The sequence below is a fragment of the Streptomyces olivaceus genome (genome assembly GCF_000721235.1).
GTDB lineage: Bacteria > Actinomycetota > Actinomycetes > Streptomycetales > Streptomycetaceae > Streptomyces > Streptomyces olivaceus.
Genome location: NZ_JOFH01000001.1, coordinates 495,008 through 548,166, shown reverse-complemented (window position 1 = coordinate 548,166; position 53,159 = coordinate 495,008). Strand labels below are relative to the sequence as shown.

54 protein-coding genes, 2 pseudogenes and 1 riboswitch (1 of these 57 cut by a window edge) are annotated in these 53,159 nt (G+C 73.7%); of the genes and pseudogenes, 24 read left to right on the top strand and 32 right to left on the bottom strand.

Features of this window, described 5'->3' with window-relative positions:
• Positions 1 to 94: 94 nt before the first annotated feature.
• The 6 genes from IG94_RS0102910 (at position 95) to IG94_RS0102885 (ending at position 6,534) form a co-directional block, all read left to right on the top strand.
• Complete coding sequence (locus IG94_RS0102910) at positions 95 to 1,216, top strand: SDR family oxidoreductase (RefSeq protein WP_031030451.1); 1,122 nt, start codon at positions 95 to 97, stop codon at positions 1,214 to 1,216.
• Positions 1,217 to 1,218: 2 nt separating this feature from the next.
• Entirely contained in the window at positions 1,219 to 2,724 is a 1,506-nt protein-coding gene (locus IG94_RS0102905) for an aspartate aminotransferase family protein (RefSeq protein WP_224326230.1), read from the top strand.
• Positions 2,725 to 2,795: 71 nt separating this feature from the next.
• Positions 2,796 to 3,263, top strand: a complete 468-nt coding sequence (locus tag IG94_RS0102900; protein ID WP_031030446.1) for an aromatase/cyclase — start codon at positions 2,796 to 2,798, stop codon at positions 3,261 to 3,263.
• Positions 3,235 to 3,813 (top strand): flavin reductase family protein, encoded by a 579-nt coding sequence (locus tag IG94_RS0102895; RefSeq protein ID WP_031030444.1) that lies wholly within the window; start codon positions 3,235 to 3,237, stop codon positions 3,811 to 3,813. The genes IG94_RS0102900 and IG94_RS0102895 overlap by 29 nt, the downstream gene beginning before the upstream one ends.
• The gene (locus IG94_RS0102890) at positions 3,810 to 5,132 is read left to right on the top strand and encodes an NAD(P)/FAD-dependent oxidoreductase (protein WP_031030442.1); all 1,323 of its coding nucleotides are present in this window, start codon (positions 3,810 to 3,812) and stop codon (positions 5,130 to 5,132) included. The genes IG94_RS0102895 and IG94_RS0102890 overlap by 4 nt, the downstream gene beginning before the upstream one ends.
• Before the next feature lie 160 nt (positions 5,133 to 5,292).
• The gene (locus tag IG94_RS0102885) at positions 5,293 to 6,534 is read left to right on the top strand and encodes a wax ester/triacylglycerol synthase domain-containing protein (RefSeq protein WP_031030439.1); all 1,242 of its coding nucleotides are present in this window, start codon (positions 5,293 to 5,295) and stop codon (positions 6,532 to 6,534) included.
• Positions 6,535 to 6,637: 103 nt separating this feature from the next.
• Here the strand turns inward: IG94_RS0102885 and IG94_RS0102880 are convergent, their stop codons facing one another.
• The 6 genes from IG94_RS0102880 to IG94_RS0102855 all read right to left on the bottom strand — a co-directional run bounded on the left by IG94_RS0102880 (position 6,638) and on the right by IG94_RS0102855 (position 13,249).
• Complete coding sequence (locus tag IG94_RS0102880) at positions 6,638 to 7,519, bottom strand: SAM-dependent methyltransferase (RefSeq protein ID WP_031030434.1); 882 nt, start codon at positions 7,517 to 7,519, stop codon at positions 6,638 to 6,640.
• A 114-nt stretch (positions 7,520 to 7,633) separates the two neighbouring features.
• Positions 7,634 to 9,208, bottom strand: coding sequence for an ABC1 kinase family protein (locus IG94_RS0102875; protein ID WP_031030430.1), 1,575 nt, complete (start codon positions 9,206 to 9,208; stop codon positions 7,634 to 7,636).
• A gap of 92 nt (positions 9,209 to 9,300) precedes the next feature.
• The gene (locus IG94_RS0102870) at positions 9,301 to 10,044 is read right to left on the bottom strand and encodes a hypothetical protein (protein ID WP_031030428.1); all 744 of its coding nucleotides are present in this window, start codon (positions 10,042 to 10,044) and stop codon (positions 9,301 to 9,303) included.
• 74 nt (positions 10,045 to 10,118) lie between these two features.
• The gene (locus IG94_RS0102865) at positions 10,119 to 10,643 is read right to left on the bottom strand and encodes an RNA polymerase sigma factor (RefSeq protein WP_224227932.1); all 525 of its coding nucleotides are present in this window, start codon (positions 10,641 to 10,643) and stop codon (positions 10,119 to 10,121) included.
• A gap of 150 nt (positions 10,644 to 10,793) precedes the next feature.
• Positions 10,794 to 12,551: an NAD(P)/FAD-dependent oxidoreductase gene (locus tag IG94_RS0102860; RefSeq protein WP_031030422.1), complete on the bottom strand. Its 1,758-nt coding sequence runs from the start codon at positions 12,549 to 12,551 to the stop codon at positions 10,794 to 10,796.
• 50 nt (positions 12,552 to 12,601) lie between these two features.
• A complete protein-coding gene (locus IG94_RS0102855) occupies positions 12,602 to 13,249 on the bottom strand; it encodes a hypothetical protein (RefSeq protein WP_031030418.1) in 648 nt (215 codons plus the stop codon).
• Between the two features lie 236 nt (positions 13,250 to 13,485).
• Between IG94_RS0102855 and IG94_RS0102850 the strand changes: the two genes are divergently transcribed.
• Both IG94_RS0102850 and IG94_RS0102845 read left to right on the top strand, forming a co-directional pair.
• Positions 13,486 to 14,025 carry an SRPBCC family protein gene (locus IG94_RS0102850; protein WP_211269647.1) on the top strand — a complete coding sequence of 180 codons (540 nt, stop codon included), beginning with the start codon at positions 13,486 to 13,488 and terminating at the stop codon, positions 14,023 to 14,025.
• 315 nt (positions 14,026 to 14,340) lie between these two features.
• Positions 14,341 to 15,210, top strand: coding sequence for an alpha/beta fold hydrolase (locus IG94_RS0102845; protein ID WP_031030412.1), 870 nt, complete (start codon positions 14,341 to 14,343; stop codon positions 15,208 to 15,210).
• Here IG94_RS0102845 and IG94_RS0102840 read toward each other — a convergent pair.
• Positions 15,162 to 16,040 (bottom strand): alpha/beta fold hydrolase, encoded by an 879-nt coding sequence (locus tag IG94_RS0102840; protein WP_031030409.1) that lies wholly within the window; start codon positions 16,038 to 16,040, stop codon positions 15,162 to 15,164. The two genes, IG94_RS0102845 and IG94_RS0102840, sit on opposite strands and share 49 nt — an antisense overlap.
• Before the next feature lie 175 nt (positions 16,041 to 16,215).
• Between IG94_RS0102840 and IG94_RS0102835 the strand changes: the two genes are divergently transcribed.
• Together IG94_RS0102835 and IG94_RS0102830 are read left to right on the top strand one after the other, a co-directional pair.
• Complete coding sequence (locus tag IG94_RS0102835) at positions 16,216 to 17,103, top strand: RNA polymerase sigma-70 factor (protein ID WP_031030408.1); 888 nt, start codon at positions 16,216 to 16,218, stop codon at positions 17,101 to 17,103.
• A gap of 197 nt (positions 17,104 to 17,300) precedes the next feature.
• A complete protein-coding gene (locus tag IG94_RS0102830; RefSeq protein WP_031030404.1) occupies positions 17,301 to 18,062 on the top strand; it encodes a GntR family transcriptional regulator in 762 nt (253 codons plus the stop codon).
• Positions 18,063 to 18,119: 57 nt separating this feature from the next.
• Here IG94_RS0102830 and IG94_RS0102825 read toward each other — a convergent pair whose 3' ends face one another.
• From IG94_RS0102825 to IG94_RS0102815, 3 genes are all read right to left on the bottom strand, one after another.
• Positions 18,120 to 19,274 carry an ROK family transcriptional regulator gene (locus IG94_RS0102825; RefSeq protein ID WP_031030401.1) on the bottom strand — a complete coding sequence of 385 codons (1,155 nt, stop codon included), beginning with the start codon at positions 19,272 to 19,274 and terminating at the stop codon, positions 18,120 to 18,122.
• Between the two features lie 98 nt (positions 19,275 to 19,372).
• Positions 19,373 to 20,035, bottom strand: a complete 663-nt coding sequence (locus IG94_RS0102820; protein ID WP_031030398.1) for a response regulator transcription factor — start codon at positions 20,033 to 20,035, stop codon at positions 19,373 to 19,375.
• Between the two features lie 14 nt (positions 20,036 to 20,049).
• Positions 20,050 to 21,207 (bottom strand): sensor histidine kinase, encoded by a 1,158-nt coding sequence (locus IG94_RS0102815; protein ID WP_031030397.1) that lies wholly within the window; start codon positions 21,205 to 21,207, stop codon positions 20,050 to 20,052.
• A gap of 108 nt (positions 21,208 to 21,315) precedes the next feature.
• Here IG94_RS0102815 and IG94_RS0102810 point away from each other — a divergent pair, with 108 nt between their 5' ends.
• The 3 genes from IG94_RS0102810 to IG94_RS0102800 are packed head-to-tail and all read left to right on the top strand — an operon-like array spanning position 21,316 to position 23,462.
• Positions 21,316 to 22,236, top strand: a complete 921-nt coding sequence (locus IG94_RS0102810; RefSeq protein WP_031030395.1) for an ABC transporter ATP-binding protein — start codon at positions 21,316 to 21,318, stop codon at positions 22,234 to 22,236.
• Between the two features lies 1 nt (position 22,237).
• Positions 22,238 to 22,963, top strand: coding sequence for an ABC transporter permease (locus IG94_RS0102805; protein WP_031030393.1), 726 nt, complete (start codon positions 22,238 to 22,240; stop codon positions 22,961 to 22,963).
• A gap of 58 nt (positions 22,964 to 23,021) precedes the next feature.
• Complete coding sequence (locus tag IG94_RS0102800) at positions 23,022 to 23,462, top strand: hypothetical protein (RefSeq protein WP_031030391.1); 441 nt, start codon at positions 23,022 to 23,024, stop codon at positions 23,460 to 23,462.
• A gap of 63 nt (positions 23,463 to 23,525) precedes the next feature.
• On the opposite strand, the gene mug is transcribed toward IG94_RS0102800, so the two are convergent.
• The 6 genes from mug to IG94_RS0102770 all read right to left on the bottom strand — a co-directional run bounded on the left by mug (position 23,526) and on the right by IG94_RS0102770 (position 29,590).
• Positions 23,526 to 24,083, bottom strand: coding sequence for a G/U mismatch-specific DNA glycosylase (gene mug, locus IG94_RS0102795; RefSeq protein ID WP_078892145.1), 558 nt, complete (start codon positions 24,081 to 24,083; stop codon positions 23,526 to 23,528).
• On the bottom strand, positions 24,080 to 25,522 hold the full coding sequence (gene purB / locus IG94_RS0102790) for an adenylosuccinate lyase (RefSeq protein WP_031030384.1): 1,443 nt from the start codon (positions 25,520 to 25,522) through the stop codon (positions 24,080 to 24,082). The genes mug and purB overlap by 4 nt, the downstream gene beginning before the upstream one ends.
• 85 nt (positions 25,523 to 25,607) lie before the next feature.
• A complete protein-coding gene (locus IG94_RS0102785) occupies positions 25,608 to 26,390 on the bottom strand; it encodes an SGNH/GDSL hydrolase family protein (protein ID WP_031030381.1) in 783 nt (260 codons plus the stop codon).
• Positions 26,391 to 26,472: 82 nt separating this feature from the next.
• Positions 26,473 to 27,486 carry a hemolysin family protein gene (locus IG94_RS0102780; protein ID WP_031030379.1) on the bottom strand — a complete coding sequence of 338 codons (1,014 nt, stop codon included), beginning with the start codon at positions 27,484 to 27,486 and terminating at the stop codon, positions 26,473 to 26,475.
• The gene (locus IG94_RS0102775) at positions 27,483 to 28,859 is read right to left on the bottom strand and encodes a hemolysin family protein (protein ID WP_107060394.1); all 1,377 of its coding nucleotides are present in this window, start codon (positions 28,857 to 28,859) and stop codon (positions 27,483 to 27,485) included. Before IG94_RS0102775 ends, IG94_RS0102780 begins: the two co-directional genes overlap by 4 nt.
• Before the next feature lie 245 nt (positions 28,860 to 29,104).
• A complete protein-coding gene (locus IG94_RS0102770) occupies positions 29,105 to 29,590 on the bottom strand; it encodes a GNAT family N-acetyltransferase (protein ID WP_078892142.1) in 486 nt (161 codons plus the stop codon).
• 110 nt (positions 29,591 to 29,700) lie between these two features.
• On the opposite strand from IG94_RS0102770, the gene IG94_RS0102765 reads away from it, so the two are divergent.
• Together IG94_RS0102765 and IG94_RS0102760 are read left to right on the top strand one after the other, a co-directional pair.
• Positions 29,701 to 29,928 (top strand): toxin-antitoxin system HicB family antitoxin, encoded by a 228-nt coding sequence (locus tag IG94_RS0102765; RefSeq protein ID WP_031030370.1) that lies wholly within the window; start codon positions 29,701 to 29,703, stop codon positions 29,926 to 29,928.
• Between the two features lie 19 nt (positions 29,929 to 29,947).
• Positions 29,948 to 30,322, top strand: a complete 375-nt coding sequence (locus IG94_RS0102760; RefSeq protein ID WP_031030367.1) for a hypothetical protein — start codon at positions 29,948 to 29,950, stop codon at positions 30,320 to 30,322.
• A gap of 12 nt (positions 30,323 to 30,334) precedes the next feature.
• Here the strand turns inward: IG94_RS0102760 and IG94_RS40140 are convergent.
• The 4 genes and pseudogenes from IG94_RS40140 to bioB form a co-directional block, all read right to left on the bottom strand.
• Positions 30,335 to 30,677, bottom strand: a pseudogene (locus IG94_RS40140) (class I SAM-dependent methyltransferase); the annotation flags it as partial.
• Positions 30,678 to 30,903: 226 nt separating this feature from the next.
• A complete protein-coding gene (gene bioD, locus IG94_RS0102755) occupies positions 30,904 to 31,623 on the bottom strand; it encodes a dethiobiotin synthase (protein WP_031030364.1) in 720 nt (239 codons plus the stop codon).
• A gap of 1 nt (position 31,624) precedes the next feature.
• Complete coding sequence (locus IG94_RS0102750) at positions 31,625 to 32,911, bottom strand: adenosylmethionine--8-amino-7-oxononanoate transaminase (RefSeq protein ID WP_031030360.1); 1,287 nt, start codon at positions 32,909 to 32,911, stop codon at positions 31,625 to 31,627.
• Entirely contained in the window at positions 32,904 to 34,094 is a 1,191-nt protein-coding gene (gene bioB / locus IG94_RS0102745; RefSeq protein ID WP_031030357.1) for a biotin synthase BioB, read from the bottom strand. The genes IG94_RS0102750 and bioB overlap by 8 nt, the downstream gene beginning before the upstream one ends.
• Positions 34,095 to 34,244: 150 nt before the next feature.
• Here bioB and IG94_RS0102740 point away from each other — a divergent pair, with 150 nt between their 5' ends.
• Positions 34,245 to 35,372 (top strand): 8-amino-7-oxononanoate synthase, encoded by a 1,128-nt coding sequence (locus IG94_RS0102740; RefSeq protein WP_031030354.1) that lies wholly within the window; start codon positions 34,245 to 34,247, stop codon positions 35,370 to 35,372.
• Between the two features lie 40 nt (positions 35,373 to 35,412).
• Here the strand turns inward: IG94_RS0102740 and IG94_RS0102735 are convergent, their stop codons facing one another.
• Both IG94_RS0102735 and IG94_RS0102730 read right to left on the bottom strand, forming a co-directional pair.
• Positions 35,413 to 35,655 (bottom strand): DUF397 domain-containing protein, encoded by a 243-nt coding sequence (locus IG94_RS0102735; RefSeq protein ID WP_031030352.1) that lies wholly within the window; start codon positions 35,653 to 35,655, stop codon positions 35,413 to 35,415.
• A gap of 11 nt (positions 35,656 to 35,666) precedes the next feature.
• Positions 35,667 to 36,527: a helix-turn-helix domain-containing protein gene (locus IG94_RS0102730; protein WP_031030350.1), complete on the bottom strand. Its 861-nt coding sequence runs from the start codon at positions 36,525 to 36,527 to the stop codon at positions 35,667 to 35,669.
• A gap of 213 nt (positions 36,528 to 36,740) precedes the next feature.
• On the opposite strand from IG94_RS0102730, the gene IG94_RS0102725 reads away from it, so the two are divergent.
• Complete coding sequence (locus tag IG94_RS0102725; protein ID WP_052410529.1) at positions 36,741 to 37,223, top strand: ATP-binding protein; 483 nt, start codon at positions 36,741 to 36,743, stop codon at positions 37,221 to 37,223.
• A gap of 35 nt (positions 37,224 to 37,258) precedes the next feature.
• On the opposite strand, the gene IG94_RS0102720 is transcribed toward IG94_RS0102725, so the two are convergent.
• The 3 genes from IG94_RS0102720 to IG94_RS0102710 all read right to left on the bottom strand — a co-directional run bounded on the left by IG94_RS0102720 (position 37,259) and on the right by IG94_RS0102710 (position 39,204).
• The gene (locus IG94_RS0102720; RefSeq protein WP_031030346.1) at positions 37,259 to 37,732 is read right to left on the bottom strand and encodes a C40 family peptidase; all 474 of its coding nucleotides are present in this window, start codon (positions 37,730 to 37,732) and stop codon (positions 37,259 to 37,261) included.
• Positions 37,733 to 37,735: 3 nt separating this feature from the next.
• Positions 37,736 to 37,880, bottom strand: a riboswitch (cyclic di-AMP (ydaO/yuaA leader).
• A 372-nt stretch (positions 37,881 to 38,252) separates the two neighbouring features.
• The gene (locus tag IG94_RS0102715; RefSeq protein WP_031030343.1) at positions 38,253 to 38,561 is read right to left on the bottom strand and encodes a hypothetical protein; all 309 of its coding nucleotides are present in this window, start codon (positions 38,559 to 38,561) and stop codon (positions 38,253 to 38,255) included.
• A 7-nt stretch (positions 38,562 to 38,568) separates the two neighbouring features.
• Complete coding sequence (locus IG94_RS0102710; protein ID WP_031030340.1) at positions 38,569 to 39,204, bottom strand: ATP-dependent Clp protease proteolytic subunit; 636 nt, start codon at positions 39,202 to 39,204, stop codon at positions 38,569 to 38,571.
• A 121-nt stretch (positions 39,205 to 39,325) separates the two neighbouring features.
• On the opposite strand from IG94_RS0102710, the gene IG94_RS0102705 reads away from it, so the two are divergent.
• Together IG94_RS0102705 and IG94_RS0102700 are read left to right on the top strand one after the other, a co-directional pair.
• Positions 39,326 to 39,658: a type II toxin-antitoxin system Phd/YefM family antitoxin gene (locus IG94_RS0102705; RefSeq protein WP_031030338.1), complete on the top strand. Its 333-nt coding sequence runs from the start codon at positions 39,326 to 39,328 to the stop codon at positions 39,656 to 39,658.
• Between the two features lie 157 nt (positions 39,659 to 39,815).
• Positions 39,816 to 41,429: an alpha/beta hydrolase gene (locus tag IG94_RS0102700; protein ID WP_031030335.1), complete on the top strand. Its 1,614-nt coding sequence runs from the start codon at positions 39,816 to 39,818 to the stop codon at positions 41,427 to 41,429.
• Between the two features lie 46 nt (positions 41,430 to 41,475).
• Here the strand turns inward: IG94_RS0102700 and IG94_RS0102695 are convergent, their stop codons facing one another.
• The 3 genes from IG94_RS0102695 to proP form a co-directional block, all read right to left on the bottom strand.
• Positions 41,476 to 42,510: an NAD-dependent epimerase/dehydratase family protein gene (locus tag IG94_RS0102695; RefSeq protein WP_107060393.1), complete on the bottom strand. Its 1,035-nt coding sequence runs from the start codon at positions 42,508 to 42,510 to the stop codon at positions 41,476 to 41,478.
• A gap of 78 nt (positions 42,511 to 42,588) precedes the next feature.
• Positions 42,589 to 43,311 (bottom strand): lysophospholipid acyltransferase family protein, encoded by a 723-nt coding sequence (locus IG94_RS0102690; protein WP_031030330.1) that lies wholly within the window; start codon positions 43,309 to 43,311, stop codon positions 42,589 to 42,591.
• 137 nt (positions 43,312 to 43,448) lie between these two features.
• On the bottom strand, positions 43,449 to 44,963 hold the full coding sequence (gene proP / locus IG94_RS0102685; protein ID WP_031030326.1) for a glycine betaine/L-proline transporter ProP: 1,515 nt from the start codon (positions 44,961 to 44,963) through the stop codon (positions 43,449 to 43,451).
• Between the two features lie 157 nt (positions 44,964 to 45,120).
• On the opposite strand from proP, the gene IG94_RS0102680 reads away from it, so the two are divergent.
• Entirely contained in the window at positions 45,121 to 45,576 is a 456-nt protein-coding gene (locus IG94_RS0102680; RefSeq protein ID WP_031030323.1) for an RpiB/LacA/LacB family sugar-phosphate isomerase, read from the top strand.
• 193 nt (positions 45,577 to 45,769) lie between these two features.
• On the opposite strand, the gene rocD is transcribed toward IG94_RS0102680, so the two are convergent.
• The 3 genes from rocD to IG94_RS0102665 all read right to left on the bottom strand — a co-directional run bounded on the left by rocD (position 45,770) and on the right by IG94_RS0102665 (position 48,470).
• On the bottom strand, positions 45,770 to 46,990 hold the full coding sequence (gene rocD / locus IG94_RS0102675) for an ornithine--oxo-acid transaminase (protein ID WP_031030321.1): 1,221 nt from the start codon (positions 46,988 to 46,990) through the stop codon (positions 45,770 to 45,772).
• Positions 46,987 to 47,841, bottom strand: coding sequence for a dimethylargininase (gene ddaH / locus IG94_RS0102670; protein WP_031030320.1), 855 nt, complete (start codon positions 47,839 to 47,841; stop codon positions 46,987 to 46,989). Before ddaH ends, rocD begins: the two co-directional genes overlap by 4 nt.
• A 125-nt stretch (positions 47,842 to 47,966) precedes the next feature.
• Positions 47,967 to 48,470 carry an Lrp/AsnC family transcriptional regulator gene (locus IG94_RS0102665; protein WP_031030319.1) on the bottom strand — a complete coding sequence of 168 codons (504 nt, stop codon included), beginning with the start codon at positions 48,468 to 48,470 and terminating at the stop codon, positions 47,967 to 47,969.
• A 77-nt stretch (positions 48,471 to 48,547) separates the two neighbouring features.
• Between IG94_RS0102665 and IG94_RS0102660 the strand changes: the two genes are divergently transcribed.
• The 4 genes and pseudogenes from IG94_RS0102660 to IG94_RS0102645 all read left to right on the top strand — a co-directional run bounded on the left by IG94_RS0102660 (position 48,548) and on the right by IG94_RS0102645 (position 53,080).
• The gene (locus IG94_RS0102660) at positions 48,548 to 49,309 is read left to right on the top strand and encodes a LytR/AlgR family response regulator transcription factor (protein ID WP_031030318.1); all 762 of its coding nucleotides are present in this window, start codon (positions 48,548 to 48,550) and stop codon (positions 49,307 to 49,309) included.
• Positions 49,310 to 49,312: 3 nt separating this feature from the next.
• Entirely contained in the window at positions 49,313 to 49,672 is a 360-nt protein-coding gene (locus tag IG94_RS0102655) for a hypothetical protein (RefSeq protein WP_031030316.1), read from the top strand.
• 7 nt (positions 49,673 to 49,679) lie between these two features.
• A pseudogene (locus tag IG94_RS0102650) lies at positions 49,680 to 51,383 on the top strand (sodium/solute symporter); the annotation flags it as partial.
• Between the two features lie 491 nt (positions 51,384 to 51,874).
• Positions 51,875 to 53,080 carry a sensor histidine kinase gene (locus tag IG94_RS0102645; RefSeq protein ID WP_031030313.1) on the top strand — a complete coding sequence of 402 codons (1,206 nt, stop codon included), beginning with the start codon at positions 51,875 to 51,877 and terminating at the stop codon, positions 53,078 to 53,080.
• Between the two features lie 24 nt (positions 53,081 to 53,104).
• Here IG94_RS0102645 and IG94_RS41465 read toward each other — a convergent pair whose 3' ends face one another.
• Positions 53,105 to 53,159, bottom strand: partial view of a hypothetical protein gene (locus IG94_RS41465; protein WP_031030311.1) — the 3' portion only. 116 nt of this gene lie beyond the right edge of the window; 55 of the gene's 171 nt are visible here — the last part of the coding sequence; its start codon lies off the right edge, out of view — the gene reads right to left on this strand; its stop codon occupies positions 53,105 to 53,107.

Sequence of the window (53,159 nt, the reverse complement as noted above, 5' to 3'; positions counted from 1 at the left end):
CTCCCGCCCCGTTCGTCTCCCCGCCCCTCCCTCCCCGCTTCTGCCGTGCCGTCACCGCTCTCCGGTGACCGAGACCCGTTGGGAGAACACACCCATGCAGTCGGACAACCCGCGCCTCACCGTCCTGCCCGCCGGACGTACCGGCCCGCGCGACCGACCCACCCTGCTGCTCACCGGCGGCTCCGGCGTGCTCGGGCGCGCCCTGATCGACGAACTGTCCGCCGAATACGACCTGTTGTGCCTGCGCCGCAACACCCCGCTGCGCGACCCGCGGGTGCGCGAACTGGAGGGCGACCTCGTCGCCCCGCGGCTCGGCCTGAGCCCCCGGGCCTGGCACGAACTGGCCCTCCAGGTCGACGTGGTGCTGCACTCCGCCGCCGAGACCAACTGGCGCACCCCGCCGGAGAACATCACCGGCACCAACCTGCGCGGTGCGGACACCGTGCTCGACCTGGCGGCCCGGGCCGACGCCCCGCTGTACCTGATGAGCACCGCGTTCGTGGCCAACACCCCCACCGAAGAGGACCGCCGCCGCTTTCCCGGGGCCGCGGCCTACCTCGACTCCAAGAGCCGGGCCGAACAGCTGATGCGGGACGCGGGGGTACCGGGCGCCATCGTGCGGCCCTCGGTCGTCATGGGCGACTCCGCGACCGGGCGGATCGCCGGCCAGCAGGGGCTGACCAAGACGATCGGGTCGATGGTCCTGGGACAGGTGCCCGTCCTGCCCGGAGCGCCCGACGCCCGGATCGACATGGTGCCCCAGGACTACGTGGCGCGGGCCGTCGGCGACCTGGTCAGGGGCGGCGTCGGCAGCGGCGAGTACTGGCTGACGGCGGGCAAGGAGGCCATCGAGCTGGGGGAGTTCGCCGACGTCTGCGCCGACGTCGCCGTCCACCACGGCCTGCCCCGCCCCCAGCGGCCCCGGCTCATCCCCGTCGAGGCGGTGCACCGGCTGCTCCTGCCCATGCTGGAGGGCACCGCGCTGCCCGCCTCGGTCCGCCGCCGCCTTGAGCACTACGCGGAACTGCTGCTGGTCTTCCAGCGGGAACTGCCCTTCGACACCTCGCTGGGCACGGCCGGCTGCGGCACCCGCCTGACCCGGGGCGACATCCGCGCCGCGCTGGTGCGCAACGCGGAGAGCTGGGCCGAGGGGCGCTCCGGCCTGCTCGGCCGGCACCGGGCCGCCGCGACCGCGCCGACCGAGGTGGCGTCGTGACCATGTCCCTTCCCTCCCCGTCCACCCCGTCCACGCCCCCTGCGCCCACTCCACCGGGCGAGCCCACCGGACACATAGACGGGGGCGCCCCGCCCGAGTGGACGGCCGGACCCGACCGGACCGACTCACCCAGCCGGACGGCCGAGCCCGACCGGACCGACGCACCCAGCCGGACGGCCGAGCCCGACCGGACCGACGCACCCAGCCCGGCCCCCCAGCCCGGCCGGGCCGACCCGGCCGCCAGTGACGACCGCGCCCAGGGCGCCCCGCCCGACCGGACCGACATCGTCGACCTCTACCTCAGGCACATCGGCTCCGGCCGCGCCGTCATGGGCCGGGTCATGGGCGGCATGGCCGAGGTGCGCTCCGAGGGCGCCTGGATCCACGCCGACGACGGCCGCCGCTTCCTCGACTTCGGCGGCTACGGCGTCTTCATCCTGGGCCACCGCCACCCGGCCGTCGTCGAGGCCGTGCACCGGCAGATCGACACCCACCCGCTGGCCAGCCGCGTCTTCCTCGAACCGGTCGCCGCCCGCGCAGCCCAGGCCCTCGCGGCCCACACCCCGCCCGGCGTCGACTTCGTCCACTTCGTCAACTCCGGCGCCGAGGCCACCGAGGCCGCCCTCAAGCTCGCCCGCGCCCACGGCCGCACCTCGGTGATCACCACCCGCCGAGGGTTCCACGGCAAGACGCTCGGCGCGCTCAGCGTCACCGCCAACCCCACCTACCAGACACCGTTCCAGCCCCTGCTCCCGGACGTCACGCAGGTCGCCTACGACGACCCGGCCGACCTCGAACAGGCGCTGGCCGCCCGCCGCGACCGGGCCTGCGTCGTGGTCGAACCCGTCCAGGGCGAGGGCGGCGTCCGCATCCCCCGCCCCGGCTACCTCCGCCAGGTGCGCGCGCTGTGCCGGGTGTACGGCGCCCTGCTGGTCGTCGACGAGATCCAGACCGGCATGGGACGCCTCGGCACCTGGTGGGGCGTGGACGCCGAGGAGGTGGTCCCGGACGTCCTGCTGGCCGGCAAGGGGCTCAGCGGCGGCGTCGTACCGATCGCCGCGATGGCCGCCACCGCCGAGGCCTACGCGCCCTTCAGCCGCGACCCCTACCTGCACACCTCCACCTTCGGCGCCTCCCCGATCGCCTGCGCCGCCGCACTGGCCGCCGTACGGGCGATGGAGGAGGAGAACACCGTGGCCCGCGCCGCGGCGCTCGGCCTGCGGGTGCTGGCCGCCGTACGGGAGGTGTGCGCGCCCTACGAGGGCGGCCTGGTCCGCGAGGTGCGCGGCCGGGGGCTGCTGATCGGCATCGAGTTCGCCGAGGAACAGGCCGTCGGCGAACTCCTGCTGGAGATGATCGCCCGCGGCGTCCTCGTCAACCACTCCCTCAACTCCACCCGGGTCCTGCGGCTCACCCCGCCGGCCGTGGTCGAGGATGCCGCTCTCGACCTGTTCCTCACCACCCTCGCCGAGGCCCTGCGCAGCACGGCCGAGCGCATGTCCGGCTGACCGCCCCCCCCGGCTGCGTGTCCGGCCGGCACCCGCGTACGCACACCCTCCGGAAGGAAACCGAACGCACCATGCGCCACGTGGTCCTGCACGCCCTCGCCGAGGGCCTCGCGCCCGCCGACGTCTACCACCGCATCTGCGACTTCCGCCGCTACCCCGAGTACAGCGAGGTCTTCCGCGAGGTGCGGGTGGAGCCGCCGCTGCCCGACGGTTCCACGGTCTCGGACTGGACGGTCGAATTCCGCGGCGGCCTGATGCGCTGGCGGGAGCGCGACACCTTCGCGCCCGAGACGTACTCCGTCGCCTTCGAGCAGCTCAGCGGCGACTTCCAGACCTTCGAAGGGGGCTGGCGCTGCGAGGCGCGGGGCGGCGGCACCCTCGTCGTGTTCACCGCCGCCTTCGACCTCGGCATCCCCTCACTGGCCGAGATCCTCGACCCGGTGGCCGAGTCGACGGTGCGCACCAACATCGCCCGGGTGCTGGAGGGGCTGGCGGACGCGGAGGTGATCGATGAACGCGCGGCTGCGGCTCGTGGCTGACCGGGCGGCGACCGCGGCGCCCCCGCCCGTCGAGGCCCTGCACGAGGAGCCCGGCCCCGACGCCGCCCGCTGCCTGGGCCTGTACGCCAAACTCGCCGCCGGGGTGGCCGTGGTGACCGCCCGCGGCGACGACGGCCCGCTCGGCATGACGGTCTCCGCCGTCACCTCCCTCTCCGCCCGTCCGCCGCTGCTCCTGGCCTGTCTGCGCGACGGCTCGCGCACCCTCGCCGCCGTCCGGGCCCGCCGGACCTTCGCAGTGCACCTGCTGCGCGAGGAACAGCAGGACCTGGCGGGCCGGTTCGCGTCCCCGACGACGACGGCGGCCCAGCGGTTCGCCGGCACCGACACCCGGCAGATCCTCGGCGTCCCCGTGCTGGCCGGATCGCTCGCCTGGTCGGTGTGCCTCACCGAGGACGTGCGCCGCTACGGCGACCACCACCTCGTCGTCGGCCGGGTCGCCGCCGTCCATGTCGGCGCGGGCCGCCCGCTGTTGTGGCACGACCGCCGGTTCGGCTCGCTGACCGGGCCGGTGCCGGACGCCGCCGGATGACCGGGCAGCCGGCCGGCATGCCCTACTGGGACACGGCGGAACTGCCGCCCCAGCCCCAGCTGCAGGGTGTGGCCACCGCGGACGTTGCCGTCGTCGGGGCCGGACTGGCCGGCCTGTCGTGCGCCTACCACCTGGCGGAACGCGCCCCGGGACTCGACATCGCCGTCGTGGACGCCGCGCGTCCCGCCGCCGGGGCCAGCGGCCGGGGCACCGGCCTGCTCGGCCCCCGGGCCGGCCCCGCCCTCGACCGCGCGGTGCGCCGCTTCGGCCCGCGCACCGCGCGCCGGATGCACCGCGCCGGCGAGCGGGCGGTGCGGGACGTCCTCGACCTGTGCGCCCGGCTCGACGTGCCCTGCGGGCTGCGGGCCGGCGACCAGCTGATGGCCACCCGCTCGCCCGCGGGCCTGGTGGCGCTCGCCCACCAGGCCCGCACCGGCCGCGAACTGGGCCTGGACGTCCCGGTCCTCTCCCCGGCCGGCATCCGCGCCCGGGTCTCCGTGCCCTACCGGGCCGCGCTGCTGCACCGCCCCGCCGCCACCCTCGATCCGGCCGCCCTGACCTGCGCCCTCGCCCGGGCGTGCGCCGACAAGGGTGTGCGGTTCTACGGCCGCAGTCCGCTGCTAGCCCTGCGCCCCGGCGACCTGGTCGGCCCCGAGCTGGTCCTCCCGCACGGCCGCCTCTACGCCGGGCAGGCGGTGCTGGCCGTCAACTCCGCCGCACGGGCGCTGGAACTGCCGGTCGGCACGATCCTTCCGCTGGAGGTGTACGCCGTCGCCACCGAACCGCTGAGCCCCGGCGCGTACGAGGCCCTGGGCGGGCGCGCCGGGCACGCCGTCGTCGACGCGGTGTCGATCGCGCCGTATTTCCGGCTGCTTCCGGACCGGGGGCTGATCGCGGGCGGCGGGACCGCGGTGGTCCCGGCCGGGCTCTCCGCCCCCCGGCTCCAGGCCCTGCGCGAGCGCGCCTGGGCCCGGCTGGAGGGGTGGCTGCACGCCCTGCACCCCGATCTCGCGCGCGTCCGGATCACCCACCGGTGGTCCGGCCGGATCGGCATGACCGGCGACGACCTGCCGGTGGTCGGACCGGTGCACGGCTTCCCCGACGTCTGGTTCATCGGCGGCTGCTGCGGACACGGCCTGGCCCTGTCGGTGGCGCACGGCGCACACGTGGCCGCGGCCCTGCTGGGCGAGCCGGAACCCGGCGATCCACTGCCGTGGCACCGCTCCCGGGCCCCGCGCCTGCCCGTGGACGGTCCCGGACGGTTCCTGGTGCGCGGATACGTCGACACGCTCGGCCGTGTCGCACGGCACGCGTGCTGATCGGCCCGTCCGGCGCGGTAGCCACGGTTTCGCCACCCACAGCCAGGGCCCCGCTACCGGTAGTCATTGTTCTTACACCGACAGCGATGGCCCCTCCGTCCTGCCCGTTCCCGTCACCGACCGGACCGGCAGGACGGGCGGACCGACAGAGAGGTTCCCGATGCACGCCCCCCACCTCGGCACCGACGGCGGACCGCCGACGCCGGTGCCCATGGGTACCGCCGACCTCGCCTACCACCTGGCCATGCGCGGCGAACCGCTGCCCGCCGGATTCCTGTTCGCCTTCTCCGGCCCCGTGCCCACGCTCGCGTCGGTACGCGCCCGGGTCGCCGAACGCGCCCACCGCATCCCGGCGTTGCGCTACCGGATCGACCGGGAGGGCCGCGCCTTCTCCCGGGTCGAGGGGATCGACGTGGAACGGCACGTGCACGAGGCGTGGCTGCCCGGCGACGACGACGGCTCGGGAGCCGGGCGGCTGATGCTGTCCCACCCGCCGGGCGGGGACGACAGGCCGCCCTGGGACGTGTGGCTGGTGCACGGTCCCGGCGGCGAGCACAGCCTGTGCTACCGCACCGACCACACCCTGCAGGACGGCATCGGGGCCGCGCACACCGCCCGGGCCCTCCTCGACGACGACCCCGTGGGCGGACCACCGGGCTACCACGGCGGCCGGCCCACCGCCCGTGGCCTCGCGAGTGCCGCCGGCGCTCTCGCGGCCTCCTTCCGCCACAGCGACAAGCCCGCCTTCGACGTACCGCTCAGCGGCCGGACCGGCCTGTGCCAGACGGTCGTGCCGGTGGCGCGGCTGCGGGCCGTCGGCCGGGCGCACGGCGCCACCGTCAACGACGTGTTCCTCGCCGCGCTCGCCCACGCGGTGGGCACCTGGCACCGCAAGAACACCGGCGCGGCGCATCCGCCGCTGCCGGTCGCCGTCCCGATGTCGGTGCGGGCCCCCGGCGAGGAGTGCGTGCCGGGCAACCGGATCGTCGTCGCCCGCGTCCTGCTGCCCTGCGACGCGCCGTCGCCCCGGCACGCGTTGAGCCGGGTGGTGGCCCGCAGCGACGGCATGCGCACCGGCCGGCTGCGCGAGTCCCTGCGCGTGATGCAGACGGCCGGTCCGCGCGGGATCGGCGCCCGGGTCGGCACCCGCGTGGTCAACGGCCGGGCCGTGGCCGGGCCGGTGAGCAGCGTCAACTTCGGCACCGCCCTCGTCCACCAGGGCAACGCCGCCCACCGGTCCGTCGTCTGGTCCGGGCTCGGCGCCGGGATCCGCTGCCTGATCACGCTGACGAGCCAGCACGACACCGCCTGCCTCGCGGTGATCCACGACGAGGCGCTGACGACCGCCGACGAACTCCCGGACCTGTGGCTCGCGTCGCTCCTCGAACTGGAACAGCCGTAGCGTCCACGAGGGCATGGCACGGCACACGGCACACGGCATCGCACGGCCGGGGCCCCCGGACATCGCGTCCGGGGGCCCCGGCCCCGTCGTACGGCCCGCGGTCTCAGCGGTGCCCGTCCGCCAGTCCGGACGTCGTCAGGAACACGCACCCGGCCGCCGCCTCGGAGACCATCGGCAGATACGGCGCGAGCCGCTGGACGACGTACGGCAGCGTGAACAGGTCGGCGACCCGGGTGTCCCAGCCGTGCCCCGCCCACCAGCCCTCCGGGTCGGCGAGCTGCCAGTGCCAGGAGATCCCGGTGGCCGACAGCGCCTCCAGGAAGGGCGCCACGAACGCCGAGGGCGCCGCCTCGGCGTTCACGCACTCGGCGCCGAAGGTGCTGCCGGGCGCGGAGAGTTCCGTGACCGTGCCGACGACGGACTCCACCGTGTGCGGCAGGAGGTGGTAGAGGTGCGTCTCGCACAGCCACGCGGTGGGCCGGCGCGGATCCAGTCCCGCGGCGAGCAGTTCCTCGCGCCACGCGCCGGCCGGATCGGCGCCCACGGTGCTGCGCCGCCCGCACGAGGGCGTGGCCCAGCCGAGCACATGCTCCTTGAAGGCCAGCAGCGCCGGGTCCTCGACCTCGAAGACGTGCGTGCCGGTGGGCCAGTCGAGCCGGAAGGCACGAGTGTCGAGACCCGCGCCGAGCAGCACCACCTGGCGGCAGCCCGAGCGGGCCGCGGCCACCAGGTGCTCGTCGTAGAACCGGGTGCGCACCACGGCCCAGTCCGGCAGCAGCCGCTGGAGCGGGCCGTCGCCCGGAGGGCCTCCGGTGAAACCGGCCGCGCTCAGGAAGTCGGCGGCCCACGGGTCGCGGACGTACGGATCGGCGCGCTCGTACTCCCGGGCGTGGGCGGACGCCGTCCACAGGGCCACGCGGGAGAGCCCGTCCGGCAGTGCTGCGTCCGGTGCGGGCGGGGACGGGGGCCGTGGGGTGTCGGGCACGGGCAACCTCCGGGTCGGTGGGAGCGGTTGGCGGCAGCCGTCGGCGGAAGCCGTCGGTACGGGGCGACGCGGCGGACGCCGGTCCGGTGCGGTCCGGTGTTCGCGGCCGTGGATTCAGGGGGAGCGGCGGCGGCCGAGCAGCACCGCGAGCGCGCCCAGCGCCAGCAGTCCGCCGGAGGGCCGGGTGGGACGCTGGCCGCCCATCGAGGGGGGCGTGCGCGGCTCGTGGATGTTGAGCGCGAACTGCCGGTTGGCGAAGTCCGACAGCACGCCGCGGGCCTGCTCGGGGCCGGTGACGGCGGCCAGCAGCAACTCCATCGAGTTGCGGGCGAACTGGTTGCGGCCGAGGAACTCGCGGCCCAGCTCGAACAGGATCTTCGGCACCTCGCCCTGGAACACCTCGGGCAGGGTGATCTCGGGGGCCAGGCAGCGCACCGAGCCGTCCAGGTTCGCGAACGACTTGCCCAGCAGCGAGACCGCCGGCGGCGAACCGATGCCCCGTTTGGTCGCCTTGGCCAGCACGGTGGTGAGCGATACGCCGAAGTTCATGTCCTCCAGCGACAGATGGGACACCTTGGGCACGAAGGCCGCCATGTCGGCGGCGAACGCGGGCATGTTGGCCCACGGAGTCAGCCGTCCCATCTCCGCCCAGTGCTGCGCCAGTCCGGCGCCGTCGTTCTGGGCCAGCGTCATGAACAGCGGGAGCAGTTGCAGGCTGGTGCGCCGGTCCAGGCGGCCGACCATGCCCCAGTCGATCAGGGTCGCGGGCCCGCCGGGCGCGGCGAAGACGTTGCCCGCGTGCGGGTCGGCGTGGAAGAAGCGGTGCACGAAGTACCCGTGGTACATGAAGCGCAGCAGGTCCTTGCCGATCTCGATCCGCTCGTCGTCGGTGAAGTGGGCGCGGTCGATGTGCCGCACCGACTTCCCGCCGGCCAGCGACTGGACGAGGACCCGGGGGCTGGAGTGCAGGACCCGGGGCACCTCCAGCGAGCGGAAGGACCGGATGTGGCCGCGGGCCTCGTCCATGTTGCGGGCCTCGCCGTTGAAGTCCAGCTCGGGCTCCATCGCGTCGAAGACGGAACCGAGCATCGCCTCGATGTCGATGACCTCGTTGAACCGGGGTGCCACGCGGGCCACGATCTTCGACGCCCGGCGCATCAGGGCCATGTCCGCGAGCACGCCCTCGCGGATGCCGGGCCGCTGGATCTTCACCACGGCCGGACGTCCGCCGGGCAGTGACACCCGGTACACCTGCGCGAGCGAGGCCGCCCCGAGCGGGGCGACGGTCTCGACGTCGTCGAAGCGCAGCTTCCAGTCCGGTCCGAGGTCCCGCGCCAGCACCGGCTCGAACACCGAGAACGGCTGCACGTCCACCTGGTCGTGCAGGTTCTGCAGCTCCTCGCGGATCGACGGCGGGACCATGTCGGGGCGGGTGGAGAGGATCTGCCCCAGCTTGACGTAGAAGGGGCCGAGGCTCTCCAGTGCCTGGCGCACCGCCTTGGCACGGCGCTGCTCCGCCCCGGCCGGGGTCCCGTCGGCCCCGGCGGAGGAGTCGGAGTCCTCCGCCGGGGGCCGCGTGTCCCGTCGCGCGCGTCGGCGCAGTCGCGTGGCCTGCCCCACCTCGTCGGCGACGAGGCTGCCCAGGACCTTGACCACGAGACGCAGCCGGTCGCCGACGACAGACGTCATCGTGAGTGATCCTCCTCGGTTGCGGATCCGGGTGCCGGACGGCGCCGGAAGTGCCCGGGCGAGCGGGCCTCACGGGACAGCGGCACGACCGGTCAGCTCGACGACGAGGACGGTCCGCCCTGGGACTGGCCACCGCCCGGCTGCTGCTGCCCGGTCAGGCCCTGGAGCGCCCCGAGGCCCTGCTGCGCGGCCTGGCCCGGGAGGTTGGTGAGGTTCTGCAGGCCCTGGAGCGCCTCGATGAGCTTGGGCAGCACCTGGAGCAGCTGGGCCAGTTGGGTCGGCAGCGACATCAGGTCGCCCACCCCGCCGGCCGCCTGCCCGAGGCCGCCGGCGAGCTGGCCCAGCCCGCCCAGGGCACCGGCCGCACCGCCGAACGCGGCGAGCGGGTTGGCCGCGCCGCCGAGCGCCGCCAGCGGGTTCCCGGCCCCGCCGAGCGCCGCCAAGGGGTTGGCCGCGCCCGCGACCGCCGCCAGCGGGTTGCCGCCGACGCCGCCGGTGAGCGCGGCCAGCGGGTTCTGCGCCGCGCCCGCGATGTTCCCCAACTGGCCCAGCGCGCCCGGGCCCAGCGCCGCCAGCGGGTTGCCCGCCCCGCCGAGGCCGCCCGCGAGGGCCGCCAGCGGGTTGGCCGCGCCCGCCAGCGCGGTCGCGGGGTTGACGGCGCCGGTCAGCGCGCCCAGTGCGTTCGCGGGCAGTCCGGCCAGGGTGTCGACGGGGTTGCCGGAGGAGCCGGGCCTGTCCGGTCGGTTGAGCATGTCGTCGAAGGCCGTCTTGCCGCTGTCGGCCATATCGCCGACAAGGTCCTTGAAGATGTCCTGGATGTTTTTGTTGTTGGACATGAGTGGGGTCCCTTTCCGTTTCTCTTTCGTGTCGGAGAGTGTTGCGGGACAGAGTGTCCGGAGCGGCTGCGGAATTACTTGAGGCAGCCTTCGAGGGACTTGGCGCACGCGTTCTTGAGGCGTGCTCTACCTCTGGTGAAAGCGGCTTCGGCCGCCTTGACGGAAATGTTGTGCAGGCGGGCGAATTCCGCCGTGGAAATTCCCTTGGCGCGGGCGAGTATGACCTCCTGCTCCCGGCCGCGGAGATGTTGGACCTGACCCAGCAGCCATCTGCCGAAGTCCTTGTCGCAGACGTCCTCCTCGGTGGTGCCGAAGGCGTCCAGGGGCGCCGCGCGCTGCAGAAGTCTGCTGCGCCGGTCCATGTCGCGGTAGAAGTCGATGCAGAGGCGGAGCGCCACGGACGTCAGAAAGGCACCGAGCCGGTTCCTGTCCAACGTGGTGTGGGCGGCTGCGCGGGCCATGGTCTCCTGAACGCAGTCCTCGGCGTCCTGGAAACTCGGCAGTCTTCGCCGAACCAGCCGCATGAGGCGGTCCTGATGCTGGAAGATGTCTTCCCAGGAGCATTCAGCGGGCGATTGGCAGGTGGAATGTCGCACCATCGTGGATTGCAGCCCGTTGTCTCTCGGATTGAGCAGTGAGAACCGCGGCCGACTTTTGATTTGTCGGCCATGCGGTTTTCCTACCCGAGGCCTCGGAGGGGCAAACCGGAATGTGGGCGTCTGCGGGGCGGCAGGAATGATTCTTCCCCGTCATTTCCGCGGCGCCGCACGGTGGGCCCAGTCCCGGTTCCAGTTGAACCACATGTCCCGCACGGTCTGGTGCACCTGCAGGCCGCCGGCGCGCAGTTCGGTGGTGTACGCCTCGACGGCCTCCCTGCCCACCATCCGCGCGCCACCGGTGAAGTAGGACCCGCGGACGTGCCTCGGCGAGCGGTACTTGCCCCACAGCAGGATCTTCATCAGCGGCCACAGGGTGAACACCCCGGCGGGGCAGCGGTCCTCGGGGTCGAGGGTGCCCCACACCGCCGGGCACAGCTCGCTCTCGCGCAGCAGCTCGTAGATGCGGTCGATCGTCCGCTCCTTCGTCGACTCACCCGCCCGGTAGGCGAGCACCGCGTCCCTGGACTGGTCGAACAGCCGCTCCACCCATGGGTTGTCGATGCCCTGAAGGCCCCGGTAGGGCGGGAGTTCGAGCCGGTCGAAGCATGCGGGGTCGTGGGTCTTCTCGTAGGTCACGGCGGCCTGGTTCTGGGCGTTGGTCCCGTACAGCGTGGTGATGGTCCACACCCGGTTCCAGGCGTTCCACAGGTCGAAGTCGTCGAACGAGATGTAGCTGCAGGACACCAGGTCGTCGTAGAACCGGAACATCCGCTTGGTCCAGTGGTCCAGGTAGGCGAACCGGGAGGTGTCGAAGTCGTCCTGGCGCACCGCGTCGATCAGCCGGTGGCCCAGCGCGTTGAGCGCCATCACGGTGACCGCCAGTCCGCTGGAGAAGAGCGGATCGATGAAGTCACTGGCGTGCGGCAGCAGGCACCAGCGGTCGCCGACCACCTTCTGGGAGGCGAACTGGGTCCGGTCGGTGGACACGTACGGCCGTACCGCCCGCGCCCGCTCGAACTGCCGCGCCACACTGGGGAACCGGCGCACGTGCTGCCAGAACTCCTCCTCGGCCGAGAGGTCGTCCGGGCGCGGGTAGTGGTCGAGGTCGAGGTTGAGGCCGACGCTGCACAGTTCGCTCGTGCTCGTCGACTGGTTGTCGAACGGGATGACCCACAACCACCCGCCGCGGAACATGTGGTGGAGCGTGCCCTGGCTGAACGGGCTGGGCATGCCGTGCTGTTCGCGCGGCGGCGCCACGGTGTCGAAGGGACGCACGTCGACCATGTGCGTGAAGATCGTGCGCGAGCGGGTGCGGTACGGCGGTTCCTGCCGCAGGCCGAGCCGCTCGGGCAGCACCGCCCGCATCCCGCCGGCGTCGACCACGTACGACGCCCGGAAACTTCCCCGGTCGCGGGTGACGAGGGTCGCGCCGTCCTCCTCGAACTTCACGTCGTCGACCATGGTGTGGGTGTGCGCCGTGACGCCGTAGGAGACGGCGACGTGGAACATGTAGGCGTCCACGTCCTGCCGGAAGTAGTGCGAGTCGGGGCCGAGCGGCGGTCCCCAGGTGGGGTACTGCGTGCACTCGTCGGCCCGGGTCGGCTCGTCCTCCCGGTGGTAGACGAAGCTGAAGTTCCGCTTGACCCCGCAGTTCGACGACACGTGGCGGCGCAGCGCCCCGTTGGTGGCCAGGTGCTCGATCTCCGGTACGCCGTAGCGCCGGGCGAGCACCCGCAGGCCGAACGTGGTCTCGGGGACGGTGGACTCTCCGATGGCGAAGCGGGGGTGACCGCTGCCCTCCAGCAGCAGGACGCGCACGCCGTGGCGCGCCAGAATGGCCCCCAGCATCGTCCCGCCGATGCCGCCACCGACGATGGCGACATCGAAAACACGCGGGTCCTCTTGCATGTCTGCGGTTCCTTTCGCGACGGGAAGAGCGAACTGCCCGGATCCGGCCCTCACCGGCGGGCGGCCGGGGGAGCGGGCAGCACCCGGCGCAGCCCGCAGGCCGCCACCCGGGCGGAGAAGGAGACGGCGAACCAGGGAGTGGGCGCCAGTTCGGAGAGCCGGCGCCGGTCTCCCGGTACGAGCCGCTCGCCGCGCCCGGTGACGTCGAGCCACGCACCGAAGTGCAGCAGTCGCGCCTCGGGCCCCGCGTCGCGCGCCGGAAGCGGCCGCATGTGGTCGCGCACCGCGCGGGTCAGGACCGCGCGCCGTGCCGCGCCCACCCGGTGGGCGACCAGGAAGTGGTCGAGCAACTCGGCCGAGCGGGCGGGAAACCCACCGCGCCCGACCCGTGCGCGGCCCACCAGCCCGGCGTCGTGGAACGCCGTCGCGACGAGCAGCCCGACCCGGTCGTACGCGGTCCCGCCGGCCCGGGCGCAGGCGTCGGCCAGCAGGAACGTGCGCAGGGAGTGCACGGCCACCGCGGGCGGCAGCCGGCGCATGTGCGTGAGCGCGGCTCCCGCGAGGGGATGGCCGAGCAACTCCGCCAGCGCGGGCCGCCCCAGCAGCGGCTGCCACGTCCCGGGCAGCTCCTGAGGCGGTACGGCAGGCCAGCTCTCCCCGCCGTCACCGGACTCCGGCTCCATGGGCCCTGTGGCCATGAACATGTCCCCCTCTCGCGGCGAGCCGTGGCGGCTGCCGGATCCGGCAGCTCCGCGTCTCATCTGTCCTTACGCTCGGACGCCGTCACACCCCCCACGCACAACGTCCCTTTCCCGCCCGCGCGTTGGCGCGCGGACTACGGCGCACGGTCGGCGGTACGCGCTCGGGGCGTGCTTCGCCTTCCGCCCCGTTCGGCGGAGTTGCGGCCGGGGGGCGCACGGGCAGGCTGGCTTCCGTGATCGCTCTGCTGAACGTGCACGAACGCCCGCTGCCCGCCCCGCCGGAGAGCGTCGGCGCCCTGCTCGACTCGCTCGGCTGCCCGGACGACCGCCTGTGGCCCCCGGGCTGGCCGGAACTGCGCTTCCAGGGACCGCCGGCCGTCGGCATGCCCGGCGGCCACGGCCCGATCAGCTATGTGGTGAGCCACTATGTGCCGGGACGGTGGATCCGTTTCCGGTTCACCGGACCGCGGGGTTTCGAGGGCTTTCACGAATTCAGTGTCGAAAGCCTCGGCGAGGGGCGGAGCCTACTGCGTCACACGCTGGTCGTCCGGCCGTACGGATGGCGCTGGCTGGCCTGGCCCGTCGTCGTCCGGCCGGTGCACGACGCGGTGTTCGGGCAGGTCCTGGAGCGCGCCGAGCGGGCCCTGACGGGGCGGACCGTCCGTCCAGCCGGACGCGGCTGGTACGCCCGGGTGCTGCGCGGCGCCACGGCTCGACTGGCCCCCGGAGGAGTTCGAAAGGCCCCGGGACGCCTTCGAAAGGACGAACCCTAATACCTCGAAAGGGGTAATTCTTTCCTTCGGGAGAGGGATCGTTGTGCCATTCACCGGACGGCAGACTGAGGAATCCGACCTAGGGGGTGTCGTTTGGATCTTGTCGGGGTCGCGGGGTCCGGCACGCGCATCTGCGGCGTTGTCGTCGGTTGCCAGGGCTCCGCCCTGTCGCCCTCCTCCGCCTTGCAGCTGCACGCACCGGACCCCGCTCGGGTCGGCGACAAGGCACCGTTGCCTGGAACCGACCAGATCCAAACGACACCCCCTGGCCCGTCGGCAATCCCGACCGGCAGTCCCAACGACAGGGAGATCGTCGTGAGTAGCCTCAGCCCCCGCATCCCGGGGCTCAACTCCGAGGACGCCACCGCGGACCTCGTCGAATCCCCGCACCGACTGGCCGGTCTCGCACAGGCCGCCGGCGCCCAGATCATCACGACCGTCGACGTACAGGCGGGGGAGGACGACTGGAACGTCCCCGCGACGGAGGAGCATCCGCGCCCCGTGGTGCTCGTGCACGGCACCTTCGGCAACCGCGGCTACACCTGGACCTCGGCCGCCCCGCTGCTGCGGCAGCACGGCCACCGGGTCTTCCGGGTCGACTACGGCCAGCACGGCAACCCCGTGATCTTCGGCCTCGGCGACATCAAGCACTCCGCGCGGCAGCTCGCCGACTTCGTCGACGAGGTACTGCGCCGCACCGGGGCCCAGCAGGTCGACCTCGTCGGCTTCTCGCAGGGCGGCATGCTGCCGCGCTACTACCTGAACGCGCTGGGCGGCGGTCCCAAGGTGCACAACTTCGTGGGCATCGCGCCCAGCAACCACGGCGTCACCGCGCAGGGGCTGCTGAACCTCGCCCGTCAGATCCCGGGCGCGGTCGAACTCCTGGAGCAGGGCGCCGTCGGGGAGGTGGTGCCGGCCTGGCCGCAGCTCCAGCACGGCCACCCCTTCCAGCGCGAACTGGCCGACCTGGGCGAGACCACGGAGGGCGTCCGGCACACCGTCATCGCCACCCGGTACGACGACGTGGTCACCCCGTACACCTCCTGCGCCCTCGAAGAGACGGAGGGCCGCTACGTCAACAACATCGTGCTGCAGGACATCGACCCCGAGGACCACACGCCGCACGCGAGCATGCCCTACAACCCGACCGTGCTGAAGGAGGTGCTCGCGGCGCTCGCCTCCTGAGGGCGGCTGCCGTCCAGGAGGACACGGGCCACCAGGGCCGGGTCGTCGTTCATCGGCACGTGACCGCAGCCGGGCAGCCGCACCAGGCGGGCCCCCGGGACGACGCGCTTGGCGCGCACGCCCTGCCGGGGCAGCAGCAGCCGGTCCCGGCTTCCCCAGGCGACGGTGACGGGGATGCCCGGCACGTCGTGGGTGAACAGCACGCTCCGTCCGGCCCGCAGCGTCTGTGCGAACCCTTCCGCGTGCGCGAGGGCCAGTGTCTCGGCGACCACGGCCTCGGGGGAGCGGCGGCCGGGCCGGGCGTAGATCGTGCTGGTGAGGGCGGTGCGGCCCAGCGCCGTGCGGGACAGCCGCTCGACCAGGGGGAGGGGCAGGCTCCGGGCGGTGCGGCGCATCCCCTGCAGGACGCCGAAGGCGTAGCGGCGCTCGGCCCGCGTCCAGAAGCCGGCCGGGGAGAGGGCGGTCACCGACCGCGCCAGCCGGGTGCGGCCGAGTTCGAGGGCCAGCAGGCCGCCCAGCGAGTTGCCCGCCACGTGCGGCCGGTCCAGGTCCAGTTCGGCGCAGAACGCGGCGAGCACGGCGCCTGTCGTCGGCAGGTCGTGCGGCAGCCCCGACGGCAGCGGGGCGGACTCGCCGAAACCGGGCAGGTCCACGGCGATCACCTCGCGTTCGGTGGCCAGGATGTCCACCACGGGGTCCCAGGCCTGCCGGTGGTGGCCTATGCCGTGCAGCAGGAGCAGTGGCTCGCCGGTGCCCACGCGCGCGTAGGCGAGCGTGACGTCCTGCGGGCCGTGCTCGGTGGGGGCCGTGAACGAGAGCGTTGCGGACATGGGGCTCCTTGCCGGGTGCGCGCGTCGCCGGGGACGCGCGGACGAGGGACGGGGTCGGGTTGCGTAGACAGACTGTCAGCAAGAGCTACCGACGGGTAGACCCCGGTGCCGGTTGTGTGCGACATCGCCGCGACGCCGCCTGGACACCACCGGACGCGTCCGGTGGGATGGAACGGTGACCACCGACATCGCGGCCGACGTCTTCGAGGAGCACCGCCCCGTCCTGCTCGGAGTCGCCTACCGCATGCTGGGCCGCCTGGCCGACGCGGAGGACGTGGTCCAGGAGGCGTGGCTGCGCTGGTCCGGCGCCGACCGGTCGGCCGTCCGCGAACCCCGCGGCTACCTGGTGCGCGTCACCACCCGCCTCGCCGTCGACCGGCTGCGCCAGATCAAGTCGCGCGGCGAGACGTACGTCGGCCCCTGGCTGCCCGAGCCCTGCGTCACCCACTTCGGGGACGCCGGGCCCGACACCGCCGAGCAGGCCGTCCTCGCCGACTCGGTGTCGCTCGCGGTGCTCGTCGTCCTGGAGTCGCTGTCACCGCTCGAACGCGCGGTGTTCGTGCTCAGGGAGGCGTTCGGCTACCCGTACGCGGAGATCGCCGCGATGCTGGAGCGCGGCGAGCCCGCGGTGCGCCAGCTCGCCGGGCGCGCCCGCCGGCACGTCGACGAGCGACGGCCCCGCTACGACGTCGACCCGGCGCAGCGCCGCGACCTCACCGAACGCTTCCTCGCCGCCGCGGCCGGGGGCGACCTGGCCGCCCTCCTCGAGCTGCTCGCGCCGGACGTCCGGCTGGTGGGCGACAGCGGCGGCAAGTCCAGGGCGCCGCTGCGCGAGCTGGAGGGCTCCGACAAGGTGGCCCGCTTCCTCCAGGGCGCCGCGCGCAAGAGCGTCCCGGACCTCACCCACCGCCTCCTGGAGATCAACGGCGGCCCCGCCCTGCTGGTCCTGTCCGGCGGCACGCCCGACTCCGTCTTCCAGCTCGACGTGTCCGGGGGGCGCGTCCAGGCGGTGTACATCATCCGCAACCCCGACAAGCTGCGCTCCCTGGCCGCCCCGGCCTGACCGCCACCGCCCCACCTGCGGCCCCGCCCCAACCTCCGCCCCGGCTCCCGCCGTGCGACGGCGGTCCGGGGTGCCCGGACGCGGGATTGGTCTTGACCAAGGGTCCGGGCCGTTTTATGGTCGCAGAGAACTGCAACAACCTTTAATAAACAAGGGCGTCAAAACGCCGCCGGATTACGGCGATTGCGGAGGACAGGGTGGGGACCACGCAGCTGGAATCAGTGCCGGAACCGAAGTACTGGCACCTCAGGACCGTGCTCAGCGAGGCCCTGGACTCGGAGTTCTCGGTGGGCGAGATCCTGCCCAACGAGCGCGACCTCGCCGCCCGCTTCGGCGTCGCCCGCGCGACCCTCCGCCAGGCCCTGGAACAACTCGAACTGGAGGGCAGGCTCCAGCGGCGCCGGGGCGTGGGCACGACCGTCGCGCCGCCGCGCGTCGGCGTGGCCGTCGGCACCGGGCAGCACGCCTGGCCGGGGACGGACGACGACGCCTGGGAGCCGGCCGACTGCGACCTCGCGGCGCCGCCCGCGTCCGTCGCCGACGCCCTGGGGACCGGCCGCGACGAGGCCGTCCACACCGTCCGCCGCTCCCGCGTGAGCCAGGGCCGGCCCGTCGCCGCGGAACTGCTCTACGTACCGCCGGCCGCGGTGCCCGGCCTCACCGCCATCGACGCCCCGTCCGGCCCCGCACGCGCGCGTGCCGTGCTGCGCGAACTCCAGCACGGCACGCTGGAACGCCGGGAGAGCGCTGTCGAGCTGGGTTCGGCCGGCGCCGACGACGCGAAGGAGTTCGACCGCCTCCCCGGCGCTCCCGTCCTCGTCGTCACCACCCGCTACCTCGCCGAGGGCCGCACCGCCGCGCTCTCCGTCGCCACCTACCGCGCCGACACCTGCCGGCTGACGTTCGGCGACTCGGGCGACGTCGAGATCCACGACGGCCCGCAGACCAGGGCCTCCTGACCGCCGGACCCACCGCCACCGCACCCACGGCCCCGTGCGCTCCCCGCGCGCGGCGGCTCAGCGGCGTGCCGTCGCGCCCTCCACGGCGAACAACTCCTCCTCCACGTGGTCGAGGGCCAGCCGCAGCGCCCCCGTCGCGACGGCGGCCTCGCCCAGCAGCGACAGCGCCACCCGCGGCGGACGCAGGCAGTAGCGGGCCAGCTCCCGGCGCAACGGCTCCAGTACGCCGTCCAGTCCCGCCGCCCAGCCGCCGACGACGACCAGCTCCGGGTCCAGGGCCAGCACCAGCGCCGCCACGTCGTGCACCAGCCGCTGGATGAACCGCTCCACGGCCGCACGGGCCCGCCGGTCGCCCTCCCGGGCCTCGGCGAACACCTTGGCGACCGCCTGCTCGTCCAGCGGGTGCAGCGGCTCGTCCGTGGTGGACAGCAGCGTCTCCGGCGTCACGTCCCGGCCCAGCAGATGCAGCGCGCCGATCTCCCCGGCCGCCCCGCCGTACCCCCGGTGCAGCCGGCCGCCGATCAGTGCCCCGGCCCCCGGGCTCAGCCCGGCCAGCACGAACACCATGTCGTCGGACCCGGTGGCCGCGCCCTTCCAGTGCTCGGCGACCGCGGCCGCGTTCGCGTCGTTCTCCACCAGCACCGGACACCTGAAGGACCGGCTCAGCCGCTCGCCCAGACCGAGCCCCGTCCACCCGGGCAGCGCGGTACCCAGCCGGACCGTGCCGTCCGCCTCGACGATCCCCGGGGTGCCCGCTCCCACGGCCCGCAGCGACCCGCGGGCGACACCGGCCCTGCGCAGCAGCTCGGCGACGGCCGTGCGCAGCCGCTCCAGCCGCTCGTCGGCCGGGGCGCCCTCGCCCACGTCCTTGGCCTGCGCGCCGATCACCCGGCCGTCCAGGTCGGACAGGAGCGCGGCGACGCGGTGCGGGCCGATCTCAAGGCCCAGCAGGTGCCCGGCCTCCGCCCGGAACCGGAACCGCCGCGCGGGGCGCCCCTGCCGCCGCGCCGTGCCCTCGTCGGCGGCCGCCTCGACCACCAGACCGGCTTCGATCAGCCCCTCGACCACGCCCTCGACGGTCGGCCGGGACAGTCCCGTCACCCGGGTGATCTCGGTCAGCGTCGCCGAGTCCGTCGCACGCAACGCGTGCAGCACCACAGTGGAGTTGATCCTCCGCAACAGCGACGGATCCCCGCCGGTCAGGCCTGCCAAGGTCCGTCCTCCCAGCTCGTGCGTGTGGCCCGGATCGTACTCGGCCCGCTCCACCCCGGCGAGTGCCGGTCGGCCTCTTCCCGGCCCGGAGGGGCGCCTCACCCGGGCGTCACGAACCCCGACTCGTACGCCGTGATCACCGCCTGCGTGCGGTCCCGCGCCCCCAGCTTCGCCAGCACCGCGCTCACGTGGGACTTCACCGTCTCGGTGCCGACCACGAGCCGGGCGGCGATCTCCGCGTTCGACAGCCCGCGCGCCATCAGCCGGAGCACCTCGCCCTCCCGGTCGGTCAGCCGCGCCCGTTCCAACTCCGCGCGGGCCGCGCGGTTGCCACCGCCGTCGCCGTACTCGGCGGCCAGCCGCCGCACCGAGGCGGGGAACAGCAGGGACTCGCCCTCGGCGATCAGCCGGACCGCGTGCACGATCTCGGCCGGCCGGGCGCGCTTGAGCAGGAACCCGTCGGCGCCCGCCCGCAGCGCCTCGTACACGTACTCGTCGTTCTCGAAGGTCGTCACCACCAGGATCCTCGGCGGGTCCGACACCGTCCGCAGCAGCGCGCGCGTCGCCTCGATCCCGTCCAGCAGCGGCATCCGGACGTCCATGGCGACCACGTCGGGACGCAACCGCCGCACCAGCGGCACGACCGCCGCCCCGTCCGCGGCCTCCCCGGCCACCTCGATGTCAGGCTGCGCCTCCAGCACCGCCCGCAGACCCGCGCGCACCAGCGGTTCGTCGTCGACGAGCAGCACTGTGACCGGCATCGGCCCAGCGTAGATCAGCCCGCCGGCAGCTCGACGCGTACCCGCCAGTCCCCGGTGCCGTCCGGCCCCGTGCAAGCCCGCCCGCCCAGCAGCGCCGCCCGCTCGCGTATGCCGCGCAGTCCGCTGCCGCGGCCGGCCTCGGTGCCGGACGCCGGCAGCGCGTTGCGCACCTCCAGGACGAGCGCGCCCCCCGACACCTCGACCCGCACCCGCGCCGGCACCGCGCCCGCGTGCCGCAGCACATTGGTCAGCGCCTCCTGGAGAATGCGGTAGCCCTCGCGGGAGACCGGGCCCGGCAGGCTCTCCAGCGGGCCCGTGACCTCGGCGTCGACCCTGGTACCGGAGGCGCGCGCCGACTCCAGGAGCCGGTCCGCTTCGGTGAGCGTCGGCCGGGGGCCCGCGGGCCTCCCCGCCTCCCGCAGCACGCCGAGCACCCGCTCCAGGTCCTCCAGTGCCGCCCTGCCGGTCTCCTCGATCGCCGTCAGGGCCCGGTCGGTGAACTCGGGGCTGTCCGCCGCGCGGGCGGCGCCCGCCTGCAGGACGGCCACGGTCAGCGCGTGGCCGATGGAGTCGTGCAGCTCGCGCGCGATGCGGGTGCGTTCCAGGAGCTGGTCGGTGCGCTCCTCCAGGGCCGCGAGGCGCTCGGCGGCCGAAGGACCGAGCAGACGCCGTCCGGCGGCGGTCACCAGCTCGCCCAGCCCGACCACCAGCGCGTACAGCACGACCAGCGGGAGCGGCGCCAACAGGGCGTACAGCCACTGCGGTTCCGCACCGCCCAGGGCGGCCGGCTCCCCGGTCCCGTGCCCCACCGCACGGGCGGCCAGGGCGTACGACAGGAGCGGCAGCCACACCGTGCCGCACGCCGCCACCCCGCCCAGCACCATCCGCAGCTGCAGCCACAGCACGGTCCGCCACCGGTCCCGCCAGGCCGCGGCGGGCCGCGCCGCCCACTGGGACTCCGGCTCGCCCGGCGTCAGCAGCAGCCGCGCCTGCGCCCCCTCGCCCACGCGCACCCCGGGGACCAGGCCCACCGGGACCAGCACGAGCAGCGGCACCCACGGCAGCTCCGGCTGGACCCACAGCCACACGCTGAGCGCCGCCATCGGCACCCACAGGTGCAGAAGGCGCGTGTACGTCGCCCCGCGGGCCAGCGGGCGCAGCAGGCGGACCATCGCGTCATCGTGCCACCCGGCGCCGACAGCCGGGCTCCCCCGCACGGGGGAGACGCCGTCCTCGCGCGGGGGAGGCCACCGCGCCCCACTCCGGGGCACGCTGCTCCCATGACCAGCATCGACGTCCGGAACCTCACCAAGGAGTACGGCACCCGGCGGGCCGTGGACGATCTCACCTTCACCGTCCGCCCCGGCCGCGTCACCGGTTTCCTCGGCCCGAACGGCGCCGGCAAGTCCACCACCATGCGGCTCGTCCTCGGCCTCGACCGGCCGACGTCCGGGACCGCGACCGTCGGGAGCCGCCCCTACCGCACCCTCGCCGAGCCGCTGCGCCACGTCGGTGCCCTGCTCGACTCGGACTCCGCCCACGGTTCGCGCACCGCGCGGGACCACCTGCGCGTCCTGGCGGCGAGCAACCGCATCGCGGCGCGCCGGGTCGACGAGGTCCTGGAGGAGACGGGCATCGCGGCGGTGGCCCGCCGCCGGGTCGGGACGTACTCCCTGGGCATGCGTCAGCGCCTGGGCATCGCCGCCGCCCTGCTGGGCGACCCCGAGGCGGTGATGCTCGACGAGCCCGCCAACGGTCTCGACCCCGAGGGCATCGTGTGGATCCGCGAACTGCTGCGCCGGCTCGCGGCCCAGGGGCGCACGGTGCTCGTCTCCAGCCATCTGATGAACGAGACCGCCTCCTTCGCCGACCACCTGGTGGTCCTCGGCCGGGGCCGGCTGCTCGCCGACCTGCCGATGCGGGACTTCATCGACGCGCGCGTGCAGCCGCGCGTCCGCGTCCGCACCCCGGACGCCGCCGCGCTCAGGGCCGCCGTCGCCCGGCACGGCCACGAGGCCGTGGAACACGACGACGGGTACTGGACCGTGCACCACGCGCGCGTGGAGGACGTCGGCCGCCTCCTGTCCGACGCGGGCGTACCCGTCCTCGAACTCACCGCGGACACGGGCACGCTGGAGCAGGCCTACCTCGACCTGACCGCCACCGAGACCGAGTTCACCGCACAGCCCCAGGAGGCCTGACATGCCGTTCACGCCCGTGCTCCGCGCGGAGGCCCTCAAGATCCGCACTCTGCGCCCGCTGTACGGCACCCTGCCGGCCGTGTTCCTGGCCGTCACGGCGTTCTCCGCACTGGCCGCCGGCTCCGGCGCCGCCGACCCCGGCTCCGACCCGCTGTTCGCGTCCCTGTCCGGCGTGTGGCCCGGCCAGATCGCGGCGATCGTGTTCGGTGCCCTGACCGTCTCCGCCGAGTACCACGGGAACGCGATCCGGCTCTCGCTGGCCGCCGTCCCGCGGCGCGGCCGGTGGTTCGCGGCCAAGCTGACGGCCGTCGCCGTACCGGTCCTCGTCGTGGGGCTGGTCACCGGGCTCACCGCCCTGTTCACCGCGCGCGCCGTCCTCGGCGGCGCGGCGGCCGGCCTCTCCGCCGGCGAGCAGGCCCGCGGCGTCCTGGGGTGCGGGATCTACCTCATGCTCATCGCCCTGTTCGCGGCCGGTCTCACCGCCCTGTTCCGCAGTGGCGTGGCCACCCTGTCCACCCTCATCCCGTTCATCCTCGTCGTCTCCTTCGTGATCGGGGACGCGGCCGGCAGCGCCGCCCGCTTCCTGCCGGACCAGGCGGGGCAAGTCGTCCTGCACCAGACGTCCGACGGGCCGCTCGGCCCCTGGAGCGGGCTGGCGGTGACCGCGCTGTGGGCGGCCGCCGCACTCGCCGCGGGTGCCTGGCGGCTGTGCACCCGGGACGCCTGACCGCCGGGGACGGGCTGACGGGCAGCCAATTGTCAGTGGCGGCCGGTTTACTGGGGGCATGGACATCGCGCGGCACATCGCCCTCGTCGACGAGCTGTGCCACCGCCCCTTCCCGGCGGAGCACGGCCCGTCGGACGGGGTCACCGGGGCTCCCGGCCACTTCACGGCGGTACTGGAGTCGAGCCACGGCCTGCGTACGGGCGATCCGGGCGAACGGGCGGCGACGGTGGATCAGTACGAGAAGACCAGGGACGCCCTGTTCGAACGCCTGGCGCCGCGCTGGGGCGAGACCCTCCCGTGGAACCTGCAGACGGTCCTGCTGCGGACCGAGAGGGAGGAGATACCCGAGCCCTGGGCCGGCCTGAGCGCACGCGCGCGCGTGGCGTACGTCTGGGAGGTCCGGGGCACCGGCCGCTGGGTCGCGGTGGCCGTCGCCGACCGGGACGAGACGGACGAGGTGCAGCTCCTGGCCGTGATCGCGCGGAACGCCCCGCCGTGACCGGCGCCGCGGTCCCGGGGGCCCGCCGGAAGACCGGTGGCCACCGGGTGCCGGCCGCCGGTCCTACGCCTCCGTGTCCGCCCGTGCCGCGACCCGCAGCCGGGCGAACTCCTCCGCCATCGTCTGCGCCGTCCAGTGGGCGTTCAGCCCGCTGGGGTTCGGCAGCACCCACACCCGCGTGCCGCCGAACGTCCGCTCCTGCGGCCCCACCCGCGCGTGCCGGTCGTCGAAGGCCGCCCGGTACGCGGTGACACCGACCACGGCGAGCCAACGCGGCCGCAGACGCGCGACCTTGGAGACCAGCAGCCGCCCGCCCTCCCGGTACTCCTCGGCGGTCAGCTCGTCCGCCCGCGCGCTGGCCCGCGCCACGACGTTGGTGATCCCGAGCCCGTACGACGGCAGTTCGTCCTGCTCCGAGGGGATCAACAGCCGCGGCGTGAACCCGGACAGGTGGAGCACCGGCCAGAACCGGTTGCCGGGCCGCGCGAAGTGGTGGCCGGTCACCGCCGTCATCAGGCCGGGGTTGATGCCGCAGAACAGCACATCGAGACCGTCCGCGACGACGTCCGGCACGAGACGGTCGCGGGCGGCCTCCAGCTCGGCCCGGGTGAAGCGGGTCAGAGGATGGCTCCGGGCGTGTAGCCCGCGGCCTCCGGGTGCCGCTTGACGATGTCCTCGATCCGTCCGACGACGGCACCGACCTGGTCGGCCGCCGCGCCGGTGAACGAGAGCTTGTCGGCCATCAGCGCGTCCAGGGCGGCGCGGTCCAGCGGAATGCGCTCGTCGTCGGCGAGCTTGTCGAGGAGTTCGTTGCGCTCGGCGCCCTGCTCGCGCATCGCCAGCGCGGAGGCCACCGCGTTCTCCTTGATCGCCTCGTGCGCGACCTCGCGGCCCACCCCGGCCCGCACCGAGCCCATCAGCACCTTGGTGGTGGCCAGGAACGGCAGGTAGCGGTCCAGCTCCCGGGCCACGACCGCCGGGAAGGCGCCGAACTCGTCGAGGACGGTCAGGAACGTCTCCAGGAGGCCGTCCAGCGCGAAGAACGCGTCGGGCAGCGCGACCCGGCGGACCACCGAGCAGGACACGTCGCCCTCGTTCCACTGGTCGCCCGCCAGCTCCCCGGTCATCGACGCGTAGCCGCGCAGGATCACCATCAGGCCGTTGACACGCTCGCAGGAGCGGGTGTTCATCTTGTGCGGCATCGCGGAGGAGCCGACCTGGCCGGGCTTGAAGCCCTCGGTGACCAGCTCGTGCCCGGCCATCAGGCGGACCGTCTTGGCCAGCGAGGACGGCGCCGCCGCGAGCTGCACCAGCGCGGTGACCACCTCGTAGTCCAGCGAGCGCGGGTAGACCTGGCCGACGGAGGTGAACGCCTGCGAGAAGCCCAGGTGCCCGGCGATCCGCCGCTCCAGCTCGGCGAGCTTGCCGGCGTCGCCGCCGAGCAGGTCCAGCATGTCCTGCGCGGTGCCGACCGGACCCTTGATGCCGCGCAGCGGGTAGCGGCCGAGCAGCTCCTCGACCCGGCCGTACGCCACCAGCAGCTCGTCGGCCGCGGTGGCGAACCGCTTGCCCAGCGTCGTGGCCTGCGCGGCGACATTGTGGGAGCGCCCGGCCACGACCAGCTCGGCGTACTCGCCGGCCAGCTTGCCCAGACGGGCCAGGACGGCCACCGAACGGTCGCGCACCAGCTCCAGCGACAGCCGGACCTGCAGCTGCTCCACGTTCTCCGTCAGGTCGCGGGAGGTCATGCCCTTGTGCACGTGCTCGTGCCCGGCGAGGTCGTTGAACTCCTCGATCCGCGCCTTCACGTCGTGCCGCGTGACCTTCTCGCGCTCGGCGATCGAGGCCAGGTCGACCTGGTCGAGGACGCGCTCGTAGTCGGCGAGCGCGGCGTCGGGCACCTCGATGCCGAGGTCCTTCTGGGCCCGCAGCACGGCGAGCCAGAGCCGGCGCTCCAGCTTCACCTTGTGCTCGGGCGACCAGAGCGTGGCGAGCTCGGCGGAGGCGTAGCGTCCGGCGAGGACGTTCGGGATGCGGGGCTTGGCGGGAGCGGAAGTCACGTAGCGGAATTCTACTGGCGATTCGTGCAGGCCGGTGCCGGGGGGTTCTTCGTCGGAACCTACGAGCGGCCTGCGCGGTCCGGGATCAGGGCGCGGCGTCCTCGTACGGCAGCAGCTCCGGGCGCTTGGGCGGCCGGCCGTCGCCGGACGACCGGCCGGTCAGCCTGCGGCCCATCCAGGGCAGCAGGTGCTGCCGGGCGAACCGGACGTCGGCGCCGCGGCGCATGATCCAGCCGGGGGGCGGTGTCGCCGGAACCGGCGCGTGCCAGTCGGGGTCCTCGGCCTCGTGACCGAGCGCCTGCCACACGGCCTCCGCGACCCGGCGGTGCCCGTCGGCCGTCAGATGCAGCCGGTCCACGTCCCACAGCCGCGGGTCGGCCAGCGACCGGGCCCCGTACAGGTCGACGACCACGGCGCCGTGCCGGGCCGCCAGGTCGTCGATGATCGCGAACAGGGCCTCCATACGGGGCCGGAACCGGTCGAGGACCGGTCCCTGGCGGCCGGGGCTGCGCATCAGCACCAGCTGCTCGCAGCTCGGGGCCAGCCGCTCCACCGCCTGCGTCAGCAGATCCCGCACCCGGGCCATGTCGCACTTGGGCCGCAGGGTGTCGTTGAGCCCGCCGACCAGGGTGATCACGTCGGCCCCCATGGCCGCCGCCACGTCGACCTGCTCGTCGACGATCTGCCCGATGAGCTTCCCGCGCACCGCGAGGTTGGCGTACCGGAAGCCCGGGGCGCGGGCCGCCATCCGGGCGGCGAGGAGGTCGGCCCAGCCGCGGTAGGAGCCGTCGGGCAGCCGGTCCGACATGCCCTCGGTGAAGGAGTCGCCGAGGGCGACGAGGCTGGTGTGGGTGGGGTTCGTCTGCATGGCGACAGAAATGGTAGCCCCTACACATACCCGCCGGTCGGTCGCCCTTCCCCGCAGACCGCCGGCGACGGTGGTCGGCGGCTCACGTCCGCTGCCCGAACAGCTCCCGCAGTACGTCCTCCATCGTCACCAGCCCCGCCAGCCGTCCGTCGGACCCGAGGACGGCCGCCACGTGCGTGCGGCTGCGCCGCATCGCGGTCAGCACGTCGTCCATCGGGGTCCGCTCCCGCACCCGGGCGATGGGCCGCATGTCCCGCAGCCGGAACGCCACGTCGCGCGGCGCGGCGTCCAGGGCGTCCTTCACGTGCAGGTAGCCGACGATGCGCCGGCCGGCGTCCACCACCGGGAAGCGGGAGAACCCCGACTCGGCGGACAGCTGCTCCAACTGCTCCGGAGTGACCCCCACGCGTGCGTGGACGACGCGCTCCAGCGGCAGCACCACGTCCCGCACCGGCCTCCGGCCCAGCTCCAGGGCGTCGTGCAGCCGCTCCCGGGCCCGGTCGTCGATCAGCCCGGCCTCGCCCGCGTCCTTGACGATGTCCGCCAGCTCCGTGTCCGTGAAGGTGGCCGCGACCTCGTCCTTCGCCTCCACTCGGAGCAGCTTGAGCAGGCCGTTGGCGAGGGCGTTGATCGTGAAGATCACGGGCCGCAGAGCCCGGGACAGGGCCACCAGCGGCGGCCCGAGGAGCAGCGCGCTGCGCACCGGCTCGGCCAGCGCGATGTTCTTCGGCACCATCTCGCCGAGCAGCATGTGCAGGTACGTCGCCACTGCCAGGGCGATCACGAAGGACACCGCGTGGCCCGCGCCGGAGGGCACGCCCACGGCGTGGAACACCGGCTCAAGCAGCCGGGCGATCGCCGGTTCCGCCACGATGCCGAGGACCAGCGTGCACAGGGTGATGCCGAGCTGGGTCGCCGCCAGCAGCGCCGACACGTGTTCGAGACCCCACAGCACGCGCTTCGCACGCCGGTCGCCCTCGTCCGCGTACGGCTCCACCTGGCTGCGGCGCACCGAGATGAGCGCGAACTCCGCGCCCACGAAGAACGCGTTGACGACGAGCGTCGCCAGACCGATCAGCAGCTGTACGGCGGTCATCGCCCGGCCTCCCCGTGCTGGTCCCCGCGGCCCGTCCCGCCCGTCCCGGCCGTCCCGCCGGTGACGTCGTCGAGCGGTGCGTGCAGCAGCACCCGGGCCGCCCGGCGTCCGGTGGCGTCCACGACCTCCAGCCGCCAGCCGGTGACGTCCAGGGTGTCGCCCACGTCCGGGATGCGCCCCAGCTCCGCCGCGACCAGCCCGGCGACCGTCTCGTACGGGCCCTCGGGCACCCGCAGGCCCAGCCGCGCGAGCCGGTCCACGCGGGCCGAACCGTCCGCCCAGTACAGGGCGTGCCCCTGTTCGTCGGTGCCGGCCGGGTCCAGCTCGGGCGTCTCGTGCGGGTCGTGCTCGTCCCGCACCTCGCCGACGACCTCCTCCACGATGTCCTCCAGCGTGGCTACGCCCGCGGTCCCGCCGTACTCGTCGATCACCACGGCCATCGTGCGCCGCCCGGAGAGCCGGTCGAGCAGCCGGTCCACGGTGAGCGACTCCGGCACCAGCAGCGGTTCGCGCATCAGCTCGGTGACCGGCATCCCGGGCCGCCGTTCGGCCGGCACCGCCAGCACGTCCTTGACGTGGGCGGTCCCCACCACCGCGTCCAGGCTGTCCCGGTACACGGGGAACCGCGACAGACCGGTCGCCCGGGTCGCGTCGGCCACGTCCTCGCACGTGGCGGAGGTGTCGAGGGCGACGACCTGCACGCGCGGGGTCATCACGTTCTGGGCCGTCAGGTCCGCCAGGTTCAGGGTCCGCACGAACAACTCGGCCGTGTCGGGCTCCAGAGCGCCCTCCTTGGCCGAGTGCCGCGCCAGGGCCGCCAGTTCCTGCGGGCCGCGCGCGGAGGCCAGTTCCTCGGCCGGCTCCACGCCGAAGCGGCGCACGATCCGGTTGGCCGTGTTGTTGAGGTGGCCGATGAAGGGCCGGAAGGCCGCGCTGAACCAGCGCTGCGGACCGCCGACCCGTTTGGCCACGGCCAGCGGGGAGGAGATCGCCCAGTTCTTCGGCACCAGCTCGCCGACGATCATCAGGAAGACCGTCGACAGGGCCGTGCCCAGCACCAGCGCCAGCGACGACGCCGTCGAGCGCGATGCCCCCAGGTCCTCCAGCGGGCCCGCGATCAGAGCCGCGACCGAGGGTTCGGCCAGCATGCCGACCACCAGGTTGGTGACCGTGATGCCGAGCTGCGCCCCGGACAGTTGGAAGGTCAGGTTCCGTACGCCCTTCAGCGCGCCGGCCGCGCCCCGCTCGCCGCGCTCCGCCGCCCGCTCCAGCTCGCCGCGTTCGACGGTGGTCAGCGAGAACTCGGCCGCGACGAAGGCGCCGCACATGAGCGACAGCAGGACCGCCGCCAGCAGCAGGAGCACTTCGGTCATCGGGTCACCTCGGGTCCATGATCGGCCAGGACCCCGAGGCGCGCGCGATCTGGTGAGCCGGGGGAGACACCGGGGCGTGCGCCGGACGGAGGACGGGGCGCGCGGGAGGCTTCGCGGGCGTGGGAAGCGCCGGAAGTACCGGATACGCGGGACGAAGCGTCTGCCCGGGGATCGCTCATGCGGCGGTGTTCAGCCTTTCGGTCGGTTCGGGCGGTCACGCGCTCCGGCCGCTCGGGCCGGCCCGCTCACTCGGCGAGCGGCTTCACCCAGCGTCGCCACTGCTCCTCGGGCGCGTACCCGGCGGCCCGCCAGGCATGCTGGGCCCGCTCGTTGCGCCGCAGTACCATCGCGTCCCCGCGGCGACCGCCCAGCCGTACGAACCGCTCCTCGGCCGCCGCGAGCAGGGCCGAGCCGATGCCCCGGCGCCGGTGGTCCGGGCGCACCGCCAGCCGGTACAGATGGCAGCGCCAGCCGTCGAAGCCGGCGATCACCGTGCCCACCAGGTCCCCGCCCGCCTCGGCCAGCAGCAGCGCCTCGGGGTCGCGGGCGACCAGCCGCTCCACGCCCTCGCGGTCGTCGCTGATGCTGGTCCCCTCCGCGGCCGCCTTCCAGAAGGCCAGCACCGCGTCCAGGTCGGCCGCTCCGGCGGACCGCAGGAGCAGGTCGTCGGGCAGGTCCTTCGGCAGGTCGCCCGGCGGAACACCCGGCACGTCACTCGGCTGATCACTCATGCGGCGATACCACCATGCCGGGCGGTCGCCCGTGCGCAATTCCGCCATGCGGACCGGCCCGTCACCTGCGGACCTTGCCACGACTAGCACTCCGGCGCTAGCTTCCAGGTATGGCGAAGACCCAGAAGGCCCAGCTGAACGTGCGCGTGGACGAGGGCACCGCCCGGGCCGCCCGCGAGAAGGCCACGGCACGGGGGATGAGCGTCAACCGCTACATCGAGGAACTGGTCCGCAAGGACACCGGCGAGGCCGGCCACACCTTCGTGGAGGCCGCGGCCGACTTCATGAAGCAGTACGAGCAGGTGTTCGCCGAGGAGATCGGCGAAGGCCGCCGCTGAGCCGTCGCACGCTTCCGGAATGAACGACCTCACCATCGACCTCGCCTGGCTGCTGATGCTCGCCGAGCAGCGCACTCCCGGGGACCCCCAGGTCACCGACTGGGGAGCGCTCGTCGCGGCCGTCGCCCGGCACCGGGCCGAGATATTCGACACCCCCGTCTACGACAGCCCGCACGCCCGCGCCGCCGCCCTGCTCCAACTGCTGATCCACGTCCCGGCGCTGGAGCGCTCCAACGCCCTGTTCGCCTCCGCGGTCGCCTACGCCTACCTGGTCGCGAGCGGCGTCCCGGTCGCCACCACGCCCGAGCGGGTGCGGGATCTGGCCCTGCTGGTCAAGAAGGGCGAGGCGGGCGTCGACGCGATCGCGGACGAACTGCGCCGGTGGCGTGCCTGAGCGCGCGGGCCCTCAGACGGGCCGCCAGGCCGTGCCGAGCACGCAGTACGAACTCGGCAGCGCCGGTCCGCCCGGCGGCATCACCACCCGCCGGCAGGGCCCGAGCGTGAACCCGCGTCCCGCAGTGCGGCGCCCGGTTCGCGCGACACGTGGCAGCCGCCGGACAGCGGGGGCCACAGCGTGCGGTCCGGCGCGCGCCGGGTGAAGCCATCACGCGCCCGCCGCCCCGCCCGTGCTCGAAGAACCGCACCTGGCTCCCCGGCCGCAGCACCCGCCGCAGCTCCGCGAGCGCCCGCGGTAAGTCGCGGACGCTGCACAGTACGAGCGAGACCACCGCCGCGTCGAAGGCCTCGCTGCACGGCGTCCCGCGGCACCCCGGGGGCACGGCCGGACCGCAGCGCCATGGGACCTCCCTCACGAGGGGTGCCTACGGCCATCGTCCCCCGTAGCCGGGCCGCACACCCACCGCTGCCGCGCCCTCGCCGGTGCCGCGGACTCGCCGACGGCACCCGCCGCTCCCGTATGACCGTAGGTGCCGTGCACCGACGGGCGCCGGGACCCTTGGCGGGCCGTTCCGTCCGTCAGGGCGCCGCCTCGTGCAGCGTGAACCCGGTCGCGTCCCACGTGCCGTCCAGGCGCGGTGCCAGCCAGTTCGGCGCCGCGGAGCGGAACGTCGGCGGCGCCAGGGCGCCCGCACCGGCGGGCACGGCACCCAGCAGGGGTGCGCCGGCCACGTCCGGGAGGTCCGCGACGTTGCAGCGCGAGGCGAGGTCCGGTGCGTCGGGCCAGCTGCCGATCACCACGCCCGGCAGCGCCAGCCCGCGGGAGCGCAGTTCACGCGCCGTCAGCTCCGTGGTGTTCAGCGTGCCGAGGCCCGCCGACGCCACCAGCAGCACCGGCGCGCCCAGCAGCCCGGCCGCGTCCGCCAGCGTCCCGCCGGCCGCGTCGAAACGGACGAGCAGCCCGCCCGCCCCCTCGACCAGCACCAGATCGTGCTCGACGGCCAGCTTCTCCGCCGCTTCGGCGACCTCCCGGGGACGCACGGCCGCCCGTCCGGCCCGGCGGGCTGCCCTACCCGGCGCCAACGGCTCGGGATAGCGCGCCACTTCGGCCGCCGTGACGGGGCCCGCGAGCCGCGCCACCTCCAGGGCGTCCCCCGCCTCGTGCGGACCGACGCCGGTCTGCGCCGCCTTCAGCACCGCCACCGACCGGCCCGCGGCCAGCGCGGCGGCGGCGACGGCGGCGGTCACGACGGTCTTGCCGACCTCCGTGCCCGTGCCCGTGATCACGAGTACCGGCATGTCATCCCTCCCGTGCCGCCGCGCACACCGCGCGGGCGATCCGTGCCACGTCCGCGTCGTCCGCGACATACGGCGGCATGGTGTAGACCAGGTCGCGGAACGGGCGCAGCCACACGCCCTCGCGCACGGCCGCCTCCGTCGCCGCCCGCATGTCCACGGGGTGGTCGAGCTGCACCACGCCGATCGCGCCGAGCACCCGTACGTCCCGCACGCCCGGCAGCCCGGCGGCGGGCGCGAGCCCCTCGCGCAGGCCCGCCTCGACGCGCTCGACCTCGCCGAGCCAGTCCTGGCCGAGCAGCAGCCCGACGGACGCGCACGCCACGGCCGCCGCCAGCGGATTGCCCATGAACGTCGGACCGTGGGCCAGCACCGGCACCTCACCGCGCGAGATGCCCTCCGCCACCCGCGACGTGCACAGCGTGGCCGCCATGGTCAGGTAACCGCCGGTCAGCGCCTTGCCCACGCACATCACGTCGGGCGTCACCGCCGCGTGCTCCGCCGCGAACAGCGCGCCCGTACGCCCGAAACCGGTGGCGATCTCGTCGAACACCAGCAGCACGCCGTGCGCGTCGCACGCCTCCCGCAGCACGCGCAGATACGCGGGGGAGTGGAAGCGCATCCCGCCCGCGCCCTGCACCACCGGTTCCACGACCACCGCGGCCAGTTCGCCGGCGTGCCGCTCGACCAGCGACCGCAGCCGGTCGGCGTACTCCTCGTCGTACTCCGCCGGCGGCGCGTCCGCGAAGACCTGGCGCGGCAGGACGCCGGACCACAGCTCGTGCATCCCGCCCTCGGGGTCGCACACCGACATGGGCTGCCAGGTGTCGCCGTGGTAGCCGCCGCGCCAGGTGAGCAGGCGGTGCTTCTCCGGGCGGCCCAGCGAACGCCAGTACTGCAGGCACATCTTGACGGCGACCTCGACCGACACCGATCCGGAGTCGGCCAGGAACACGTGCTCAAGGCCCTCGGGCGACATGTCGACAAGGAGCTTCGCCAGCCGCACGGCGGGCTCGTGGGTGAGCCCGCCGAACATCACGTGGCTCATCCGCTCCAGCTGCCCGCGCGCCGCCTCGTTCAGTACCGGGTGGTTGTAGCCGTGGATCGCCGACCACCACGACGACATGCCGTCGACCAGTTCGCCGGAGCCGTCGGCGAGCCGCAGCCGCACCCCGCTCGCCGACCCGACGACGAGCGGGTCCTGCCGGCCGGGCATCGGACCGTACGGGTGCCAGACGTGCCGCCGGTCCAGCGCCAGCAACTCGGCCACGTCCGGCACGGGCTCAGGCATTGGGCGCGAGGTCCGTGCCGGCGCCGCGGCGGCGTACCGCCACCAGGTCCGTACGGGGCTCCTCGGCGCGCGCCGCGGGCGCCGGGGCGCACACCCCGCCGCCCGCGTGCGAGCCGCAGCCCCCGGCAGCACCGCCGTCGGCGCCCGTGGGCGAGCCGCACCCGCCGCCGCGGGCCCCGGCACGGTGCTCCGGCAGGGTGACCTCCGCGGCGCCCTCCACCTCGAAGCCGGCGTCCGCGATCATCTCCAGGTCCGCGTGGCCCGCCTGGCCCTCGCTGGTGAGGTAGTCGCCGAGGAAGATCGAGTTGGCCAGGTGCAGGGCGAGCGGCTGCATCGTGCGCAGATGGACCTCCCGCCCGCCCGCGATGCGCACCTCGGCGTCCGGGCAGACGAACCGCGTCATCGCCAGGATCCGCAGGCACCGCTGCGGAGTCAGGTGCCACTCCTTGGCGAGCGGCGTGCCCTCCATCGGGATCAGGAAGTTGACCGGCACCGAGTCGGGGTCCAGGTCGCGCAGCGCGAACACCACGTCGACCAGGTCCCCGTCGCTCTCGCCCATGCCCGCGATGAGACCCGAGCAGGCGGACAGACCGGCCGCGTGCGCCTTGTTCACCGTGTCCACCCGGTCGGCGTACGTGTGCGTCGTCGTGATGTCGCCGTACGTCGCCTCGGAGGTGTTGAGGTTGTGGTTGTAGGCGTCGGCGCCCGCCGCGCGCAGCCGCTCCGCCTGGCCGTCGGAGAGCAGCCCCAGGCAGGCGCACACCTCGACGGCCCCGTCCTGCTCCTTGATGGCCCTGATGGTGTCCGAGACGCGGTCCACATCCCGGTCGGTCGGACCGCGTCCGCTGGCCACCAGGCACACCCGCTTGGCGCCGCCGGCCACTCCGGCCGCCGCTGCGGCGGTGGCCTGGCCGGGCCGCAGCCAGGTGTACTTGAGGATCTCCGCCTTGGAGCCCAGCCGCTGCGAGCAGTAGGAGCAGTCCTCGGGGCACAGGCCGGACTTGAGGTTGACGAGGTAGTTGAGTTTCACCCGCCGGCCGAACCAGTGACGGCGCACCTTGCCGGCCGCGGCCACCACGTCGAGCAGGTCTTCGTCGGAAGAGGCGAGGACGGCGAGCGCCTCCTCGCGGGTCGGCGACACGCGCCGAAGCCCCTTGTCCACCAGCGTGTTCAGCAGGTCCATGAGAGCCGATCCTGTCCTAAGGGGCCACCGGGGGCCAAGGAGACTTCGTACAACACTGGCAGATCGACGTGTGGGTATTGCCACACCTCGCGGGGGTGGCGGGGCCGCTAGTGTCTGTCCACTGCCTACAAAACTCCCGAGGAGCGAGTCATGGCGTTCGGCTGGATCGACGAGCAGGCCCGGGCGCGCCGCCGGGCGGGACTCGTACGGGTGCTGCGCCCCCGTCCGGCCCAGTCGCCGCTCCTGGACCTGGCGAGCAACGACTACCTCGGACTGGCCCGGCATCCCGAGGTCGCCGAGGGTGCCGCCCGGGCCGCGCGGACCTGGGGCGGCGGCGCGACCGGGTCGCGGCTCGTGACCGGGACCACCGAACTGCACACCGCGCTCGAACGCGAACTGGCCGACTTCTGCGGGTTCGAGGCCGCCCTCGTCCTCTCCTCCGGCTACGCGGCCAACCTCGCCGCGGTCACCTCGCTGGCTCCGTACGGCAGTCTCGTCGTCTCCGACGCGCAGAACCACGCCTCGCTGATCGACGGCTGCCGGCTCGCCCGCGGTACGACCCAGGTCGTGGCGCACGCCGAACCGGACGCCATGCGCAAGGCCCTGGCGACGCACGAGGGCCCCGCGATCGCCGTCTCCGACACGGTGTTCTCGGTCGACGGCGACGCGGCGCCCCTGACCGCCCTCGCCGAGGCGTGCCGGGAGCGCCGCGCCGGGCTGGTCGTCGACGACGCCCACGGCCTGGGCGTGCTCGGCCCCGGGGGTCGCGGCGCCCCGCACGCGGCAGGGCTCGCGGGCCGCGACGACGTCGTCGCCACGGTGACGCTGTCCAAGTCGCTGGGGGCTCAGGGCGGCGCCGTGCTCGGCCCCGCCCGGGTGATCGACCACCTGGTCAACACGGCCCGGACGTTCGTCTTCGACACCGGACTCGCCCCCGCGGCGGCGGGCGCGGCCCTGGCGGCCCTGACCCTGCTGCGTCGCGAGCCCGAACGCGCGGCGCGGGCCCGTGGCGTCGCCGCCGACCTGCACGCGCGCCTGACCGCCGCGGGCCTGTGGGCGGTACGCCCCGACGCCGCGGTCGTCTCGGTGCGTGCGGACTCCCCCGAGGAGGCCGTGCGGTGGGCGGCCGCCTGCCGCACAGCGGGCCTGTCCGTGGGGTGTTTCCGTCCTCCTTCCGTGCCCGACGGCGTCTCACGGCTCAGGCTGACCGCTCGCGCGGACCTCTCCGGGAGCGACATCGAACGGGCTGTACGGGTGATCGGCGAGACGCGACCATGAGTCGGCGTGACACGGCCGTGCGTCGCTGACCTTCCGCGGGTCAGCCGCGGTCGACCCCGGCGGTGAAGGACGCCCAGCTCTCGGGGGAGAAGAGCAGAGCCGGACCGGCCGGGTTCTTGGAGTCCCGCACGGCGAGCCGTCCGGCCCAGCGGCCGGGCCCCGGTCGGGACGTCTCCACGCAGTTGTTCGCCCCGGTGCTGTGACTGCTGCGCAGCCACCGTACGCCGGGCAGATCGGTACTGACGGGGATGGTCGGGTCGGTTTCCGGAATGGAGCCTGACATGGTGTGCCTCCTTACGCGCCTGCCGCGGTCGCGGCGATGAAGTCCAACGAGTCCTCGGGCGAAAGGGCATGGATCAGAAGGGCGTTGAAGGCCTCGGTGTAGGCCTCTAGGTCTTCTTTCCGTTCGAGGTGCAAGCTACTCGTCAAGTGGTCGATAACAACCACATCTAGATCAGAAGTGCTCGCAAAGGAGAAGATTACGAAAGGGCCGGTGACACCGATGTGTGCCCCGGCGGCAAACGGCAGGACCTGCAGCCGGACGTGCGGCAGCCGGGCGGCCTCGTTCAGCCGGGCCAGCTGACGGGCCATCACCCCCGCCCCTCCCACCTGTCGGCGCAGCACCGCCTCGTCCAGGACCGCGCTCAGCTCCAGCGGCGGCTCGCCGCGCAGCACGTCCTGGCGGGCCAACCGGACCTCCACCAGGGTGTCCAACTGTTCCGCCGTCCTGCCGTCCCCCGCGACGCGGGTCACCTCGCGGGCGTACTCCGGCGTCTGGAGCAGGCCGGGAATCACCGTCGTCTCCAGCGTGCGCATCGCGCTGGCCTGCGACTCCAGGTCGATGAAGTCCCGGTACGCCGTGGGCAGCACCCCGCGGTAGGCGTGCCACCAGTGGGGCCGGCCGCCGGTGTCCTCGGGGCGGGCCAGCATCACCAGCAGGTCCCGCAACTGGTCGTCGGCGACGCCGTACGCGTCCAGCAGCAACCGCACGTCGGCGGGTTTCGCCCCGCTCGTGCCGGTCTCGATCCGGCTGACCTTCGACTGGTGCCAGCCCACCAGCCGGGCCGCCTCCCCGCTGGTGAAGCCCGCCGTCGTGCGCAGGGCACGTAATTCCGCGCCGAGTTTCCGCCGGCGCACCACGGGACCGTGTTGCATGGGCCACTTCCTTACTCCCGGTGAGTCGCCCAAATACGCTCTGCCGTTGCAGAGTTCACCGCATCGAGCGACAGATATATGCACTCTTGGTGGATCGCCGTCCTTCACCGGCCGGGTGATGGCAATCTGGCGGCGAAGCACCAGTCCGGGACCGTACTCGAACCATCCGCTCCATGTCGGGCCGCGGTCCCGTGAGAAAGGGACGACATCGCCATGGCAGACCTTCTGGAAGCATCCGTCACTCTGCCGAGCGATCCGGCCTCGGTGGCCGCCGCCCGCACCTATGTGATCGGCACGCTGGTGGAGTGGGGTCTGCCGGCGGACACCGACCTGTCCGAGACGGTGCGGCTCATCGTCTCGGAGCTGGCCACCAACGCGGTGCAGCACACGTTCGGGCAGTCGCCCACCTTCACGGTCGCCATCGTGCTCGACCGGGACGAGCGGCTGCGCCTGGGCGTCACGGACAGCCACCCGCGCTTTCCCAAGCGGCTGCCCGCGGCCGTGCAGCAGGACAACGGCCGCGGCCTGGTGATCATCCGCTGGCTGACCGCGGAGTGCGGCGGCAGACTGCGCGTCAGGCCCACGAGGGAGGGCGGCAAGACCGTCTCCGTCGAACTGCCCTGGGCCTCCCCGGGCCGGCCGGCCGCCCCCGAGCCGGCCACGGCCTGCGAGTACGGGACGCACTCGACGGGGTGACGGTGTGGCAGTACACCGTCACCCCGCCGGGCGGGCTACTTGACCCGGCCGTACCAGACGCTCGAGCTCCAGATCCTCTCCAGGCGCACCACGGCGCCGGTCTTCGGCGCGTGCCAGATCCGGTTCTTCCCGGCGTAGATGCCGACGTGGTAGACGCTGCTGCCCGAGTGGAAGAACACGAGGTCTCCGGTCCTGCGGCTCTTGGCCGAGACGCGGCTGGTCTTGTTGTACTGCTGGGCCGCGGTGCGCGGCAGCTTCTTGCCGGCCTTCTTGAACGAGTACAGCGTCAGGCCGGAGCAGTCGAAACGGTGGGGCCCGGTGGCACCCCAACGGTAGGGGGAGCCCTTCTTGGAGGCCGCGATCTTGAGGGCCTTGGACGCATGGCTCGCGGCCGCCGCCTCGGAGGCGACACCGGGGACCACGACGGAACCGCTCACGGCGGCGAGAGTGAGGGCGGAGGCCGTGCCGGCACGGGCCATCAGGGACGGGACACGATTGAGCGCGGACATGCGCAACCCTTCGTCAGCCGCCTGTGAAGGATGACCTGTCGGATTCGGGCTGGCGAAGTTGCCCGGCCGCACGAGTGCGGCTTCACCCCAAGGGCTGCCCGGTCCGGTGCGTCTCCCGCGGAGACGACCGTTCCGGCGACCCGTCGTGCTCGGGTCCTCCACTCCTGCCGATCCACTTCCCTCGCGACCGGTCGTCCGGGCGGCGGCAGGACTCGGCGTCCGCCCGGACCGCCCCGCCGCTGCGGCGGGGGCTTGTCGTCAGTCACGGATCTTGTCCCGGCCGCCGGGTAATTCCCAACGGAACGTGCCCTTTGTGTTGTTACTCACCACTCACCCGTTCGGGTTTCCAGCCTCCGTGTTCGAATTCCTGTCGAGTGCGGTGCCGCCCCCGGACCAGTGGTGGAGCGGTCCCGGCCGGGGGTTCCGGTCGACGCGGCCGCAAGTTCGGGCAGCCGGAAATCGGAGGTGTATCTACGCCGAAGGGCGGTAAGCCGTTTGGTCCGTTTCGGCCGCGGGCTCCTCAACTGCCGGACGGTGGCGGAAGGCCGACCCGGGCCGTGCGCCGCTCGCCGTCCAGGACGCGCAGCGCGCGGGCGAGCGTGCCGGAGTGCAGGTCCGTCTCGCCGCGGCGGTGCATCAGCTCCAGCGCGTCCCGCAGGGCCGCCGCCCTGCCGACCAGCGTCTGGGCGGCCCGCAGCGCCCGGTAGGTGTCACCGTCCTGCGCGGGATTGATGCGCCCGAGCAGGTCGACCGCGTCCAGGTACCGGTCGATCAGCTCGCACTCCGCGCGGGTCAGGGCGGGCAGGGGCGGCAGCTCCGGTGGCAGCACGCGCCGCTCACCCGGTGGCGGGGGCGGCCTGCGCGGCTCCCCGGTTGGGCACGATCCGGTCCACCAGGCCGTACTCCACGGCCTGGTGGGCGTCCAGGATCATCTCCCGTTCGAGGTCGGCGCGGACCTGCCCGGGGCCGCGGCCGGTGTGCCGGGCGAGCAGCTCCTCCAGCCGGGCCCGGACGCGGGTCAGTTCGTCGGCCTGGATGCCGAGATCACTGGCCTGCCCCCGCACCGGCTCGGTCAGCGCCGGCTGGTGGATCACGGCCCGCGCGCCCGGCAGTATCGAGCGCTTGCCCGGTGTGCCCGCGGCCAGCAGTACCGCGGCGGACGCGCCGGCCTGGCCCAGGCAGGTCGTCTCCACGTCGCACGCGACGTACTGCATCGTGTCGTAGATCGCGGTCATCGCGGTGAAGGAGCCGCCGGGGGAGTTGATGTAGAGCGCGATGTCACGGTCGGGCGCCTGGTGCTCCAGGTACATGAACTGCGCCATCACGTCGTTCGCGGAGATCTCGTCGACCGGTGTGCCGAGGAAGACGATCCGCTCCTCCAGCAGCTTCGAGTACGGATCCGTCGTCCGGGTCCCGGCACTCGTGCGCTCGGTGAACTCGGGCAGGACGTGACGGGCGGACGGTCGGGTCATGGCGACCCCCTCCTCGTGGCAGAGCACTCTTCGGCCGCGGCTGACTCCGTGGTCTCCGTAAAAAATGTACAGGACGTACGTTACTCGGGAGTGGTTTCGGCCGAAACCGTAAGCTGGGGGCATGGCCTACGAGATTCCGGTGACGCAAGCCAGGGCTGAGCTCGCCGACCTGATCAACCGGGTGGTGTACGGCGGTGAGCGTGTCGTCGTGACGCGGCACGGCAAGCCTCTCGTCGCCCTCGTCTCCGCGGCCGACCTGGAGCGGCTGGAGGAGGCCCAGGAGCACGCGGACGGCCACGAGCACGCGGACGGCCAAGAGCACGTGGAGGGGCAGCACGCGGACGGGCAGATCATCACCTCGGTCGCCGCGGTGCACGACACCGGCGCCGCGGCGCCGCGTGAGCGCCACCGCTTCGGCATCACCGCGGAACACCGGGGCCCGAACGCGTCCTGACGGACTCCGCCCGGCCGGGGCCTCACCGTGATTCCGCCGATCGAACGCCACTCTCCGTTTATCGGATTGGCAAAGAAGTAGTACTAGCCCTGTTCTCAGGAATCCCACAGCCGCGAGGATCCCCGTACTTGTCGCGAACACGTACGGGGAGGGCACGTTGAGCAAGAACGGACTGCGGCGGAGGGCCACGGCGTTCGGCTCGGCCGGCGCACTGGTCACCGCCACGCTGATAGCCGGCGCCGTCACGGCACCCGCCGCGAACGCCGCCCCGGCCGGAGGCCACCCCTCCGCGCACGGCTCGGACCGTGAGGCCCGCGGCGCCGCCGTCGCCGCCGCCCGCGCGGCCAGGGCCGGCGTCGACTGGCAGGACTGCGCCGCCGACTGGGACCTGCCGAAGCCCATCCAGTGCGGCTACGTGAAGGTGCCGCTCGACTACGCCAAGCCGTACGGCAAGCAGATCGAGCTCGCCGTCGACCGCGTCGGCAGCACCGGCACCCGGAGCGAGCGCCAGGGCGCCCTCGTCTACAACCCCGGCGGACCCGGCGGCTCCGGGCTGCGCTTCCCGGCCCGCGTCACCGGCGAGAACGCCGTGTGGGCCAAGACCGCCAAGGCCTACGACTTCGTCGGCTTCGACCCCCGCGGCGTCGGACACTCCGCGCCCATCTCCTGCGCCGACCCGCAGGAGTTCGTCAAGGCGCCCAAGGCCGACCCCGTGCCCGGCTCCGAGGCCGACAAGCGCGCCCAGCGGAAGCTGGCCCGGGAGTACGCCGAGGGCTGCTCCGAGCGCAGCGGAGAGATGCTCCCGCACATGACCACGCCGAACACGGCGCGCGACCTCGACGTCATCCGCGCCGCCCTGGGCGAGAAGAAGCTCAACTACCTCGGCGTCTCCTACGGCACCTACCTCGGCGCCGTCTACGGCACCCTCTTCCCGGGCCACGTGCGCCGCATGGTCGTCGACAGCGTCGTCAACCCCTCCCGCGACAAGATCTGGTACCAGGCCAACCTGGACCAGGACGTAGCCTTCGAGGGCCGCTGGAAGGACTGGCAGGACTGGGTCGCCGAGCACGACGCGGCCTACCACCTCGGCGACACCCGCGCCGAGGTGCAGGACCAGTGGCTGAAGCTGCGCGCCGCCGCCGCGAAGGAGCCGCTGGGCGGTGTCGTCGGACCGGCCGAGCTGATCTCCTTCTTCCAGAGCGCCCCGTACTACGACTCCGCCTGGGCGCCGACCGCCGAGATCTTCAGCAAGTACGTCGCCGGCGACACCCGGGCCCTCGTCGACGCCGCAGCCCCCGACCTGTCCGACACGGCGGGCAACGCCTCCGCGGAGAACGGCAACGCCGTCTACACGGCCGTCGAGTGCACCGACGCCAAGTGGCCCGCGAATTGGCGCACCTGGGACCGGGACAACACCCGCCTCCACCGCGACCACCCGTTCATGACCTGGGCCAACGCCTGGATGAACCTGCCCTGTGCCACCTGGCCGGCCAAGCAGCAGACGCCGCTGAACGTGAAGACGGGCAAGGGACTTCCGCCCGTCCTGATCGTCCAGTCCGAGCGGGACGCCGCCACTCCGTACGCGGGCGCCGTCGAACTGCACCAGCGGTTCAAGGGCTCCCGCCTGATCACCGAGCGGGACGCCGGTTCGCACGGGGTCACCGGACTGGTCAACTCCTGTGTCAACGACCGGGTGGACGGCTACCTCCTCACCGGGAAGCTGGACGCCGAGGACGTGACCTGCGCCCCGCACGCCACGCCCACGCCGTAACCCCGCCCGGAGCGGAGGGGGCGGACGGCCGCACCCTCCGCCCGCCTCAGCCCCGCCGGGCGGCGAACCAGGCGTCCTCCGCCGCGTAGTCGAAGAGGTCGCCGTACGCCCGGAACATCTCCGGGTAGGCCTCCCGCCAGTCGCGGCCGGCGAGCCGCTCCTCGATGAAGGCGACGGTCTCCGCCAGGTTCTCCGCGTACCGGGCCACCGGGCGGTAGCCCAACTGATGTTCCGCCGCACTCATGTCGCTCACGACGGGCGCGGGTACGGACCACGGCGTGTCGCCCACCGGCCCGGTGGGCGGCGGACCGTCCACCAGGACGTCCTCGGTCTCCGCACCCATCACGGCGTCGATCGCCGCCGCGATCCCGGCCACCGTCGGCGCGTCCGGGTCCACCGCGTTCAGGACGCGGGAACCCGGCCGCGCCGCGGCCAGCCGGACCAGCTCGGCGATGTTGTGCACGCCCGCCGGGTGGAAGCGGCTCGCACCGCCGTACGCGAGGACCCGCCGGCGCCTGCCGTCGAGGTTGCGCTTGACGAAGTACAGCTCGCGCGGGGTACGGCCGTACGGACCGTGCACCGCGCCCGCGCGCAGCAGCGTCGCCGGCAACCGGTCGCCCGCGGCGAGGAGTTCCTGCTCCAGCGCCACCTTCCCGGCACTGTACGAGGTGTCACCGGGCCGGACGGTGCGCTGTGCCTCCGTCAGCGGCACCGGGTAGTGCGGGAAGCCGTCGGGCTCGGTCTGCGTGTCGAAGCTGCGGCCCCGGTCGTCCTCGTAGACGGCCAGAGTGGAGATCACGACCGCCGAGCCGACCCGTCCGGCCAGCGACACCAGCTGCCGTGCGTGCCCCGCGCCGAAGGCCACGGTGTCCACCAGGACGTCGCACCCCTCGCCGACCGCCGCCGACAGTGCCGCGTCGTCCTCCCGGTCGGCCCGCACCACCCGCACGTCCCCGGGCCACCCCGCGTCCCGGTCGCCGCCCCGCGAGAGCGCCGTCACCTCCCAGCCGTCCCGGGCCAGCGCCCCCACGGCCGCCCGCCCGATCTGCCCCGTCGCCCCGATCACCACAGCGCGTGTCATACGGCGACCGTAGGCGTCCCCCGGACGCGGGGCCACGGTGTTCTGCCGACGGCAGAGGACGCGTTCCGGTAGCGCCGGCTACCGGTGCGGCAGCCGGGGGAAGCGGCGGCCCCGGTCCGCCTTCGCGGCCTCCTCGGCCTTCACGTCCGCCGCGTACCGGTCGACGTACTCCTGCCCGGACAGCGACAGGATCGCGTAGAGGATCTCGTCGGTGACCGCGCGCAGGACCGCCTTCTCGCCCTCCATGCCCGCGTAGCGGGAGAAGTCCAGGGGCTCGCCGAAGCGGATCACCACGGGGTGCAGCTTCGGGATCTTGCGGCCCGGCGGCTGCGCCTCGAAGGTGCCGATCATCGCGCAGGGCACGACGGGCACGCCGGCCCGCAGCGCCATCACCGCGACACCGACCTTGCCCTTGTACAGCCTGCCGTCGTGCGAGCGGGTGCCCTCCGGATAGATGCCGAGCAACTCGTCCCGGGCCAGCACTCCGAGGCCCTCGCGGATCGCCGCCTGCCCGGCCTCCTTGCCGGAGCGGTCCACGGGGATCTGCCCGGCGCTGCGGAAGAAGAACGCGGTCAGCCGCCCCTTGAGGCCCGGGCCGGTGAAGTACTCCGCCTTGGCGAGGAAGGTGATGCGGCGCCGGAGCACCGCGGGCATCAGGAAGTGGTCCGCGAAGGACAGGTGGTTGCCCGCGACGATGGCCGCCCCGGACGCCGGCACGTGGTCCAGGCCCTCGATCCGGGGGCGGAAGGCCACCCGCAGGAGCGGGCCCAGCAGCACGTATTTGAGGACGTAGTAGAACAAGGCGACGCTCCTCACCCCGGCGGGACGGCTCGTTCGCCGTGTTCTCACTGGTCAACCGGCGTCTGCCGGGGTGCCAGTGTAGGTGCGGGCCGGGTGGTCCGGAACCCGGACCGCCCGGCCCGCCGGCCGCCCGTGCCTCAGAACTTCGGAGTCGGCGCCTGGGCCTCGACGATCTCCGCCGCCTCCTCGTCGGTCTGCACCGACGGCGGGGAACCGGCCAGCGGCTTCTGGGCCGTCTCCTTCATGCAGGCCACGGCCACGACACCGACCAGCGCGGCGGCCATCGCGTAGTAGGCGGGCATCATGTCGGAGTCGGTCAGGCTGATCAGCGCCGTGATGACCAGCGGTGTGGTGCCGCCGAAGATCGACGCCGACAGGTTGTAGCCGACCGACAGGGATCCGTAGCGGACGTTGGTGGGGAACATCGCCGGGAGCGCCGCCGACATCGTGCCGAGCAGGCAGACCAGGGACAGGCCCAGCATCAGCATGCCGCCCGAGACGGCGAGCAGACTGCCCTCCTGCACCAGCAGGAAGGCCGGGGCGGACAGGACGAAGAACGCGATCATGCCGGTCATCAGGACGGGCTTGCGGCCGAAGTGGTCGGAGAGCCGGCCGACCTGGTTGATGATCAGCATCAGCAGCACCATCGTGGCCACCAGGATCATCAGGCCGTGGCTCTCGCTGTAGTCCAGCTCGTCCGACAGATACGTCGGCATGTACGACAGCAGCATGTAGTCGGTGATGTTGTACGCGCCCACCAGCGCGATGCACAGCACCAGCGACCGCCAGTGGGTGCGGAAGATCTTGGCCAGGTCGCCCCGCGCGGTGGTCTCCACCGCGTTCGCCGCCTCCGAGACGTGGACGTTGGAGTCCTCCAGCTTCAGGAAGGCGGGGGTGTCGTCCAGCTTCAGCCGCAGATAGATACCCACGATGCCGAGCGGCGCCGCGACGAGGAACGGGATGCGCCAGGCCCACGCGTCCATCGTGTCGCTGCCCAGCGCCGCGGTGAGCGCGGTGACGAGGCTCGCCGCACCGGTGTACCCGGCCAGCGTGCCCAGCTCCAGGAAGCTGCCGAAGAAACCGCGCCGCTTGTCGGGCGCGTACTCGGCGATGAAGGTCGACGCGCCGCCGTACTCGCCGCCCGTGGAGAAGCCCTGCAGCAGACGGAACAGGATCAGCAGCAGCGGCGACCAGAAGCCGATCGAGTCGTAGCTCGGGATGAGCCCGATGGCGGCGGTGCCGATCGCCATCAGGATCATGGTCAGCGCCAGCACCTTCTTGCGGCCGATCTTGTCACCCATCGGGCCGAAGACCATGCCGCCGATCGGCCGCACCAGGAACGCCACGGCGAACGTGGCGAACGAGGACAGCAACTGGGCGGTGTCACTCCCCGAGGGGAAGAACACACGGCCGATGGTGCCCGCGAGATAGGCGTAGATGCCGAAGTCGAACCACTCCATGGCATTGCCGAGAGAGGCCGCCTTGACGGCTCGCTTGACCGCGGCCTCGTCCGTGACGGTGATGTCCGACCGGCGCAGCCGGGGATTCCGCCGACGTTTGATCGCCCGGAACAGGGCGGGGTGGCGGCGCACCGCCGCGGCGTCGGTCTCTTGGCCGTTCTCGGTGGGGGACGTGGCGGCCTCCCTTTCCACGCGCAGCCGCTCCGGGGGCGGAGCGCTGCTCGGTAGTACGTCTCTTCAGCTCGTACCCGTTCCCCCGATCATGCTCGGTATGGTCGTGACTTCAGTCATGTGGTTGAGCCGATGAGGTGACCGGCCCGGCGGGCGGGAAGCTGAGTAGGCTTCGCGCATGCGTATCGCCGTCTCCTCAGACATGGACGAACCCGTGGCCCGGCTCGTCGCCGACGAGCTGCGCGGACGCGGTCACGAGGTGCGCGTCCACGGCGCGCTGAGCCCCGGCGCCGACCCGCGGTGGGCGGCGTGCTCCGAGCGGGCCGCGCGCGAGGTCGCCGAGGGGCGGGCCGACCAGGCCGTGGTGTGCTGCTGGACCGGCACCGGCGCGTCCATCGCCGCCAACAAGGTCCCCGGCGTCCGCGCGGCCCTGTGCGCCGACGCGTACACCGCGGACGGCGCCCGCCGCTGGAACGACGCCAACGTGCTCGCGCTCAGCCTGCGGCTGACGTCGGCACCGCTGCTGCGGGAGATCCTCGACGCCTGGTTCGCGGCCGGGCCCAGCGAGGACGCCGAGGACCGGGACAACGTCACGCACGTCGAGCGGCTCGACGAGGGCCGAGCCGCTCGGTGACGTGCGACGGGCGGGGAGGGAGGCCCGCCCCCTCTCCCGGCCCCGGGGCGGGCGGGCCGGGAGGCCGAGGCCTTCTCCCGGCCTCCGGGGCGCGTCTCCCGGTCTCCGGCGGGTGGCTCCTGGTCTTCGGGGCGCGTCTCCCGGTCTCCGGCGGGCGTGTCCCGGTCTTCGGGGTGCGTCTCCGGCGGGCGGCTCAGGAGGTCAGGACCTTCTCCAGCGTCCCGAGCGCGCCCCGCAGCTCCTCCCCGGTGACGGTCAGCGGCGGGGCCAGCCGGATCGTCGAGCCGTGGGTGTCCTTGACGAGGACGCCCTCGCGCATCAGCCGCTCGCTGATCTCGCGGCCGCTGCCCAGTGCGGGATCCACGTCGACGCCCGCCCACAGCCCCCGCGCCCGGAAGCCGACGACGCCCCTGCCGACCAGGGCGGCCAGGCCCTCGCGCAGCACCCCACCCAGCTCTGCCGCCCGGCGCTGGAACTCGCCGGTCTCCAGCAGCTCCACGACCGCCGTGCCGACCGCGGCGGCCAGCGGGTTGCCGCCGAAGGTCGAACCGTGCTCGCCCGGACGGAGCACGCCCAGCACCTCCCGGCTGCCGACCACCGCCGACACCGGCACGATGCCGCCGCCCAGCGCCTTGCCGAGCAGCACCACGTCGGGCACGACCGACTCGTGCTCGACGGCCAGGGTGTGCCCGGTGCGCCCGAGCCCGGACTGGATCTCGTCCGCGACGAACAGGCATCCGGCCCGGCGGGTCAGCTCCCGCACCCCCGCCAGATAGCCGTCGTCCGGGATCAGCACGCCCGCTTCGCCCTGGATCGGCTCGATCAGCACGGCCGCCGTCGTCTCGTCGACCGCCTCCTCCAGCGCCGCCAGGTCGTTGTACGGCACGACCCGGAAGCCCGGCGTGAAGGGCCCGAAGCCCGCGCGGGCCGTCTCGTCGGTGGAGAAGCCGACGATCGTCGTCGTACGGCCGTGGAAATTGTCCGCCGCGACCACGATCGTCGCGCGGTCGGCGGGGACGCCCTTCACGTCGTAGGCCCACTTGCGGGCCACCTTGATGCCGCTCTCCACCGCCTCCGCGCCGGTGTTCATCGGCAGCACCATGTCCGTGCCGGTCAGCGCGGCCAGCCGCTCGGCGAACCCCGCGAGCCGGTCGTGGTGGAAGGCGCGCGAGGTGAGCGTCAGCCGGTCCAGCTGCCGGTGGGCGGCGTCGACCAGCGCCGGGTGGCGGTGGCCGAAGTTGAGCGCCGAGTACCCGGCCAGCATGTCGAGGTAGCGGCGGCCCTCGACGTCCTCGACCCAGGCGCCCTCCGCGCGGGCCACGACGACGGGCAGCGGGTGGTAGTTGTGCGCGAGGACGGGCTCCTCCGCGCGGATCAGCTCCTGCGAGCCGCGGGCACGGGCGGGGGCGGTCATGAGCGGGTCTCCCTGATCTCCTGGGTGCAGCACTTGATGCCGCCACCGGCCTTGTGGAACTCGGACAGGTCGACGGGAACGGGCTCGTAGCCGAGACCGGCGAGCCGGCCGGCCAGCTGCCGGGCCCCGGGCGCGAGGAACACGTGCCGTCCGTCGCAGACGGAGTTCAGCCCGAACGCCATCGCGTCCTCGCGGGTGGCCAGGACCGCGTCCGGGTACAGCCGCTCCAGCACCTCGCGGCTGCCGGGGGAGAAGGCGCCGGGGTAGTAGGCGATGTTGCCCGCGCCCCCCTTGCCGCCGTCGTCGCCGCTGCCGTCGTCGAGCACGAACAGCGCCGTGTCCAGGTGGTAGAAGTACGGGTCCACCAGCGTCAGCGAGACCACCGGCACTCCGAAGAACTCCTGCGCCTCGCGGTGCGCCTCGGGCGTCGTGCGGAACCCGGAACCCGCCAGGACCCAGCGACCCGCCGGGACCAGGTCGCCCTCGCCCTCGCAGACCGACTCGGGACGGTGGACGTCGAAGCCCTCCGTCTTGAACCACGTCTCGAAGGGCACGGACTCGGGACGCCGCTCGGGCGCGTGGAAGACGGAGCCGAGGACCCGGCCCTCCACCACGACCGCGCAGTTGGCGGCGAAGACCATGTCGGGCAGGCCGGGGACCGGCTCGACGGTGTCCACGGTGTGGCCGTGGGCACGGTAGGTGTCGACCAGCGCCTGCCACTGGTCGAGGGCGCGGACGACGTCGACCGGTCGGCCGGTGCTCATCCACGGGTTGATCGCGTACTGCACGGCGAAGTGTCTGGGTTCGCAGACCAGGAATCGCCGCCGGCGCGGCACACGGGACTCGGGCACAGAGGGGTACCTCCGCTTTTCACGGTGTGTGACAGGGTGTTGACACCACGGTAAGAAGTGACGGCCGAGCCCGACAAGCGACAAAGGCTGCGTGTTCCCGCAAGAATGCTGCGTCCTTCGTCCGGTCAGCGCACGTCTGCTGCGCCTTCCGGGGCGAGCAGGCCGGCCTCCGCCCCTGAACCGTCCGCGAGCAGGTGGGACAGCACCATCACACTGATCGTCTTCCGGATGAACGGCTCCGCACGGATCCGCTCCAGCACCTCCTCGAAGTGCTCCACGTCCCGCGCCCGCACGTGCAGCAGCGCGTCCGCCCCGCCGGTCACCGTCATCGCCGCGGTGATCTCCGGATAGCCCCGCACCACCTCCGCCAGCCGCCTCGGCGGCGCGGCGCCCTCGCAGTACACCTCCACGTACGCCTCCGTGCGCCAGCCCAGCGCGGAGGGCCGCACCGTCGCCGTGAACCCGGTGATCACACCGGTCTCGCGCAGCCGGTCCACCCGGCGCTTGACCGCCGTCGCGGACAGGCCGATCTCCGCGCCGATCTCGGCGAAGGACGTCCTGGCGTTCGCCATCAGAGCGGTGACGATCTTCCGGTCGAGTTCGTCGAACGGACTGGGCCTGCTGTTCATGACGGCACTGTATCCAGCGGATACGTCCACGTCGGGGGCGTGTGCAGGCGTACGGATCGCCCCTACACTCCACCTTCATGCTGCGCGCCCTGGCTGTCGACGACGAACGCCCCACGCTCGAGGAGCTCGTGTACCTGCTCAACGCCGATCCCCGCATCGGCACGGCGGAGGGCGCGAGCGACGCGACCGAGGCGCTCCGCCGCATCAACCGGGCCCTGGAGTCGGGCCCCGACGGTCCGGACGCCATCGACGTCGTCTTCCTCGACATCCAGATGCCCGGCCTCGACGGACTGGACCTCGCCCGGCTGCTGACCGGGTTCGCCCGGCCGCCGCTGGTCGTGTTCGTCACCGCGCACGAGGACTTCGCCGTCCAGGCATTCGACCTCAAGGCCGTCGACTACGTCCTCAAACCGGTGCGCAGGGAACGGCTCGCCGAAGCGGTGCGCCGGGCCGCCGAACAGCGCGGCACCACCGCCGTACCCGCCCCGCGCGTCCCCGTGCACGAACCCGACCCCGACCAGATCCCCGTGGAACTCGGCGGCGTCACCCGCTTCGTCCCCGTCGACGACATCACCCACGTCGAGGCACAGGGCGACTACGCCCGCCTCCACACCGAGAAGGGCAGCCACCTCGTCCGCATCCCCCTGTCCACCCTGGAGGAACGCTGGCGCGCCCGCGGCTTCGTCCGCATCCACCGCCGCCACCTCGTCGCCCTGCGCCACATCGGCGAGCTCCGCCTGGACGCGGGCACCGTCAGCGTCCTGGTCGGCACCGAGGAGCTCCAGGTCAGCCGGCGCCACTCCCGCGAGCTGCGGGACCTGCTCATGCGGAGGCCGTGAGCCGTGCCCCAGGACCCCGCCGAGCGCCGCGTCACCGTCACCGGCCCGCCCAGACGCACCCGCCGGGCCTCCGGCTACTACCGGCCCCGCACCGAGATCGACGAGCAGACCACCCTCGGCCACACCTACGTCCGCTCCCTGATGCGCAGCCAGCTGCGTGCCGGTCTCACCGCGCTCGCGGTCCTCGGCCTCCTCGTCGGGCCGCTGCCGCTGCTGTTCGCGGCGATGCCCGACGCCCGCCGCCTGGAATGGGCCGTCCTCGGCTTCGGTCTGTACGCGCCGCTGGTCCTCCTGGCCCGCTGGTACGTGCGCCGCGCCGAGCGCAACGAACGCGACTTCGTGCGCCTCGTCGAGGACCGATGACCCGGCCGTGAACTCCAGCTACGCCATACCCGCCGTCGCCCTCGTCGTCGTGGCCACCGTCCTCGTCGGCGCCTTCGGCCTGCGCATCTCCCGCACCACCTCCGACTTCTACGTCGCCTCCCGCACCGTCGGCCCCCGCCTGAACGCCGCCGCCATCAGCGGCGAGTACCTCTCCGCCGCGTCCTTCCTCGGCATCGCCGGACTGGTCCTCGTCCAGGGTCCCGACATGCTCTGGTACCCGGTCGGCTACACCGCCGGCTACCTCGTCCTGCTCCTCTTCGTCGCCGCCCCGCTGCGCCGCTCGGGCGCCTACACGCTGCCCGACTTCGCCGAGGCCCGGCTCGCCTCCCAGGGCGTACGGCGGCTGGCCGGGGCCTTCGTCGTCGGCGTCGGCTGGCTCTACCTGCTGCCCCAGCTGCAGGGCGCCGGCCTCACCCTGACCGTGCTGAGCGGGGCGCCCGACTGGCTGGGCGGGGTGATCGTCGCCGTCGTGGTCACCGCCATCGTCGCCGCGGGCGGCATGCGCAGCATCACCTTCGTCCAGGCCTTCCAGTACTGGCTCAAACTCACCGCCCTGCTCGTCCCCGCCCTCTTCCTGGTGCTGGCCTGGCAGGGCGACGGCGCCCCCGGCCGCGCCTTCGAGGAACCCGCCGCCTTCCGCGAGCAGCGCTCGGTCCGCGTCGACGACACCCTCACCCTCAAGCTGGCGGAACCGCTGACCGTCACCGCCGAGGGCACCGTGGACGGGCGGGCCCGCGACGGCACCCGGCTGATCCTGCCCGCGGGCACCCATCGCATCGAGGCCGGCACCCGCCTCACCTTCGCCGCGGACACGCCCGTCCCGGCCGCCGGACGAGGCGCCGACGACGCCCTGTCGCCCTCCCGCGCCGAAAGCCGCACCGAGCGCCCGCTGTACGCGACGTACGGCCTGATCCTCGCCACCTTTCTGGGCACGATGGGCCTGCCGCACGTCGTGGTGCGCTTCTACACCAGCCCGACCGGCGTCGCCGCGCGCCGCACCACCGTCGCCGTCCTCGGCCTGATCGGCGCCTTCTACCTGCTGCCGCCCGTCTACGGCGCCCTCGGCCGCCTCTACGCCCCCGAACTGACCCTCACCGGCGACGCCGACGCCGCCGTCCTGCTGCTGCCCGACCGGGTGATCGGGGGAGTGGGCGGCGACCTGCTCGGCGCGCTGGTCGCGGGCGGCGCCTTCGCCGCGTTCCTGTCCACCGCGTCGGGGCTGACCATGGCCGTCGCCGGCGTGCTCACCCAGGATGTGCTGCCGTCCCGCGCGGTGCCGCACTTCCGGCTCGGCACCCTGCTCGCCATGGCGGTACCGCTGGCCGCGAGCGCGCTGGTCGGCGGGCTGCCGGTGGCCGACGCCGTCGGTCTGGCCTTCGCCGTGTCGGCCTCCTCCTTCTGCCCGCTGCTCGTCCTCGGCATCTGGTGGCGGCGGCTGACGCCGCCCGGCGCGGCGGCCGGGATGCTGGTGGGCGGCGGGTCGGCGCTGCTCGCCGTCGCGGCCACGATGGGAGGCTTCCCGGGCGGCGGCGGGGCCCTGCACGCACTGCTGGCCTGGCCCGCCCTGTGGTCGGTGCCGCTGGGCTTCCTGACCATGGTGCTGGTCTCCCTGGCCACTCCGGGCCGGGTACCGGCCGGTACGGCGGCGATCCTGGCCCGCTTCCACCTGCCGGAGGAGCTGGGCACGGAGGAACTGCGCGGGGACGGCCTGCAGCCGGGCGGCGCCGCGACGCGCACCGGGGCGGAAGGACCGCGGGGCGGAGGGCCGCGAACGGAGCCGCGGACCGGCGCCCCGGAGCCGGAGCGGGCGCGGGCCGAGGGCCCGCTGACGGGAGCACTTCGAAACGGCGCGGGTCTGGGCCCGGCAAGGCCCCCGGCGGCCTCGGCACCGGACGCACCGGAGGCATCCCACCGTCCCACGGGGCGGCGCGACGGCGACCGGGCGGGAAGCCGGCAGGCGGGGAGCGGCCCGTCGGAGGCTGGGGTGCCGGCGGCGGCGTGCGGCGGTGACGGCCGCATGAGGGTCCCGCCGGCCGACGGCAGGGCGTCGGGGGAGTCGTCCCGTCGTGCCGGGCCGTGGGAGGGCGGCGGCTCGGCAGGGGGCTCGCAGGCCGGGAGCGGGCCGCCCGAGGGCGGGCCGTCGGGGGCGCCGGACGAGCGGGGGGCGCCGTGAGCGGCTCCCTGGGCGGGTTTCTGGCCGGTCTGGCCGTCGCGCTGCTGCCCCTGCTCGCCGCCGGCTTCTGGCTGGGCCGCCGCACGGCACGCCCGCAGCACCTCGGCGGCCTGGGCACCCCGGTCGAGCACGCCACCTTCCAGGCCCTGCACACCGCCTCCCTGGCCACGCCCCCGCTGCGGGCCGGTCTCACCGAGGAGACGGCCGGCCGGTCCGCACGCAAGCTGCGCTCCCTGCTCGGCACCGACGCGCTGTGCCTGACCGACCTCAAGGAGGTCCTGGTCTGGGACGGCGTGGGCGCCCACCACCGCGCCGAGGTCATGGAACGCCTCGCCGGACCGCTGGAGACCGGCCGCGGAGAGGCCTTCCGGCTCACCTGCGACACACCCGACTGCACCGTGCGCTGGGCCGTCGTCGCCCCGCTCACCGTCGACGACCGGGTGCACGGAGCCCTCGTCGCCTGCGCGCCCCGCGAGTCCGCCGTCCTGGTCCGCGCGGCCGGCGAGGTCGCCCGCTGGGTCTCCGTGCAGCTGGAGCTGGCCGACCTGGACCAGTCCCGCACCCGGCTGATCGAGGCCGAGATCAAGGCCCTGCGCGCCCAGATCTCCCCGCACTTCATCTTCAACTCGCTCGCGGTGATCGCGTCCTTCGTGCGCACCGACCCCGAGCGCGCCCGCGAGCTGCTCCTGGAGTTCGCCGACTTCACCCGCTACTCGTTCCGCCGACACGGCGACTTCACCACGCTCGCCGACGAGCTGCACGCCATCGACCACTACCTGGCGCTGGTGCGCGCCCGCTTCGGCGACCGCCTCGCCGTCACCCTCCAGGTCGCGCCCGAGGTGCTGCCCGTCGCGCTGCCCTTCCTGTGCCTCCAGCCGCTCGTCGAGAACGCCGTCAAGCACGGCCTGGAGGGCAAGGCCGACCGCTGCCGCATCCAGATCACCGCGCAGGACGCGGGCGCGGAGGCCCTCGTCGTGATCGAGGACGACGGAGCCGGCATGGACCCCGGGCTCCTGCGGCGCATCCTGGCCCGCGAAGTCAGCCCCTCGGGCGGCATCGGCCTCTCCAACGTCGACGACCGCCTCCGCCAGGTCTACGGAGACGACCACGGCCTCGTCATCGAGACGGCCGTCGGCGCGGGCATGAAGATCACGGTCCGGCTGCCGAAGTACCAGCCGGGCGTGCACTCGGCGGGCCGGATCGGCCGCGAGTGAGTCACCGGGTGCCCCGCACGGGGCTCAGGCACTGCGGGTGGTCACCAGCGCCAGGGTGATCAGGCCCAGCACGACCCAG

What these genes read in the sequence shown, in the direction of transcription:
- IG94_RS0102890 (WP_031030442.1), top strand. Translation starts at nt 3,810, where the DNA reads ATGACCGGGCAGCCGGCCGGCATGCCCTACTGGGACACGGCGGAACTG.
- IG94_RS0102860 (WP_031030422.1), bottom strand. Translation starts at nt 12,551, where the DNA reads ATGCAAGAGGACCCGCGTGTTTTCGATGTCGCCATCGTCGGTGGCGGC.
- IG94_RS0102810 (WP_031030395.1), top strand. Translation starts at nt 21,316, where the DNA reads ATGACCAGCATCGACGTCCGGAACCTCACCAAGGAGTACGGCACCCGG.
- IG94_RS0102900 (WP_031030446.1), top strand. Translation starts at nt 2,796, where the DNA reads ATGCGCCACGTGGTCCTGCACGCCCTCGCCGAGGGCCTCGCGCCCGCC.
- IG94_RS0102820 (WP_031030398.1), bottom strand. Translation starts at nt 20,035, where the DNA reads ATGCCGGTCACAGTGCTGCTCGTCGACGACGAACCGCTGGTGCGCGCG.
- IG94_RS0102785 (WP_031030381.1), bottom strand. Translation starts at nt 26,390, where the DNA reads ATGCAGACGAACCCCACCCACACCAGCCTCGTCGCCCTCGGCGACTCC.
- IG94_RS0102710 (WP_031030340.1), bottom strand. Translation starts at nt 39,204, where the DNA reads ATGACCCGACCGTCCGCCCGTCACGTCCTGCCCGAGTTCACCGAGCGC.
- IG94_RS0102770 (WP_078892142.1), bottom strand. Translation starts at nt 29,590, where the DNA reads ATGAGTGATCAGCCGAGTGACGTGCCGGGTGTTCCGCCGGGCGACCTG.
- bioD (WP_031030364.1), bottom strand. Translation starts at nt 31,623, where the DNA reads ATGCCGGTACTCGTGATCACGGGCACGGGCACGGAGGTCGGCAAGACC.
- IG94_RS0102680 (WP_031030323.1), top strand. Translation starts at nt 45,121, where the DNA reads ATGCGTATCGCCGTCTCCTCAGACATGGACGAACCCGTGGCCCGGCTC.
- IG94_RS0102765 (WP_031030370.1), top strand. Translation starts at nt 29,701, where the DNA reads ATGGCGAAGACCCAGAAGGCCCAGCTGAACGTGCGCGTGGACGAGGGC.
- IG94_RS0102775 (WP_107060394.1), bottom strand. Translation starts at nt 28,859, where the DNA reads ATGACCGAAGTGCTCCTGCTGCTGGCGGCGGTCCTGCTGTCGCTCATG.
- IG94_RS0102855 (WP_031030418.1), bottom strand. Translation starts at nt 13,249, where the DNA reads ATGGCCACAGGGCCCATGGAGCCGGAGTCCGGTGACGGCGGGGAGAGC.
- IG94_RS0102885 (WP_031030439.1), top strand. Translation starts at nt 5,293, where the DNA reads ATGCACGCCCCCCACCTCGGCACCGACGGCGGACCGCCGACGCCGGTG.
- rocD (WP_031030321.1), bottom strand. Translation starts at nt 46,990, where the DNA reads ATGACCGCCCCCGCCCGTGCCCGCGGCTCGCAGGAGCTGATCCGCGCG.
- IG94_RS0102730 (WP_031030350.1), bottom strand. Translation starts at nt 36,527, where the DNA reads ATGCAACACGGTCCCGTGGTGCGCCGGCGGAAACTCGGCGCGGAATTA.
- IG94_RS0102735 (WP_031030352.1), bottom strand. Translation starts at nt 35,655, where the DNA reads ATGTCAGGCTCCATTCCGGAAACCGACCCGACCATCCCCGTCAGTACC.
- IG94_RS0102910 (WP_031030451.1), top strand. Translation starts at nt 95, where the DNA reads ATGCAGTCGGACAACCCGCGCCTCACCGTCCTGCCCGCCGGACGTACC.
- IG94_RS0102740 (WP_031030354.1), top strand. Translation starts at nt 34,245, where the DNA reads ATGGCGTTCGGCTGGATCGACGAGCAGGCCCGGGCGCGCCGCCGGGCG.
- IG94_RS0102750 (WP_031030360.1), bottom strand. Translation starts at nt 32,911, where the DNA reads ATGCCTGAGCCCGTGCCGGACGTGGCCGAGTTGCTGGCGCTGGACCGG.
- IG94_RS0102800 (WP_031030391.1), top strand. Translation starts at nt 23,022, where the DNA reads ATGGACATCGCGCGGCACATCGCCCTCGTCGACGAGCTGTGCCACCGC.
- IG94_RS0102695 (WP_107060393.1), bottom strand. Translation starts at nt 42,510, where the DNA reads ATGACACGCGCTGTGGTGATCGGGGCGACGGGGCAGATCGGGCGGGCG.
- IG94_RS0102865 (WP_224227932.1), bottom strand. Translation starts at nt 10,643, where the DNA reads ATGGTGCGACATTCCACCTGCCAATCGCCCGCTGAATGCTCCTGGGAA.
- IG94_RS0102725 (WP_052410529.1), top strand. Translation starts at nt 36,741, where the DNA reads ATGGCAGACCTTCTGGAAGCATCCGTCACTCTGCCGAGCGATCCGGCC.
- bioB (WP_031030357.1), bottom strand. Translation starts at nt 34,094, where the DNA reads ATGGACCTGCTGAACACGCTGGTGGACAAGGGGCTTCGGCGCGTGTCG.
- IG94_RS0102840 (WP_031030409.1), bottom strand. Translation starts at nt 16,040, where the DNA reads ATGTCCGCAACGCTCTCGTTCACGGCCCCCACCGAGCACGGCCCGCAG.
- IG94_RS0102665 (WP_031030319.1), bottom strand. Translation starts at nt 48,470, where the DNA reads ATGAACAGCAGGCCCAGTCCGTTCGACGAACTCGACCGGAAGATCGTC.
- IG94_RS0102720 (WP_031030346.1), bottom strand. Translation starts at nt 37,732, where the DNA reads ATGTCCGCGCTCAATCGTGTCCCGTCCCTGATGGCCCGTGCCGGCACG.
- IG94_RS0102705 (WP_031030338.1), top strand. Translation starts at nt 39,326, where the DNA reads ATGGCCTACGAGATTCCGGTGACGCAAGCCAGGGCTGAGCTCGCCGAC.
- IG94_RS0102760 (WP_031030367.1), top strand. Translation starts at nt 29,948, where the DNA reads ATGAACGACCTCACCATCGACCTCGCCTGGCTGCTGATGCTCGCCGAG.
- IG94_RS0102870 (WP_031030428.1), bottom strand. Translation starts at nt 10,044, where the DNA reads ATGTCCAACAACAAAAACATCCAGGACATCTTCAAGGACCTTGTCGGC.
- IG94_RS0102815 (WP_031030397.1), bottom strand. Translation starts at nt 21,207, where the DNA reads ATGGTCCGCCTGCTGCGCCCGCTGGCCCGCGGGGCGACGTACACGCGC.
- IG94_RS0102905 (WP_224326230.1), top strand. Translation starts at nt 1,219, where the DNA reads ATGTCCCTTCCCTCCCCGTCCACCCCGTCCACGCCCCCTGCGCCCACT.
- IG94_RS0102780 (WP_031030379.1), bottom strand. Translation starts at nt 27,486, where the DNA reads ATGACCGCCGTACAGCTGCTGATCGGTCTGGCGACGCTCGTCGTCAAC.
- IG94_RS0102805 (WP_031030393.1), top strand. Translation starts at nt 22,238, where the DNA reads ATGCCGTTCACGCCCGTGCTCCGCGCGGAGGCCCTCAAGATCCGCACT.
- IG94_RS0102895 (WP_031030444.1), top strand. Translation starts at nt 3,235, where the DNA reads ATGAACGCGCGGCTGCGGCTCGTGGCTGACCGGGCGGCGACCGCGGCG.
- IG94_RS0102875 (WP_031030430.1), bottom strand. Translation starts at nt 9,208, where the DNA reads ATGACGTCTGTCGTCGGCGACCGGCTGCGTCTCGTGGTCAAGGTCCTG.
- IG94_RS0102660 (WP_031030318.1), top strand. Translation starts at nt 48,548, where the DNA reads ATGCTGCGCGCCCTGGCTGTCGACGACGAACGCCCCACGCTCGAGGAG.